44 protein-coding genes and 1 pseudogene (2 of these 45 cut by a window edge) are annotated in these 57671 nt (G+C 52.9%); 13 read left to right on the forward strand and 32 right to left on the reverse strand.

The annotated features are described in order from the left end of the window. On the reverse strand, positions 1-562 hold the beginning of the coding sequence (locus ACLM42_RS10970; RefSeq protein ID WP_415399090.1) for a nucleotide sugar dehydrogenase. 851 nt of this gene lie to the left of the window's left edge; 562 of the gene's 1413 nt are visible here — the first part of the coding sequence; it begins with the start codon at positions 560-562; its stop codon lies beyond the left edge, outside the window. A gap of 107 nt (positions 563-669) precedes the next feature. Here ACLM42_RS10970 and ACLM42_RS10975 point away from each other — a divergent pair, with 107 nt between their 5' ends. From ACLM42_RS10975 to ACLM42_RS10995, 5 genes are all read left to right on the forward strand, one after another. Beyond that, a complete protein-coding gene (locus ACLM42_RS10975; protein ID WP_415399091.1) occupies positions 670-1980 on the forward strand; it encodes a sugar transferase in 1311 nt (436 codons plus the stop codon). A 517-nt stretch (positions 1981-2497) separates the two neighbouring features. Then, entirely contained in the window at positions 2498-3865 is a 1368-nt protein-coding gene (locus ACLM42_RS10980) for a methyltransferase domain-containing protein (protein ID WP_415399092.1), read from the forward strand. Continuing rightward, entirely contained in the window at positions 3865-4836 is a 972-nt protein-coding gene (locus ACLM42_RS10985; RefSeq protein ID WP_415399093.1) for a GDP-mannose 4,6-dehydratase, read from the forward strand. Before ACLM42_RS10980 ends, ACLM42_RS10985 begins: the two co-directional genes overlap by 1 nt. Then, on the forward strand, positions 4826-6541 hold the full coding sequence (locus tag ACLM42_RS10990; RefSeq protein ID WP_415399094.1) for a hypothetical protein: 1716 nt from the start codon (positions 4826-4828) through the stop codon (positions 6539-6541). Before ACLM42_RS10985 ends, ACLM42_RS10990 begins: the two co-directional genes overlap by 11 nt. Positions 6542-8245: 1704 nt before the next feature. Next, positions 8246-8944 (forward strand): polyprenol monophosphomannose synthase, encoded by a 699-nt coding sequence (locus ACLM42_RS10995; RefSeq protein ID WP_415399095.1) that lies wholly within the window; start codon positions 8246-8248, stop codon positions 8942-8944. A 291-nt stretch (positions 8945-9235) separates the two neighbouring features. On the opposite strand, the gene ACLM42_RS11000 is transcribed toward ACLM42_RS10995, so the two are convergent. The 25 genes from ACLM42_RS11000 to ACLM42_RS11120 all read right to left on the reverse strand — a co-directional run bounded on the left by ACLM42_RS11000 (position 9236) and on the right by ACLM42_RS11120 (position 40331). Then, positions 9236-10081 carry a glycosyltransferase family 2 protein gene (locus tag ACLM42_RS11000; protein WP_415399096.1) on the reverse strand — a complete coding sequence of 282 codons (846 nt, stop codon included), beginning with the start codon at positions 10079-10081 and terminating at the stop codon, positions 9236-9238. Between the two features lie 12 nt (positions 10082-10093). Further along, on the reverse strand, positions 10094-11296 hold the full coding sequence (locus tag ACLM42_RS11005) for a glycosyltransferase family 4 protein (RefSeq protein WP_415399097.1): 1203 nt from the start codon (positions 11294-11296) through the stop codon (positions 10094-10096). Then, on the reverse strand, positions 11293-12129 hold the full coding sequence (locus ACLM42_RS11010; RefSeq protein WP_415399098.1) for a glycosyltransferase family 2 protein: 837 nt from the start codon (positions 12127-12129) through the stop codon (positions 11293-11295). The genes ACLM42_RS11005 and ACLM42_RS11010 overlap by 4 nt, the downstream gene beginning before the upstream one ends. Next, positions 12122-13282 carry a glycosyltransferase gene (locus ACLM42_RS11015; RefSeq protein ID WP_415399099.1) on the reverse strand — a complete coding sequence of 387 codons (1161 nt, stop codon included), beginning with the start codon at positions 13280-13282 and terminating at the stop codon, positions 12122-12124. Before ACLM42_RS11015 ends, ACLM42_RS11010 begins: the two co-directional genes overlap by 8 nt. Next, on the reverse strand, positions 13282-14724 hold the full coding sequence (locus tag ACLM42_RS11020) for a lipopolysaccharide biosynthesis protein (RefSeq protein ID WP_415399100.1): 1443 nt from the start codon (positions 14722-14724) through the stop codon (positions 13282-13284). The genes ACLM42_RS11015 and ACLM42_RS11020 overlap by 1 nt, the downstream gene beginning before the upstream one ends. After that, positions 14721-15683 carry a hypothetical protein gene (locus ACLM42_RS11025; RefSeq protein WP_415399101.1) on the reverse strand — a complete coding sequence of 321 codons (963 nt, stop codon included), beginning with the start codon at positions 15681-15683 and terminating at the stop codon, positions 14721-14723. Before ACLM42_RS11025 ends, ACLM42_RS11020 begins: the two co-directional genes overlap by 4 nt. Before the next feature lie 11 nt (positions 15684-15694). Then, complete coding sequence (locus ACLM42_RS11030; RefSeq protein ID WP_415399102.1) at positions 15695-17080, reverse strand: hypothetical protein; 1386 nt, start codon at positions 17078-17080, stop codon at positions 15695-15697. 125 nt (positions 17081-17205) lie between these two features. Beyond that, positions 17206-18177: a glycosyltransferase family 2 protein gene (locus ACLM42_RS11035; RefSeq protein WP_415399103.1), complete on the reverse strand. Its 972-nt coding sequence runs from the start codon at positions 18175-18177 to the stop codon at positions 17206-17208. After that, positions 18174-19274: a glycosyltransferase family 61 protein gene (locus ACLM42_RS11040; protein ID WP_415399104.1), complete on the reverse strand. Its 1101-nt coding sequence runs from the start codon at positions 19272-19274 to the stop codon at positions 18174-18176. Before ACLM42_RS11040 ends, ACLM42_RS11035 begins: the two co-directional genes overlap by 4 nt. Then, positions 19274-20743: a hypothetical protein gene (locus tag ACLM42_RS11045; protein ID WP_415399105.1), complete on the reverse strand. Its 1470-nt coding sequence runs from the start codon at positions 20741-20743 to the stop codon at positions 19274-19276. Before ACLM42_RS11045 ends, ACLM42_RS11040 begins: the two co-directional genes overlap by 1 nt. Continuing rightward, positions 20740-22335: a hypothetical protein gene (locus tag ACLM42_RS11050; RefSeq protein WP_415399106.1), complete on the reverse strand. Its 1596-nt coding sequence runs from the start codon at positions 22333-22335 to the stop codon at positions 20740-20742. The genes ACLM42_RS11045 and ACLM42_RS11050 overlap by 4 nt, the downstream gene beginning before the upstream one ends. A gap of 4 nt (positions 22336-22339) precedes the next feature. Further along, a complete protein-coding gene (locus ACLM42_RS11055) occupies positions 22340-23284 on the reverse strand; it encodes a UDP-glucuronic acid decarboxylase family protein (protein ID WP_415399107.1) in 945 nt (314 codons plus the stop codon). An 18-nt stretch (positions 23285-23302) separates the two neighbouring features. Beyond that, positions 23303-24274 (reverse strand): GDP-L-fucose synthase family protein, encoded by a 972-nt coding sequence (locus tag ACLM42_RS11060; RefSeq protein ID WP_415399108.1) that lies wholly within the window; start codon positions 24272-24274, stop codon positions 23303-23305. Then, positions 24274-25446, reverse strand: a complete 1173-nt coding sequence (gene gmd / locus ACLM42_RS11065; RefSeq protein ID WP_415399109.1) for a GDP-mannose 4,6-dehydratase — start codon at positions 25444-25446, stop codon at positions 24274-24276. Before gmd ends, ACLM42_RS11060 begins: the two co-directional genes overlap by 1 nt. Beyond that, positions 25446-26705, reverse strand: a complete 1260-nt coding sequence (locus tag ACLM42_RS11070) for a hypothetical protein (protein WP_415399110.1) — start codon at positions 26703-26705, stop codon at positions 25446-25448. The genes gmd and ACLM42_RS11070 overlap by 1 nt, the downstream gene beginning before the upstream one ends. Next, entirely contained in the window at positions 26702-27652 is a 951-nt protein-coding gene (locus ACLM42_RS11075; RefSeq protein ID WP_415399111.1) for a hypothetical protein, read from the reverse strand. Before ACLM42_RS11075 ends, ACLM42_RS11070 begins: the two co-directional genes overlap by 4 nt. A gap of 179 nt (positions 27653-27831) precedes the next feature. Then, on the reverse strand, positions 27832-28701 hold the full coding sequence (locus tag ACLM42_RS11080; RefSeq protein WP_415399112.1) for a hypothetical protein: 870 nt from the start codon (positions 28699-28701) through the stop codon (positions 27832-27834). Positions 28702-28768: 67 nt separating this feature from the next. Then, positions 28769-30442 carry a DUF6311 domain-containing protein gene (locus tag ACLM42_RS11085; protein ID WP_415399113.1) on the reverse strand — a complete coding sequence of 558 codons (1674 nt, stop codon included), beginning with the start codon at positions 30440-30442 and terminating at the stop codon, positions 28769-28771. Beyond that, the gene (locus ACLM42_RS11090; protein ID WP_415399114.1) at positions 30432-31754 is read right to left on the reverse strand and encodes a hypothetical protein; all 1323 of its coding nucleotides are present in this window, start codon (positions 31752-31754) and stop codon (positions 30432-30434) included. Before ACLM42_RS11090 ends, ACLM42_RS11085 begins: the two co-directional genes overlap by 11 nt. Before the next feature lie 25 nt (positions 31755-31779). Continuing rightward, the gene (locus ACLM42_RS11095; protein WP_415399115.1) at positions 31780-33390 is read right to left on the reverse strand and encodes a hypothetical protein; all 1611 of its coding nucleotides are present in this window, start codon (positions 33388-33390) and stop codon (positions 31780-31782) included. A gap of 105 nt (positions 33391-33495) precedes the next feature. Continuing rightward, the gene (locus ACLM42_RS11100) at positions 33496-34725 is read right to left on the reverse strand and encodes a hypothetical protein (protein ID WP_415399116.1); all 1230 of its coding nucleotides are present in this window, start codon (positions 34723-34725) and stop codon (positions 33496-33498) included. Further along, entirely contained in the window at positions 34722-35783 is a 1062-nt protein-coding gene (locus ACLM42_RS11105; RefSeq protein ID WP_415399117.1) for a glycosyltransferase family 4 protein, read from the reverse strand. Before ACLM42_RS11105 ends, ACLM42_RS11100 begins: the two co-directional genes overlap by 4 nt. After that, positions 35780-37015, reverse strand: a complete 1236-nt coding sequence (locus tag ACLM42_RS11110) for a glycosyltransferase (protein ID WP_415399118.1) — start codon at positions 37013-37015, stop codon at positions 35780-35782. The genes ACLM42_RS11105 and ACLM42_RS11110 overlap by 4 nt, the downstream gene beginning before the upstream one ends. Further along, positions 37015-37995, reverse strand: a complete 981-nt coding sequence (locus ACLM42_RS11115) for a nucleotide-diphospho-sugar transferase (RefSeq protein WP_415399119.1) — start codon at positions 37993-37995, stop codon at positions 37015-37017. The genes ACLM42_RS11110 and ACLM42_RS11115 overlap by 1 nt, the downstream gene beginning before the upstream one ends. Further along, on the reverse strand, positions 37929-40331 hold the full coding sequence (locus ACLM42_RS11120) for a glycosyltransferase family 4 protein (RefSeq protein WP_415399120.1): 2403 nt from the start codon (positions 40329-40331) through the stop codon (positions 37929-37931). Before ACLM42_RS11120 ends, ACLM42_RS11115 begins: the two co-directional genes overlap by 67 nt. A 33-nt stretch (positions 40332-40364) precedes the next feature. On the opposite strand from ACLM42_RS11120, the gene ACLM42_RS11125 reads away from it, so the two are divergent. The 3 genes from ACLM42_RS11125 to ACLM42_RS11135 are packed head-to-tail and all read left to right on the forward strand — an operon-like array spanning position 40365 to position 44558. Further along, positions 40365-42044: a hypothetical protein gene (locus ACLM42_RS11125; RefSeq protein ID WP_415399121.1), complete on the forward strand. Its 1680-nt coding sequence runs from the start codon at positions 40365-40367 to the stop codon at positions 42042-42044. Then, entirely contained in the window at positions 42034-43014 is a 981-nt protein-coding gene (locus ACLM42_RS11130; RefSeq protein WP_415399122.1) for a glycosyltransferase family 2 protein, read from the forward strand. Before ACLM42_RS11125 ends, ACLM42_RS11130 begins: the two co-directional genes overlap by 11 nt. A 14-nt stretch (positions 43015-43028) precedes the next feature. Continuing rightward, positions 43029-44558 (forward strand): hypothetical protein, encoded by a 1530-nt coding sequence (locus ACLM42_RS11135; RefSeq protein ID WP_415399123.1) that lies wholly within the window; start codon positions 43029-43031, stop codon positions 44556-44558. Here ACLM42_RS11135 and ACLM42_RS11140 read toward each other — a convergent pair. From ACLM42_RS11140 to hisS, 3 genes are read right to left on the reverse strand one after another with little or no spacing between them, the layout of a single operon-like run. Beyond that, positions 44555-45589 (reverse strand): glycosyltransferase family 4 protein, encoded by a 1035-nt coding sequence (locus ACLM42_RS11140; RefSeq protein ID WP_415399124.1) that lies wholly within the window; start codon positions 45587-45589, stop codon positions 44555-44557. The two genes, ACLM42_RS11135 and ACLM42_RS11140, sit on opposite strands and share 4 nt — an antisense overlap. 4 nt (positions 45590-45593) lie before the next feature. Continuing rightward, the gene (locus ACLM42_RS11145) at positions 45594-46352 is read right to left on the reverse strand and encodes a glycosyltransferase (RefSeq protein ID WP_415399125.1); all 759 of its coding nucleotides are present in this window, start codon (positions 46350-46352) and stop codon (positions 45594-45596) included. 17 nt (positions 46353-46369) lie between these two features. Beyond that, a complete protein-coding gene (gene hisS / locus ACLM42_RS11150) occupies positions 46370-47638 on the reverse strand; it encodes a histidine--tRNA ligase (RefSeq protein WP_415399126.1) in 1269 nt (422 codons plus the stop codon). A gap of 58 nt (positions 47639-47696) precedes the next feature. On the opposite strand from hisS, the gene ACLM42_RS11155 reads away from it, so the two are divergent. From ACLM42_RS11155 to ACLM42_RS11175, 5 genes and pseudogenes are all read left to right on the forward strand, one after another. Further along, positions 47697-48914, forward strand: coding sequence for an SGNH/GDSL hydrolase family protein (locus ACLM42_RS11155; protein ID WP_415399127.1), 1218 nt, complete (start codon positions 47697-47699; stop codon positions 48912-48914). A gap of 30 nt (positions 48915-48944) precedes the next feature. Then, a pseudogene (gene galE, locus ACLM42_RS11160) lies at positions 48945-49982 on the forward strand (UDP-glucose 4-epimerase GalE); the annotation flags it as partial. A gap of 24 nt (positions 49983-50006) precedes the next feature. Next, positions 50007-50831, forward strand: a complete 825-nt coding sequence (locus ACLM42_RS11165; RefSeq protein ID WP_415400173.1) for an SDR family NAD(P)-dependent oxidoreductase — start codon at positions 50007-50009, stop codon at positions 50829-50831. 4 nt (positions 50832-50835) lie between these two features. After that, positions 50836-51762 carry a hypothetical protein gene (locus tag ACLM42_RS11170; protein WP_415399128.1) on the forward strand — a complete coding sequence of 309 codons (927 nt, stop codon included), beginning with the start codon at positions 50836-50838 and terminating at the stop codon, positions 51760-51762. Between the two features lie 73 nt (positions 51763-51835). Continuing rightward, complete coding sequence (locus ACLM42_RS11175; RefSeq protein WP_415399129.1) at positions 51836-53173, forward strand: hypothetical protein; 1338 nt, start codon at positions 51836-51838, stop codon at positions 53171-53173. 355 nt (positions 53174-53528) lie between these two features. Here the strand turns inward: ACLM42_RS11175 and ACLM42_RS11180 are convergent, their stop codons facing one another. The 3 genes in view from ACLM42_RS11180 to ACLM42_RS11190 are tightly spaced (at most 11 nt apart) and all read right to left on the reverse strand, a layout consistent with a single transcriptional unit that may run on beyond the window. Then, on the reverse strand, positions 53529-54785 hold the full coding sequence (locus tag ACLM42_RS11180) for a CCA tRNA nucleotidyltransferase (RefSeq protein WP_415399130.1): 1257 nt from the start codon (positions 54783-54785) through the stop codon (positions 53529-53531). A gap of 11 nt (positions 54786-54796) precedes the next feature. Beyond that, entirely contained in the window at positions 54797-57175 is a 2379-nt protein-coding gene (locus ACLM42_RS11185; RefSeq protein WP_415399131.1) for a UvrD-helicase domain-containing protein, read from the reverse strand. Further along, positions 57172-57671, reverse strand: partial view of an ABC transporter ATP-binding protein gene (locus tag ACLM42_RS11190; protein WP_415399132.1) — the 3' end only. It continues 1324 nt past the right edge of the window; 500 of the gene's 1824 nt are visible here — the last part of the coding sequence; its start codon lies beyond the right edge, outside the window; it ends in the stop codon at positions 57172-57174. The genes ACLM42_RS11185 and ACLM42_RS11190 overlap by 4 nt, the downstream gene beginning before the upstream one ends.

Raw genomic sequence — 57671 nt, forward strand, 5'->3', positions numbered from 1 at the left:
CAATAAGGACGCGATCCGGAGATTCGAGATCCGGAATGGCCGTGCCTTCTGCCAGAAACTCGGGGTTGGAGAGGACGGAGAACGTCTTGGGGGAGCCGGCACCAGCCACCTCTCCTTGAGCAGCGGACAGAATCGATTTGACCGTGTCAGCGGTACGGACTGGGAGGGTGCTCTTCTCAACAACGATGGTGTGACCTTGAGCGCAGGCGGCTACCTGGCGAGCTGAGGCCTCGATCCAGCGCAGATCGCTCGCTTGGCCGGCGCCAACGCCCTTTGTTTTAGTGGGGGTGTTGACGGACAAGAAGACCATGTCCGCGTTTGCGATCGCGGCTTCGACCCTCGTCGTGAAGTGGAGGTTACGTCCACGGCATCGACCGACGACTTGATCCAAACCGGGTTCATAGACCGGAAGCTTGGAGAGGTCGACATCATTCCAAGCATCAATGCGTGATTGGTTGAGGTCGACAACGGTGACCTGAACCTCAGGGCAACGGTCTGCAATTACGGCCATTGTCGGGCCACCCACGTAGCCGGCGCCAATGCAGCAGATGGTCCGGATCATGCGAGCGAAAAACCTTTGACAAGCCTATGGGCGATCGGGGTAGTGTCGGTGAACTGGTGTACAGGTCAATGCTCTGGAGAGCACCATGGTTGCGACATCGGCTGGCGTTGGTCGCACTTGCAGCATGGGACACGCTCTCGATTTACACAAGCTACAACCTGATATATTTATTAAGAATTGAGAGATGGGAAGGACTAAGTGACGGGCTCATTACAGCAATAGCAACATGGCTAAGCGTTTCGTATCTAGCAGGAAGATATTCACCGCCAAGTGATAATGATAGATATCCGCGGACGGTGCAGCTAGCCAAGACCGCACTAGCAGCACTTGCAGTAATCGCTGTGTTTGTTGGACACACATGGCTTTATCAGGTCGCCGATGCGCAGACTCGATTCAGGGGATTTCTAATTCCGTTGGTACTGAGTGCGTACTGCCTATCAACGATTGGGCAGGCAGCACAAACAACGATTTCCACAAGGCGGCGGTATTGGCTATTGCTAGCCAGCGAACAAGAAGCAGATGTTCTCCTTAAAGAGATTGCAGCAGAAGATTATCAGCTTCGGTCGAGAACAACAGTCTTGACAGACGGAATTACTACCTTAGATAGTTTGAATGAAAAAAGCTCGTGCAGCATTGCTGTTGGAAAGATCGACAAGAGTTCTGATGTAGAGAGGGAAAGAATACTAAGGTTTAGAGAGCGAGGTGAATACGTTATTCCTCTTCTGAATTGGTGCGAACAAGAGCTTCACAGAATTCCTCCTGAAATGGTGCTGACTGATTGGCTGATTCAAGCTGAAGGATTTGCACTCAGACCAGGTAGTAGCAGCTGGCGCATAAAGCGATTTGGAGACGTAATTGGGGCTCTAATACTGATTTTGGCAACAGCGCCGCTAATGCTGATAGCAGGAATACTGATTTGGTTGGAAGACCGAGGCCCAGTCTTTTATCGGCAAACGAGGAGCGGGCTATACGGCAGGAAGTTCAAGATATGGAAACTGAGAAGCATGAGTGTTAACGCTGAACGATTAGGCATTCAGTGGGCGTCTCGAGGTGACCCTAGGGTAACAAGAGTAGGGAGACTAATCAGAGCAGCACGCATTGATGAACTGCCACAACTCTTTAGCGTGCTAAATGGCGACTTAAGCTTAATTGGACCAAGACCTGAACGGCCCGAGATAGAAAAGGAACTAGAGAAAGCAATACCCAATTATAGGCTGAGACATTGGATTAGACCTGGGCTAAGCGGATGGGCTCAAGTATGCTATCCGTACGGGGCAAGCATCAAAGACAGCAGAGCTAAGCTAAGCTATGATTTATACTATTTAAGAAATGCAGGACTTGCCTTAGATTTTTTGATAACGATTAAGACAATGCGCCTAGTCTCAGGCGCTAAGGGTTCGCTTCCATTAGAAAGCTGATTAGCGATGTTGCTAGCAAGACTAAGGATGATGCCATTCATACCACGCAGGTGCATTGCGAAGATTCATGACAATGTCCTAAGTTAGGATAAACAAGAAGAAGCACTTCGGAAGGAATAGAGAAGTCTACGGAATCAGCCCTGCAAGATGAGGCGGCGGCGGAATGCTTGCAACGATGTACAGATTAAGTCAATTGGTGTTCTTAGCACGTAAAAGAGCAGCCGGGCAAGCAACTTGAAAAGAAATGGCTGGAAATGATTTGTATACACTGAAAGATAAAGGATTATAGAACTGTTGTAGAGCCAGGAAAGATGGCACACTGGCTTTGTGGCGTTAGAATTCAGTAGCGTGTGAATAAACCATCAGAACAGAAAGAAGTTGCGAGATATAGTGCGCTTAGTGGGGGGGGTGGGCAGTTGGATAAATAAGTAATTAAAACAAGGTTGGCCACGAAGGGGGGGGATCAATCAGCCATATGGGAGCACTGAAAGAGACAAGGGAAGATTCCCTCTGAACCATGAAGCTGCTGGAATGGGATCGATACCAAATACGAAGGAGTGTTCATGGGGGGTGGGGGGGGTGTTGGATGAGGCTTGGGGAAAATGTAGTTAATGATAAAATGGTGCCAACGACTTCTAGTGGTCTTGCAATGAGCTACACCGAGTGCGACTCCTGCAGGATCTCAGAAGAGGATGACCTCGTGCAGGTTGTAGACATAGGCCGACAGTACTTATCTGGTGTTTTCCCAAGGGATGTCAGTGCCTCTATAACAAAGGGACCACTACAGCTCAAGATCGGCATAGAAAGTGGTTTGTTACAACTAGGTCATAGTTATGATTTGAATGAGATGTACGGAGACACATATGGCTATCGATCGGGTCTGAATGACTCGATGGTTCACCATTTACGTGAAAAACGGGAGCGCTTGTGTAAACAGTTTGGAATGGATAGCCCGAATATTGCTATAGACATCGGCAGTAATGATGGAACACTTTTAAATGCATATCCAGATGATTGGACACGAGTAGGGGTTGATCCAAGTTCGAAGAAATACAAAGAGTTCTACAAGCCTGAAATTCATCGATACGAAACCTTTTTTGATGACAAGAGTGCAGATGAAATTGCAGGCAACCATGGAAAAGCTGACATAATCACATCAATAGCGATGTTCTATGATCTCGAAAAGCCGAAAGAATTCGTAAGCAATATTAGAAGTCTTTTAAAGACAGATGGGATTTGGCATTTTGAGCAAAGCTATATGCCAGCAATGCTAAGAACAAATGCTTACGACACAATTTGTCATGAGCATCTTGAGTACTACTCACTTGAAGTAGTAGCAAATATGTTGTCGTCTGAAGGGTTGAAGGTGGTTGATGTAGAACTAAATGCGATCAACGGTGGTAGCTTTGCGGTTACTGCTGCGCGTAAGGAATCTAAATGGACTCCTAATAGTCCTGTCATTAATTGGCTGCTCAGGCAAGAACGAGCACAGCAACTCAAGAGTCCAGCGCCATACAGAAAATTTGAAGAGGGGATCTACCGACATAGGGAAGCATTGAGAAGTCTAATCAGAGATGTGAAGGAAGACGGAAAGCGAGTCTGTGGATACGGAGCAAGCACGAAGGGCAATACTCTTTTACAACTTTGTGGTCTTGGAGCTGAAGAAATTGATTGTATCGCAGATATCAATCCGGATAAATATGGTTGCTACACGCCGGGGACAAAGATTCCCATTGTTTCAGAAGAGCAGTGCAAAGAATTAAGACCGGATTACTTTTTAGTTCTTCCATGGCACTTTAGGGACGGAATACTAAAGCGTGAGCACGAGTTCAGAAAGAATGGGGGTAAGTTTATATTTCCACTTCCAGAGATCGAGATTATATAATGAATATAGTTATTGGTGCTAGGGGACAAGATGGATCATTTGTATATGATCAACTCAGCTCTCATAAATTGCCGGTTATAGGGCTGGGTAGGGATGGAGTGTCGAAAAGCGCTAATATTAGCGACGATGTTATAGAAGTCATTAGATCACTACAGCAGAGTCTAAAGAGTTGGGATCACAACGAAAAGATGTTCTCGGAGTTCTTATTACGTGTCAATGCAGGAGTGATATTTGACTGCGCAGCAAGTCATACAAGCACGAAGAAGTTTTCTAGAAGCAATCAGCAAGAGATGTATCAGTTAAATGTTAGACGAACTTCATGCATACAGGACTCGTTAATGCGCAGCGCAGATAAAGGTTTGACGCCGAGACTGATAACTTGTGGATCATCGTTGATGTACGACGGAAAGGGGGGGCTTCGAGTGGATGAAGAGACCCGAATGAGCCCTACAACAGGCTACGGATATGCAAAGATGATTGCTCGTAATCAATGTAGTGTCCTGAGACATTTTGGGCTAGAAGCATCAATGGCTATACTTTTTAACCATGACAGTGTGAGAAGGTCGCAAGAGTACTTCCTGCCCAGGGCAATCAAGGCAGTTTCAGACTACTCAGAGGAGACACCAGTAGAGTCTTTTGGATGTCTTGAGAGACAGATAGATATAGGGTCAGCAAAGGATGTGGCATGTGCACTTGTCAGACTGAGCAAAGTGGAAAGACTAAGTTCAGACTATGTAGTGGCGACAGGTAGATTGACAACACTAGCTGAGATGGTTGACTATATCGGGCAGCATTTTGGGCTTACAGGAGTTTCAAGGGTGCTGGGTGATGAAGGGCCATGCGAAAATATTAGAAAAGATTTCTTGATAGGTGACATATCGAAGGTAACGCGGGAAGTAGGTTGGGAGCCTACAGAGGATATATTCGATGTAATTGATAGCATGGTGCAACGGTATCGTGATGAAAGATAGAGACGTGAAGGCCAGACTATTTGTTTGGCCGATATTAACAACTCTGGTACTAGCGATACTTATAGTCCAGACAAACGAATACGGTGCTACTTGGGATGAGTTTTTATACTTTAAAGGGGTAAGGGGTGTTGTTAGGCATGGGGTAGATATTCTTATGGGGCGTGGTCCGGATACAAAGGATATTTTTGGTGACCTTGCTTTGTTTGGCCATACAAGCAGGTTTGTGCCATTTCTGTTATCTCAAGCAAACGTGCTTCAGGTTGCGAATCTAGAGTCGCTAACGGATGCGCAGAAGTTCCTGCTAGGGAGCTTTACAAGCTTAAACCATTTATCATCAGTAGTTTTTGGATGGATGACGGGCTGCTTGTTGAGCGTGGTGGCATGGAAATCGGGTAGAAGGTATTTATCTGCATTAGTATTCTTCTTAATTGTACTATTTCCGGAATGGACTGGTAGTTCATTCTTTAATAATTCCGACATTCCTCAAGCGTTTATGTTTACGTGCTTTTCATTGACGTGGGCGGTTCAAGGATGGCTTGGATTCGTAAGCGATAACGCTGACAGAAAAAGAATTTGGATATGGGCAACATTAGCTGGTGTATGGGCAGGTTTGAGTGTAAGTACACGTCCAGGCTCGGTAGTATTTATATGCTTTTATTACATAGCTTTACTCGCCTTGGTTTATGTCTTGAGGAAGACGGGGAGGTGGGGGATGACATTATTGTCTATCGGTATCTCAATGATTATTGCAAGTATAGTATTTTATTTGACGTATCCGCAAGGTTGGGATCGGTGGCCCTGGCAAAGCATCTATGAAGCAGTAGGCTATATTTCTGATCGACAGAAAGGGAGTGTGGTCGAGGCGGCGACTTATTTAGCAAACCAGCTCTATGAGAGCCTTCCATTGCTGTATGTTGTGGGATTGGTCAGTCTAATATACGTATTCTTCAATAGAATCATAGAGAGTAGAATTAATTGTAGGGTTTACTTAACAAGATTATGCCAAGACAAATGGTTCTGGATTTATTTATCGATGATTCTGCAGGTAATGGTACCGATAATACTTGTATCACTATCAGGAACAATACTTTACAATAGGCTTAGGCATATAATGTTGATTTATCCTCCACTAGTTATGCTGTCGTCCTTAGGGCTTCAACTAGCTTTAACAGGAGAGACTACAAGTGCTAAGCATTTTTACAGGATTTCTATAGCCGTTGTATCTATCTTTACAGTTGCAGAGATAGTATTGCTATCTCCATATCAATATACTTATAAGAGTGACGTCTCACGCTTGGTAGATCTGCGCTTCGGCACCGCGGAGCACACTAAGAGTAGATATTATGGGCTGAATAATGACTATTATGGAGCAGCGCAGAAGCGGCTATTCGCCTTTTGCGTTGAAGATAAGTCTTGCCTGAGTGAACTTGTAAATAGTCATGATGGTGTACGTCAGAGTAATGGAATAGTGGCAGATAGTGGATCGTTTAATAAAGAGCTATTTGATGCATCTCGATTACTATTTCTTAGACCCGAAAAAGAAAGAGAGCCGCAAGATGGCCCCAAAAGAGGTTTTTATTTGTTTAGTACAAATAAGTTCAGGGATCTTGACGATAGCAACTGCTCAATCACGAATTCGCTAACACGGCAGATATTAGTTCCTGTAAAGAAGGCTAGCATCGGGGAGTTACTCTTTTGCAACTAGTCGCGTGTAACGTGTAGGTAGTCACCCTTGACTGCGATAAAGTGAAAGTTTTCGTTGATGAGAGAGATAAGTTTGTGACTTTCATTTGGAATATATATTGTGGCTTTGTGACCTTTTGGAATCATGCTTAATAATTGAGAAGCTGAGAGTTCACTCGACGATCTACGTGACAAGTTAGCCCCTCCCCAGTTTGCTTTAATTGATGGATTGATAGTTTGGGGTGTATATGGAGGCATAAGGGGTTCCTGCGACTGTTGGGAAGAAGAGTCAAGGACTAGAAAATAAGAAGATTGCATGATGTATTTCGCGACTTCATTATTCTTTGCAATCCAGTCGAGTGAGGGATTGATACCGTTGAAATATCTATTACTGAAAGCCTGATTGATACGTGATGACAAGGGAAGAACCAGCTCCAATAGCTGGAGTACAAATGCGAAAGGGAGGACACGTCGAAAATGATGGGTTTTGAGTGTACATGCAACCCATATGATAATCAAGTAATAGATAGGCCAAGTAAAACGACCAGCAGAGCGAAAGATTCCATAGAAGCTAACCATTGTTTTGTGGAGACCAAGATGTAAATATGGTGAAACGATTGGTTGGCTTGAGATATTCCAGGTTAGGCCCCAGGAAAGCAGTAAAAAGATTGTGCAGATAACAGAGGCTTGAAAAAAGCGATCTTTGTAGTTGTGGATAAGTTTTGAAGGAGAGTGAAATAAGGTTAATACACAGAGAAGAAAGAGTGATATCCCAAGATAAGAATACCCCTCTAACTCAAATGGTTCTGAGACCGGGAGGGCCGCGATAAGGGAGGAGGTGCCCTGGGGATTAAAAAGAGAAAGCATATTTGCACCCCATATATCGGACATCGTCTGTGAATGGCCAGGTATATAGCCACAAATAAACAGTATTAAAAGACAGATGAAAAGAGTAGCTATTAGCAATAAGATTCGGTATCGTAGGTTGAGTCCTGTTCTAGGTAGCATTGTTGAAAGAACGAAGCAACAAGCTGCGAAAGGAAGATTGTATGGGTTTATTCCGCATATACAGGCAAGTAGTATGGTCCAGGTTGGCCAGTTTTTACACGATACAAGGAGAAGGATTAGAGGTGCAAGGACTAACACATGCAGCTGAAGTGATTCATGGCCGCTAAGGATCCTGTTCCAGGAAATTGGACTAGTGATGAAGAAGAAGGAGAGAAAAAGGAATTGTAATGACTGCAAACAATATCTTCGCGAGAGCATAATCGTCAATAAAGCAATAGATAGAGAGTTAAGGCAAGAGAGAATGACGAATATTATGCCGACTGGAAACTTAACAAGCTTGTAGATAGGCCAAAGTATTATTGAAGGAAGTGGATAGGCATCTGCGTACAAGAGTGAAGAGTTGTGGGGCCATGTAAAAGACTGTAGATAGGCAGGAATCCAGTGAGAGGAGTTAAGATATGAATGAATTGCTACGTAGTGAAGCCGATAGTCAGCCCATCCTGCATCATTGAAACATATTTCTGAACCAGAGATACATGGGCCCCAGAGAATCAGAGGGAAAGCTATAGATATAAAGAGTACTAGTATCTCTACTGTGCTTACTGATCTGACTCCATCAAAGAAAAGAATCAAGTGCGGGCTACGCATGAAGACAAAGCGGACGTCGCGCACCAAGGGTCATGTACTATGTTACAACAAGGATTAGCAGACACGTCAAATGAAGGTGGTAGTTTTCACCGCAACTTACAATGAGATCGGGAACATAGAAAGACTTTGCTCAGAAGTCATACGTTGTTCAGATAAGATTGAGGTTCTTGTGGTAGATGATTCCTCTCCAGATGGAACAGGAGATTTACTGGATAGAATGAAAGAAGTAAACAACAGAATCACTGTAGTTCATCGTCCTAAAAAGTCGGGAGTGGGCTCAGCTCATAGGATGGCATTGAGATATGCCCATGATAACGAGGTTGACTTCTTGATAACTATGGACGCTGATTTTTCACATCCTCCTGAGTACATCAAAACATTTTTAGATAGCATGCACAAGGCGGATTACTTGGTGGCTTCAAGATATGCATATGGGGGATCAACAGAATACAAAGGCACCAGACTATTCATCTCGAAGACTGCAAACGTACTAGCGAAACGTCTATTACACCTCGAGATGACAGAGTGTACATCATCGTTCAGAGGCTTTTCGAGGAAGGCTGTGGATGCACTACTTGGAGTTGATATAACAGCTGATGGCTATTCTTATTTTCTGGAGACGAGCTACTGGGTGCAGAGACTGGGTTTGAGTGTTTATGAGTTTGGCTTTCGGTTTAAAGATAGATCTGAAGGCGTATCAAAGATATCTAAGCGAGAGATCTTCAAAGCGGTGTTAAAGCTTCTCCGGCTAAGGTTCTCAGTCAATTAAATAGCCTGCAAGCTTGAGAGCCTGACCATGTTTTAAGCCAACATTTAGTGATTAAGAAGGGAACCACTTCTCTAAAGTACACGTTAATAAGTGGGGCTATCGGGCATTAACCCGTAATGGCAAGGCATAGTACTTAACATCAACAATGCTAGTCTTAAGCTGATTCAGTCCTGGTATGACGCAGAATCTTCTCTCACGCTGATTCGATTAAGTAAAAGGTTTCAGGTGGTTATCAGATTTGCATCAGTTTAGTACATTAAGCATGATCTGGTTGGCCTAGATAATTTAGCCTTAAGGGGACTGCCTGGTGTTAATGGGTGGCTGAACAAGCAGATCGGTAAGCGATGTGGAGATGTAATGCATTTTTGAAATTAGTTTAAGCTGAGAAATGAAGTGGCCGATCATCCAGGAAACTAGCGAACAAAGGCTAGATATTCGGGTTTTACCAAATCGCCTAAAGACTCTATACGTCCATACTGTCATCAACAACTTTGAGCTTGATAGGTTACTGTCATGGATACAATAGAATGCCAAGACACTTGGCAAACAACCGTATCTAAGTGTTGGATAAAAGCGCAGTATTTCTAGCCAGAATAGGAAGTCTTCATGGGGTGTCTGCTGGAAACGAAGGTTTGCTAGTTCTGCTGAGATAACAACTGTGAGCATAGGTATTGGGTTTTTTCCGTTCAGAGTGCCAGGTGATAGCTTTAATGGTGGGCACACAATGGATCTAAGTGGATGAGATAAGTCACCGTCTAGGAAGCGTCCATATGCAGAAACAGAGAGATCAAGATGATTAGCGATATGAAAGCTTAGTTGTCGTTCGAGCTTTTCAGGATGCCATACATCATCCACGTCGCAGAAGGCTACAAGGTCGGTGCTAACCATTGCTAAAGCACAATTCCTGGCAGCCGCCGGACCAGGCCATGACTTAGAAAAGGTATTGTTGATCAGGTGAAAGCGGGAATCACCGGAAACAATGTTGCGAAGCAGGTTCGGACCATTGTCAGTGGATCCATCGTCAACCATGATGCATACCCAGTCCGTTCGTGTTTGAGCCTGAATCGACGATACAAAGCGTAGGAGGAACTTTTCGGCATTTCTATAGGGTGTAATAACTGAGACAACTGGCTGCATAGCTTGTAGGCCTCAGACCATGTCATATTTGACAAGTAACTGGTGGTATTGAGAAATCGACTTGGCACGTCCATAGTTTTTCTTGTAGAGAATAAGAGCGTTTTTGCCCATTTTGACAACTTGATCGGGCGTTTTGCTGAGATAGATTAGGGTTTTTGACAAAAGAACTGGATCTCCATGTGGAACGACTAGGCCACATTTATTGTGGGTAATAAGAGAGGCGATCTCAGACTCCTCGCTAGACAGAAGAAGGACCGGTTTAGAACTAGCCAGAATTCCGTAGAGTTTGCTTGGTGCAACAGTATCATCTGCTCCAGGAATTAGGCTTACAATCGAGATATCACACGAAGCCAGACTGTCAGCAAGTAGAGCACGTGGTTGATAAGGCTTGACAATTACATTGGTTAGATTATATGTGGCGCGATACTTTTCTATCTGATCTGCTTTTGCGCCACCTCCAACAAAAACAAACATAATGGGATAGGCCTGTAGCATTCTTGCGGCTTCTAAGATGATCAGGATTTCATGAAGACGGCCGAAGTTTCCGGAGTATTGGACAGTAAAGGTATTTTGAAGATCCCAGGAATATGCGAGTTGACTTTCTAGCTTGGCTTTCGACTGCGGAGAGAAAACGGCCCAGTTGGGGATGAATTCCAACTGGATATCAGAACCAAACTCAGACTTACAACGACGAATCATCGATGAACTAAGAACAACCGTTGTCTGACTTCTAATAAGTACAAGCTTCAGCAGCGAGCGCCATAGGAGGATCAGCGGACCATGAGCGGGCAAGATACCGGTAAGAGATGCGGAACGTGGAAATACATCCTGAAACAAGAAGACATACCGAGTACGCCTGATGAGTGAAACGAGGACTCCAATGAGTCCTATAAATGGTGGATTAGATACGATGAGAAGGGATTGATGTTTTTGAATGTTAACCAGAAGCCAGGTGGCAGTGCCCGTAAAGAAAAGAAAACCATGTATTACCTTCTTGAGGATGCCCACAGACGGTGAGCTAGAGCTTGAAAGACGAAGAACGGGATAGGCATGATCCGATGGGCCGCATGTAGCAGTGAGGACACGCAGGCTTATCCCCGATCGATAAAGATCGTCTGCCAGATCGGTTACAAGTTGGGCTGTTGCCCCAGTGCTAGGAGAAAAGTTCTCGGTAAGAATGATGAGTTCTTTAGTGGAGCCTGGGTTGAGCGTCATAGTGGCAGGTTACGCCTCTTTCTTTGTAACTCAATGACCTTAATCACTGTCATCATGTCGAAACCGGCCATCATCAGCGCAAACAGAAAACCCTGCCAACCCTCAAGAAAGCCAGCTTGAAGTACATACTTTTGGAGAAACCTTAGCATTGGTCGCAACCACCAGAACTGGGACAAGAACAATCTCATCCTGCGCCAACGCCGGGTCGCAAGAGTGCTGCTTTTACGCGTTGTTAGGAAAGCGACAATCTGCTCTGCATCCCAGCTCGAATAGCGGCGATGCCTCTCCAACCAGTCATCAAAGCCTTTACTAAATGCATAGTGTTCATATGGCACGGAGATTCGCCCGACATGTGAGTCGGGCGCAAAGCTCTCCCAAACGCCGCCTTCAAAGCGGGTCGCTCCACGCCGGATGAGACGTGGATGCCAGTTCGGATAACCCTGAGTGCGCTTCAGCCATCGTCCGAAAAACCAATAACGCGGGGTTAATTCATAAGCATCAAAGCGATTTTCTAAATGAATACGTGACTGGATCGCTTCAACTAAATGGGTCCCCACCTCTTCATCAGCATCAAGAAATAGCACCCAGTCACTGGATAAACCACAGTGATCAAGAGCCCAGTTGCGCTGATCTGTGATCAGGAATGGTGGATCCTGCCGATGCTGGATAAAGCGGGCCTGATACCGCTCTGCCACCTGCTGAGTTGAATCAGTACTACCGCTATCCAAGACCAACAGTTCATCACACCAGCTCAGAGATTGCAGAGCACGAGAAAGATCCTGTTCCTCATTCAGGGTGAGCACAACCCCAGCAATTTTGAACCGGTTAACCATGACTCAGAACACTCGAATACAGCTGCAGGCCTGCGCGAGCAATCAACTGCTTGGAAAAGCGCTCTTTCACCCAATCTTCGGCACCCAAACCAGGTCTCTGTGTGCTCAAGGCTATGTCAAGCATTTGAACCCAAGCGCGTTTTGACCGTTCTGCAACGCGAACTCCTGGGCAACTACGCAATAAATCAGCCACACCGACCCGATCGGAAATCAGGGCACCACATCCACTGGCCAAGGCCTCCACGACCACATTGCCAAAGTTTTCATGGCGACTAGGCAGAAGCAACCAATCAGCCGCGTTATATGGAGCCATCAACTCTTTGGCAGGGAGGGCCGGGTGCCAGTGGCAACGGTTGGCCAAGCCCAAATCATCAAACTGTCTCCTGAGGCTACGGCCAGTACCGTCATCATCCTCGCCGATAAACAGGATCTGCCATGGCTTATGGGCAAGGACCTGGAGCACCTCAGGTAGAAGATCAAGACCCTTTTTGTGATGCAGTCGACCCGCCACAAGGAACAGAGGTTGATCAACCGGCAACGCCATGTGCTCACGCCAGGCCTGTCCTGCTGAAGGATCAGTGTGCATTTGAGACAACTCGATCGGATTCGCGAGGAGCTTTACCGGCGGCTTTAGACGCAGCCAACGAATCTCCCTAGCTTCCTGACTAGTCGTGCAATGCAGCGCTGCAGCTCGTTGCAGCAATGACCACTCTTTCAGCAGAAAATAAGGGAATTTTTTCCACCACCCACGTCGCAAAGAATATGGGCCAAGAGCACCCCGCAAAGTTTGAATCACGGGAACACCAGCAGCATGGGCAGCCTGCTGAACAGGCAAGCCCAAGGGCTGCCAGATCGAACTGAGATGGAGCACGTCGGCCCATGCCATCTGCTCCGGCAAGGCCTCGACCAGGGCCTGGGAGTAAATCGTCTTTGCCTGGCTATCGACGGGGTAGTAGGTGACATTGACACCATTCACAAGCTGTGGTTTCCCAAGTTGTTCCGCTGGAAAATCAGGGAGACCGGCATTGGTCGTCATAACTCTCAGCTCGACGCCAAGCTGCTCTAGCGCTTCACAGAGTCGAGAAACACTCAGTACAGGGCCACCAAACTGCCAGGCCGGGGCATAGACCGGTAGGAAATGAAGCACTCGCATCAGAAGCGTCCCAACATCAGCTTCTCTGCGAGGCTCTTCACGTCGCTCCATTGCAGCAGCAAGAGCATCGCGGTTCCAAACAGCCCCAAGGGGAGCGACCATGACAGGCTCGCCAGGCTAAACACCTGGGCCAAAAGCACGAAACCGATAGCCAAGCTCAAGATGGCAAGGGGAAGCATCTTCTCTGGAGACTTTAGGTATCGAAAAACTGGCCAGCTAAAACCGAGAACAGGCAGCAAGACATAGAGCAGGCGGACCAGAAGGTACGCCGCCAAGCCCGCATTGGGAATCCAGAGCCAGCCCAAGAATGCTGCCAGGAGTGCGCTGCCGTTTTGCCAGAGACCGTACAAACGAGTCTTGCCCTGGGCCAAAAGGGGCTGAACGGTTAGTTGTGCAAGGCATTCCAACAATGCAGTAAGAAGCAGGAGACGTGTTGGCAAGAGTGCTGCCTCAAAACCAGCACCAAAAAGAAAGCTCAGCAACCAGTGATCAAAGAGGCAATAGACAATGAGCACCTGCAACAGAACCAACCAGATCAGGCGCAAAGGCATCTCGAGACGCTGGACTTGACCCTCAAAGGTCAGTTCGACGCGGAGCTGGAGAAAAAGGACGGGGACCAGTGTTGCAGGCAGAAAGGCAAACAACTGCTGAAAGATTTGACCGATGCGCAAATAACCAACCTCCGCTAGCCCGCTACCACGAGCGACCTGCAGCAGTAGCGGATAGAAGATTAATGAAGAGAGCAAATTAGACCCATAGAACGGCAAACCCCGTTTCAGCAACTGATGAGCGCTGTCTCGCAACGGTGGCCATAGCCGAAACGGTGTCCAAAGATCACCAAGCCTTTGCTTGAGCCAGGCGCACTGGAGGACAGCGACAAAGCACCATCCCCCCAACGCACCTGTGACGCCAAGCGTGAGGGCACCAACAGCCGCCATGAGCAGCCGCAACGGGAAAAACAGCCCTTGCCGCAGGGCGAGCAAAGCGGTCTGCTGGCTAACCAAGAGCACCTCCCAGGCAGAAGCCGAGATGCCCTCACAACCAAACATAACCAGAAGAAACACACTCCAGATCAGGCGTAGCGAGGTGGCGATAGAAGCCGGAAAAAGCGCTTGGCCAAACCACAACCAAGTCCCTAGAGCAACACAGAGCAGCAACGTCACAGCGCTGCAGATCTGGGCAAAGGAGTGCGCAAGCCGCACCCCATCTTCCCGCTGAGTCGCTTGCGGGTCTCCTCCCAGTTCGAAATTGAGGGCGTAATCCGCTCCGCAACGCACCAAGGTCTCCCCGGTTTGGACTGTCGTGGTGACAAGGTTGAACAAACCCAGATCTGTTGGCCCCAGCCATCGGCTGAGCAGGAGATTGCTGCCAAAGCTGAACAACCGGCCCAACCCAGCGCCGCTTGCCAGGTGCAACCAACCACGACGCAGGGCTGAAGTCATCGCCCGGAAACAGCCTCTAGCAAACGTTGTGCTGAGGCAGTCGTGGTGTGCTGATGCACCCATTCGCGAGAGGCTCCGAGCAACTGTTGGTAACCAGTTGGGTCTGCTTCCACAGCAACGATTTGTGCCTGGAGATCAGGCCAACTCTGATAACTGAGGCAGTTCACACCAGCTTGCAGTCCGTGGGGTGCACAAGCAGATGGTTTGGTCTCTAGCTGCCTGACGCAGGGCACAGCACCTGCGGCCGCGATCTCATAGTGCCTGAGACAATCCCAGCCACCCCGCTTCGTCGTCACAGCAAAGCGGGATGCCGCCAGATCATCGTAGTAAGCCTCTTCCGAAGCAAAGGCATAGGAGGTGTGAAGTCCGCAAGCTCGTGATACTTCAGGATCTACGCAATGGCTGGCAAAACGTTGCTTCTTGTCCTCAAGATGAATGGGGCGAATCTTCTCCACTGGAATCGAAAAACTCGCAGGTACAACTCGACACCGACTGCTTTGGCCTCCCTCTCCCTGCCACTCCCGCTTGAGATAAAGACAACGTCCGGAGCGTATGGGGAAAGGCTGCCAGCCATAGCGGCGGAATCGAGTCCCACTGCGGTGAAACAAACGGGTGTCGTCATCCCCGTCGAGCAAGACAACCGGAACGGTCTGCAAGAAAAGCGCTAGATCCAAGAGTTGCCCCCACTGACGCCAGATCTGACCAATCACAACGAGATCAAACCAACCAGCCTCCAAGCGCTGAATCACAAAGCTCCGATCTACAAAACGATCCGGAAGCAAGCCATAAAGGGTGAAACCGTGGCCACGGACACCCAGTTGCGGCGCGACGGAACAAGCTTGATGCCCCGCATACAACACCTGCTTCCTCGGATAATCGACGACCTCAAGACCCAGGGAGATCAAGCCGTGCAGCAGTGAATCGGCGAGATAGTCCTCTCGAGACTCTGTCAGGAACAAAACTCGAGAGATCAAGTGTCTGTCCTCGCTAGATAGCGGTCGACCCCAGCTCCAAGCAGCCAGAAGACCAATAAATACTTCGGCAATTCCCAAAACAAGGCCCATGCGGTCTCCGAGACCGTCCCAAAGGGGAACGATTGCAAATAAGTCACCGGCAAAAGCAAGAGCAAGAGCTGAAACGTGCTTCCTGAAGCACTGACGGTTTGATACCAGAGGCGAAACAAGAACTGCAAAGATGCAGCTACAACAACAGATCCAAGCAACACTCCAGGCAAAGCCCAACGCCGCATTAGGTCAGCAGGCAAGCTCAAACACGGAAACCAAACCTCTGACCAGGCACTGGGCGTCACCCGCTGGAGCTGCTTCGCGATCAAATGCCCATCGAAAAGGACCGGACGTTCAGGCAAAACGTGTTTTGGCACCCAAAGATAAAGCAAGCTCCCTAACCCCCGAGTACCTGCAAGGGGCTGCTCACGATTGTCAGGCGTAAAGAGATAGGGGTCATGACACGCATAAAGATCACGGCCAAGCCAGCGTGTTTTGTTCAATAACGGTTCTGGTTGCATCAAAGCCACACCTACGGCCTCAAGGCGTCCAGTCCAATTCTCGGCCCTCTGGAAAGCACCGCTATCACGTACGACATAAATCAGCGGAGAGCACACAAAGACCAGCACTGCCATAGCGACTGCTAGGCGGCGGATGCGGCGTGGGTCACTCAACACAAACCACAGACCAAAAAGCAACAACAGGACGGGATAAAACAACAACCCTCTCGAGCCGCTTAATAGGGCGACTGCGAGAAAAGCAAGCATTTCAGCGCCGAGAAACCAACGCCAGGGCCTGCCCAGCAGTCGCCACCACAGCGGAAAGAGCAAAAACCAGAGATCGCGTAGACGGGAGAAGGCGGCCACAGGGGTGTCTAAGCGCCAAAGCTGCTGGGTCCAGCTGACATATGCATCAAACTGACGATCAAAAGCGCCGGAAAGCATAGAAAGAGTGATGTATGCCCCCATGTAGATGCTGAGAAAACCGGCCAAAGCCCTCAATTTCGACCGCAGTCGAGGTTGATGAATTGCTTCGACAAACCATGAGGACTGAGGCTGAGACAACGCCGTGCTGGCAATCACCCGCTTCTGGGGCAACGCAAGGAGGAGCAAGGCGGCCGTCAGGCTCAACCAGAGCAGCTGCGCAGGCGGGCCATAGCGGATCCAAATCTCCACAAACGGATCACCACCACTGCCCCCCACCGCCAGCAGTAAGGGACCCAGCCCCCAGCGCAAACAGAGGCCAAAAAGCAAAACCGTCAGTGGTGGTAGCGGAAGGGATTGAAGCAATGGCGCCTCCACCCACAGCGCAAGGGTCAAACCCCAGATCGCGCAGAACCCCAGCAAGGCCAACCAGGGGTGCTGCCAGGTCAGCGGCAGGCTGAGCAACCAGGAGACAACACACGCCACTGCTGAGCGTTGGGGCTGCAGGACCCAGGGGGACGCCGGTCCCAATAGCTGCTGCAAACGGGACCGCATCAGGAAGGAGGCAGCAGGGGGTGATCAGTTCCGCGAATTCTGAAACGTCTGGGCAGGGTGCTCAACAATGCCAACGCTGTCGCAACAAGTCCCACACGGCGCTCGATCAGACAAAGTTGGTGGGCGGTCTCCTGGAAACCAACCCGCGGACAGGCCTTGATGGCATTCCAAAGAAGGAACTGCGCATGGTGTGCCGCCCAACGACGACGTCGCCTGCAACTCTGCAGCTCAGGATGCGAGAGGAGTCCACTGAGGACCTCAAGCGTTTCCAGGTTCTCACGTTGCAGTTTGCGATTACTCACCGACAACTGCCCCTCATGCACCCGAACACGAGCAATGGGGTCACGGCGCACCAGCACGGACGTTTGGGAGCAGGCACGCGTAAGCCATTCCCAATCCGCCGATTGACTCCAGTCGGCACGCCATGGTCCTGCATCGCGGAACAATGACTGCTCAATCAGCAGGCCAGTGATATTGCCGTTGATGCTCCCGTATTGCAGCAAGGACTGAAGCAAAGCACCGGATGGAAACAACCGCGTTCGGGGAGCAAATCGATCGTAAAAAGTGCCATTGACGTCCGTACGCAGATCACCGTTAGCGTCGATCGAGCGATAGCTCGAGAGCATCAGACGCACTTCAGGCACCGAGGCGATCGCGTGCTTGAGCTGGGCAATCGCACGAGGCTCGAGGCAATCATCACTACAGAGAATCAGTTGCCAAGGGGTCTTCACCTCCTGGATCGCAGCATTGAGATTGCCAAACAAGCCCAGATTCTGTGGGCGCCTGATCACTTCAACGCGGGAATCGCGTCTTTGCTGCTGGATCAGCTCAGCAGTCTGCAGATCAGAGCCGTCATCAGCAATTAAGAGTCGCCAGTCAGGATCCTCCTGGGCGTAGACACTCTCAAGCGCCTCACGCAATAAGCCGGAACGCCCATAGACAGGCAAGACAATCGTGATGAGATCACTCACAACAACGCCATCTCCCGCAAGAGATCCATCAGATCAGCTGTAGCAATCGTGAAGTCATCGGTTTGCACATCACAGCGACTCGCCAAGAGATGCCCGTGGCGGATGCCAAGGACATCGGCCATGACGTAGTAATGACTGAAGGCACCAGGCCGAGGCATGAGCTCAACAACAGCAGCCTGGGGAGCACAGGCCACCAGGTTGCTGAAACCCGCCCCATGGGCACCGATAAGGAGAGCACTTTCTGAAAACAAGCGCTGCTGCTGAATCACACTGAGGTCCTCCAAGCAGTGCCGCTCAAATCCATACGGAGCTAATACAGCAAGCAATTGATCTTCGTTCAAACAACGACGGCGGCTACTTCGCTGCCGACTAATCAAAACCCGTCGCCAGGGCTTTGACGGGGGCTGAAGCTGATCGCGACAACGGCGATGCAGCCAATGCAACTGCGCCGGACTCAGCACCACCTCGCTGCTGTGCTCATGCACAGCAAAACGACACAGCGACTCCGAGCTCAACGCTATGTCCTGCACCAGAGGCAGCTCTGCTGCGAATGCCTCCAACAATGAAGGCACGTAGGACGGGAGACATCGCCGTGGTCGGTGGCTTAGAGCGAGGGCTACTCCTGTAAGGGGGCTTAAGCCGAAATGATCCTGCAAGAACAACGGTGCAAGGCCGGGTTGCGTCAGCCAGTGGAAGTAGTTGGGGTTGTTATGGGTAGTCAGGAGAACCAGAGGTCGTTGATAGCGTTTGGGATCACGTGGCCGGTGCCACCAGCCAGGGGGAAGGGAACCCGCACGCCTCCAGCGACGCACCTTCGAGTTCGCATTGGTTCGGTTGGACTCATAGAGGCAGCGGTTGCCGACCCGCAACAAGCCGGACTGCAAACTCACCTTGGCTGTTGCCGAGGCTTGGACTAACCATTGCCGGCCACTGATCTTGAGCTCAGGCGTCAAACAGGCCATGGGTACACGCAAAGCTGCTGAGACCTGTCTGGGCCGAAAGGTTTCCTCAAGGCACCAAGACTGAACACCAGACTGATCACACAACTCGGAAAGGGTTTCATCCGATGGATAGAGCGGACGCACCAGCTCGAGCATCAGGTGGCCCCCCTGGGCAACCGAAACCCCAGCAGGACCGTTAACAGCATCAACTCAAGCCAAGCCTTCGGAAGATCCCAAAACAAGAACCAAAGCATCGTGAGGGTCGTGTTGTTGACCCAAGTGCCCACCAGGCTGAGCACGAGCAACTGCCCGAGCAAGCCAGCCATCGGTTGACGCGCGAGCAACCACAGCAGAAACGACTGGATCAGGGCAAGCAGGGCACCCAATGCCGCACTGACGAAGATCACCCCAGGCCAGCGCCAGCGCCACCAAGCATCGGCAAAGAGGCTCAACGTGCCCTGGGAGATCTCACCTGGACGCAGGCCAAGATCATCGGAAAGGGTCTGCACGAGCTCCTGACCGTCAAACAGGCTTGGGGCAGCTGGGAGAAACGTGTTTGGAATCAAGCCCAAGGGCAGGCTTTCGAAGCCTGAAAAACCCCTTTGGCCCAACTCACGCTGGCTACATGCATCAAAGAGCCGCACAACGTTCCAGCGTTCAGAAGACACATCGGCCAGCTCGGATGCAGGGACACCGAGTAAACGACGGGCCTGGGGATCTTTCTCCAGTTGGCGACCTAAATCGGCACTGCAATCAGAAGACTGAAGCAATAGATAGAACTCGTGGCTTGTTCCCATGAGCTGCTTGCCGATCTGAAAGGTCTCAAATGTCCGCGTCAGGGCGGGATTGGAGACGTCGCCTTCGCGCTTTACACGAATCACCTCCGCCACCGGGACAAAAAGCAACCCACCAAGTACCAGAAGCAACGCCGCCCGCTTCAGAGGCAAACGGCGCCAAATCACAGAACCCAGAAAGAGATAGAGCGGAAGAGCAAGCAATTGCCCACGACTCGACGAGCCAAGCACCAACGCAGTCCAGCTGGAGAGCAGAAGTACGACAGCGAGCCGTTGCAAGCGAGACCAGCCCGTCCAGGCAAACGGCACGAGGATCAAACCAACCGGTGCAAGACGTGACAGCAACCCCGTGCCGATCAACAGCTTGGCAACCCATGAAGCCTGGAGGGCCTGCTGTTGCTGTTGGGGATCCCGCAAAAACAAGCCCGTGGTGGTCATCCCCAACAAACCGATCACGCTTAAAACCACGAGGGCAAAACTCAGCCGCTGCAGCCTGGGCCGATGCCGTTCCACAAAATCCAGGAATGGCTCATTCAGTTTCCGGCCAACCGCAGTCCGCACCAGGAAGTAACTACAAACCAAGGTCGGTAGCCCAAGCACGAGCAACAGCGCCAGGCCGTCCAAAGATCCAATTGTTGAGGCTGTCCCATAACCAAACAGGCTGCTGGGATCAAGGCGCCAAAGGCTCAAGCCAAGTCCGTAGGTGAGGCTGTACATCACGGTCACAACCAAACCCAAACTTGGCAGCCCCCGATTCAGCAAATCCCAATCCGCTCTGCAGATCACCACCAGGGAGAACGCAATGGCGACCCAGAGCACCGCGATGCTCATGGGCAACTCCAGAGGCGACTCATCACCAAGCGATGCCCGGTCGACAGGGTTCGGGAGACCTCCGAAGCTTGGGTGCAACCCTCAAGGTTTCTGAACGCAGGCACATCCCTGACCTGAAACTTGAGCCTGGGACTGGCGTCCATTTCCACATGCCCAGCCAGCTGGCGGTAGCCAATAAACAGCGGGAGCGGGCCGACACTGTCATCGACGGTTGGACTCAAAGGCAGGTTCCCATTGAGTTGGGCCTGACGCAGGCTTTCTTTGGAAGAGACAGCCCAGTAGTCCAATGCGGTGGTCTTGTGGTCGTGGCTGAGACGCCCCCACTCATTCAGATAAGCGCTCTGGTACGGGTTCAATGCGAGATCATCAAGCACCAGAATGAAGGCCAACGCTGCGGCGAAGGCAAGCAGCGCCCGACGAAGCAAGAGCGGTCCTTGCGATTGCCAAAGACGCTGAAAACCAAATGCGGCGACTACGGCCAAGGCGGGATAGACGAAAAGGATGTGGCGATCAGCGTCATAGAGGTTCGACTGCCGCAACGCCGCCATACCTGGAACCAATGCCGCCTGGGACAAGAGGAGCCACCAGGGGTTGCCCCACTTCAGAGACTGGGGATCTCGGCGAAGGCGATGAAAACACCAGGCCGTTTGCAACGCCAACAGCAAGAACAGCAGCAACGGCCATTTGATGGACCACCAATTCCAGATGTATCGGAGGGTTAGCCAGCCGGGTTGATGAATCCCTACACAGGAGCCGCCCCACCACATGCAGCCACCCCATTCATGGCGAGCAAAGGTCTCAAACGCCTCACGCAGATAGACCCAAGGCCAAAGGCCCCAACTGGCCGGCTGCAGGAGGAGGGCCAATAACAAACCTGCCCAGGGAACACAGACCGATCGCCACAAGGATCGCCCCGTAGGAGGTTTCAGCCCAAAAAGCAATAGCTCTGTCAGGAGAACGGGCACAATCGCCACAAATTTCTGATTGATCAGCAGCCCCGAAGAAAGAACCGACCAACCAAACCAGCGCACGTCTGTGCTGCGATATCGCCTCAACAGAGTAAACGTATAGGCCGTATAAAAGAGCGCAAAGGGAATGTCCTTGGGATTCACAAATGAGTGCCCAAGAAGCGATGGGGTCAGCAAGGTGAGACAACCTGCCAACCAGGGGAAACGGGCACCCAGCTCGCGCGCGATGGCAATCACCAGCCAGCTCAGGCCGAGAAACTCAGCGGCGAGAAGCAAATGGGAGGTGAAATAAAAACCCGTGAGCTGATGCTCGGCTGAGGGATAAAACAGTGCTTGAGGGAGTGTCAGACGCCCCACCAACAGGGATTGCTGCAAGAACCAAAAGATCCACGCAGGCAGAAGGCCTACGGCTCCGTAATACTCAAGATTGGAGTGGATATCCCGGTAGTCCGGCGAGTCCCCGTGAAGCATTTGAACGGCATGGGCAATCTGAGTCCGAATCCCCAGGTAATCGGTTTCCTCGTCCCATGAGGTGACCCCACTCGCCAAGGCGGCGACTGCTAGTACGACATAGAGGCCAACAGCCCACCAGTACAGACGACGATCCCAGGCTTTCGGGATCAATGGTCTAGGCGCTCAGACGCTCGCGGAAATCCGCAATCGTTCGATCCAATCCCTGCTCCAAGGCCACCGTAGGCTGCCAGCCCAAATGCTGTTGGGCCAAGGTGATCACTGGCTGACGCTGCAAGGGATCATCCTGAGGAAGGGGCTTACAGATCAACTCGAGTGAAGGATTGATCTTGGCGCGCACGAGTTCGGCCAACTGGCGAATGGTGAACTCGCCAGGATTCCCAATATTGATTGGTCCTGTTTCGGAGCCATTCATCAAACGAATGATGCCTTCAACCAGATCATCCACAAAGCAGAAGGACCGCGTCTGCGAGCCATCGCCATAGAGCGTCAGGGGCTCACCTCGCAAAGCCTGGACGATGAAATTGCTCACAACCCGACCATCATCGGGAAGCATGCGCGGTCCATAGGTGTTGAAGATGCGCACCACGCGGATCTCCGTACCGTGCATCCGCTGGTAGTCAAAACACAGGGTCTCAGCAATGCGCTTACCCTCGTCGTAGCAGCTGCGGATGCCGATCGTGTTCACGCAGCCGCGATAGCTCTCAGGCTGAGGGTGCACATCTGGATCGCCATACACCTCAGACGTACTGGCCAAGAGCAGCCGAGCACCGACCCGCCGGGCCAGGCCAAGCATGTTGTAAGTGCCAAGGAAACTGGTCTTGGCGGTCTTGATCGGATTGTGTTGGTAGTGAACCGGTGACGCCGGGCAAGCCAAGTGCCAGATGCGATCGACCTCCAAGCGGATCGGCTCGGTGACATCGTGACGAATCAACTCGAAGCGTGGATGCCCCAGCCAACGCTCAATGTTCTGCTTGCGGCCGGTGAAGTAGTTATCCAGGCAAATCACTTCCTCTCCCGCTTCCATCAAACGATCGACCAGATGAGAGCCGACAAAACCGGCTCCACCGGTGACCAGATTGCGCGTGATCGAAGAAGGCATGGAACCAGCGGAGCGGGTTTAAAGGCGAACGAGCTGTTGTTTGAGCTGCTCGCGGAAGAGAGCCACGGTGCTGACCAAGCCTTCTTCCAAGGGGATTCGGGCGGTCCAACCCAACGAGGCTAAACGGCTGACATCGAGTTGCTTCTTGGGCGTTCCATCGGGCTTCGACGCATCCCAGATGATCTCGCCCGAGAATCCAGTGGCGCGGGCTACTGCTTCGGCAAGCTCCTTGATCGAAATATCAGTGCCCGTACCAACATTGAGAAATTGTGGGTCCCCTTCAACCGGAAACCAATTCTCGAGCGCGAACACAGACGCCTCGCCTAAATCATCAGCGTGCAGGAACTCGCGCAGGGGCGCACCGGAACCCCAACACCTCACAGATTTAGAGCCAGCGGTCACTGCTTCATCAAAACGCCTAATGAGTGCAGCTACAACATGGCTATCGGTGGCGTGATAGTTATCACCAGGGCCATACAAATTAGTAGGCATTAGCGAAATCGCATCAAATCCATGCTGGACTCTCAAGGCGTGACAAAGTTTAAGCCCCGCTATTTTCGCGACGGCATACCATTCATTAGTAGGCTCCAAAGAGCCGGTAAGTAGAGACTCTTCACGAATTGGCTGCTCGGCAAGCTTAGGGTAAATACAACTACTCCCGAGAAAGAGGAGCCTTCTGGCGCCACATTCGTACGCTGCCCGAATTACATTAGTTTGAATAACGAGATTAGCGAGCAGAAAGTCCGCTGGATATGTGCTGTTAGCAAGTATCCCGCCGACTTTCGCCGCAGCAAGCACGACCACATCAGGCCGCTCAGCTTGAAAAAAGGCATTCACTGATGAGGAATCCTCAAGATCAAGCGCCGCCCGATCGAACAACAACTGTTTGCTGTAGCCCGCCCGCTGCAAAGCCCGGGAGATGGCTCCGCCGGCCATGCCGCGATGCCCCGCGATGAAAATGCGGTCCTCGCTGGAAATCAACGTACCCATCAGGCTTTCGGTCCCTTGCTCGGGGCAACGGCGGAAGGATTAGTGGGGGGATTTTCCATCGAGCCCACCACTTGATAGCCCTGCTGCCGCAGCAGCGCTTCCTTCGCAGCCTCCTCTTTATCCGTTGCCACCATCTCAGCCACCAGTTCTTCGAGGGTGGTGGTGGGGGTCCAGCCCAGCTTCTCCCGTGCTTTGGTGGGATCCCCGAGCAGGGTCTCCACTTCAGCTGGCCTGAAGTAACGCGGGTCGATCCGGACGACAACGGTGCCGGTGTCCGAGCGCCTGCCAACTTCATCGACACCACTGCCTTCCCACTGGATGGCGCCCCAACCCAACTGCTCAGCCGTGAGCTCAATAAAACGGCGCACGCTTTCTTGACGGCCGGTAGCGATCACGAAGTCTTCCGGGGTCTGCTGCTGAAGCATCCGCCACTGCATCTCGACGTAGTCACGGGCGTGGCCCCAATCCCGCAGGGAGTCGAGGTTGCCCATGAACAGGCACTGATCCAGCCCCGCATCAATGCGGGCGAGACCCCTCGTGATCTTCCGGGTAACAAAGGTTTCGCCCCGGCGCGGCGATTCGTGGTTGAAGAGCACGCCATTGCAGGCGTACATGCCGTAACTCTCGCGGTAATTGACCGTGATCCAGTAGCCGTACAACTTGGCGACGGCATATGGGCTGCGGGGATAGAAGGGCGTGGTTTCCTTCTGGGGAATCTCTTGAACCAGGCCGTACAACTCGCTGGTGCTGGCCTGGTAAATCTTGGTTGTATCCGTGAGGCCCAGCATCCGGACCGCCTCGAGAATCCGCAATGTGCCCAACGCGTCGCTGTTGGCGGTGTACTCGGGAGCCTCAAAGCTGACCGCCACATGGCTCTGAGCACCGAGGTTGTAAATCTCGTCGGGCTGGACCTGCTCAATGATGCGGATCAGGTTGGTGCTGTCCGTCAGGTCCCCGTAATGCAGGACCAAACGAGGGTCAGCCTCGTGCGGGTCTTGATAGAGGTGGTCGATCCGGGTGGTGTTAAAACTGCTGGCCCGGCGCTTGATGCCGTGAACGACGTATCCCTTCTCGAGAAGCAGCTCCGCCAGATAACTGCCGTCTTGACCTGTGATTCCGGTGATCAGAGCCTTGCGCCCGTTGCAATCAATCGAGGCGGGGTCAAAGCTCATCACTCTCTGTCCAAAGGAGGCATGAGCGCTGGCGCAAAAGCCAGGGCTCCCAAGCCGAAGAACCCAAGATAAAAGAGCAACCCGTCGGCATAGATCAGAGGCTGGAACAGCCATTGCACTGTCAACACAATCAAGAAGCAGGCACTTATCAGTGCATGTCCACGCGATGCGGGGTCTCTGAGCAGCTGACCGAGCTGCCTTAAGGACCGACACAGGAGGGGAACGACGGCTAGCAGGAGCGCAATGGCCGGGATCAGACCGGCTCTCACAACGAGGTCAAACGGCACGTTGTGGAGCAGGTCACCCGCAGAAGCGTCGAAACCAACCCAAACCCGGCGTTGTTGCTCGAAATACTCAAAGCTCAATCGCTGGCCACCCCAAAGTGTTTCTGGAATGTGCGCCTGAAAAGCGAGAAAGCGATCCAGGCGCTCGTCGTAGACACGGGCCAAGAGACGGGAGGTGATGTCGCCGCGCCCCCAAAGCAACGAGACAAGCGACAACAGCAGAAAACCGCCAAGGCCTGACATGGCCCAGATGCTCAGCTTGAAGAACTGACGCACGACCTGCCGCTCCGAGGAAACTGCCCAGGCGAGAGGCAGCAACGACAGCAAACCCACCAAAAGCCCAATCCGGCCATGGAAGGCCAAGACAGCCAGCAGACCTAGCAGCCCCGCTGCCACCATCAACTGGGCAAGTCGCGATTGCCCCTTGCCCAGTAGCAGCCAGAGGCCTGGGAACATCCAAGCGACCGCAAAAGAAGCATTCTGCTCGACCGAGCGCACGTTCATCACCTCTTGCTGCCCCCAGGGCACGGCAATGCTCAAATCCCTGTGCTGCCTCCAGATTTCCAGAGGTGAACTGGGTAACGCATCGCGACCCAGGACCAGCACCACCCAGACGTAAGCCAACGCGCCAAGGCCATAGGCCAACCAGATCCAGCTGAGTTGACGTGGCGTCCAGCACTGGGCCAAACGCGCTCCCAACCAAACGCCCCCAATGGGCAGCGCGAGCATGGAGATCAGATCGAGAAGATCACGGCCGTGCAGCGACCACAGTCCGTAGTGGAGGGACGCCCAGGCGTAACCAACACTAAAGACCGCAAGAGCTAGGAGCGGCCATAACCGACGGGGAGCCACCGCGGGAGCTTTACGGGTCTGCCAAAACAGAACCGCATAGAGCAGATAAAGCAGAGTGAAGGCTCTCGGCAGGTGTAGACCCACCAAAAAGACGAGAACTAAAGGGATCCATCGCGAATTCATTGAGGACTCCCACCTTCACGAGCCAGTTCCTGTCGCAAAACAGCCAAGTCAACAACGAGCTGCCGTTGATAGGGGTGCAGTTGGCGGTCCAAGCGCACTGAATCCACAGCCGGCTGGCAATAAAAAGGCTTGATCAAGCCGAGATGAAAACTGTTGTAGACACCACCACCCAACATCTGCAATTCACTTGGATAGCGACAAGAGTTCAACGGGCTCAGCTCCAGGAGACGGTAAGGACGATCACGCGAAAGCAAGGCATTCATCACCATCGAACCTTGCTCACACCAGAGACTGGATGCCTGTCGAATCCAACGCAGAAGCTGTTTCGGCAAATGGGAGGTTGGATTCAGGACGGAATAGCCATGGTCTCGAAAGAGGTCTTGAACAGCTTCAAGATTCAGGATTCGCTCCTGACGTTGGGAACAGAGAAAGATGCGGCGAGGACTGGACGACTCTGAGAGGGGCTCCTCGGAACGAGGCAAGGCGGGGGAAAGGCAATCGCGAAGCAGCATTAAGTTCTGCCAGGGACTCATGCGCGGAAGCACCATGGCACGCTGCAAAACCCAGTTCGCGTTCAGGAACTCCTGCGGGGTCATCACCCAAAGGGAGTCCGTGGGGCAAAGCTCGATCAAAAACTCGGCCCAGCTCTGAGAGGGCGCGATGGCAATCAATCGGGGTGGATTCGACAGTGCCTGCAACTGACGCGCATACCAAAGAAAGGCACCCAATTGATCACCAACCCAATGGCCGAAGTGACTGGTGAGATGGGGGAATACGGCGTAGGAACCCTCAAGCAGTTTGATGGGCTTGTTGAGCTGCTTGCGAATGGTGTGGTATTGAATCCGTCGGTACTGAGCTGCTTGGCCTCTGCTAATGCCCTTTGCAAGAGCCCACGTTTCGATGCACGGATAGTGGGCAATCGATGAGCTCCGGTAGGCGTGACTCACCAGCCGAACATCATCCACATATGAGGGGAGCGCCAACGGATTCGCGAGGATCAATTGCGGATAGGACCCTGTAGACCGTCTTGAGCCATCAAGAGCGTGGCGATAGCCCAAGCAACCTGTATCAGCTAGGCGCAGCCACAGTTCTCGTACGCACTCGCCAGACAGCTCTTTGGGGCCTTTCACCAGTAACAGCCTCCGTCCACCTTGTTCGCGGCGCGTGGTGTTTCATCCGGAGACGGTCGCACCCAGGAATCATTCATCAATGCTGCGTACTGGGGCATTGCCTCCCAGCGGCGCCCACGAATCCCGAATAAGAGTTGCAGCGCTCCACCGAGGTGAATAGAAGGTTTACCCATCGCCTTGATCGCAGCACCCAAAGGCAAGCCATACGCACCACAACCAATCAGGGCAACATCAAAGTCAACGGCACGGACTTTGCGGACGAGATCATCAAGGGCCTGAATCCAGGAACCAAACTCTTCAGTTTGTCCTCCCAGTGTTTGCGGGGGCCTGACCAGCAAGAGGGAGAAGTCCGGCAGCGCAAGAGCGCCGGAGAAAAGCTCTGCCCTGCGTTGATACTGATCAGCAATGGTACGGATAAAAGGATGGATGACGAGGATCTTTTTACCTTTGAGAGCAAGAGTCCAAGGGCGGACAGCCCACCAGGGCTCAATAGAGGAGAGCGCGGTGAACTGCGACGGAAAGAGATGTTCAGAAATCATCCTGGCCTGGTAAGGGGTTTGCCATTGCCCCATCAAGTCCACTTGACCAGAAGCTGCCAAAAGACGCTCAGCAGACTGAGAGAGACCCGATTTCGTTACAGGAAAGATCCCCGCATTATTGTGCGCCTGAAGAAAAGTCAGACGGCTGTACGAGCTCGAGCAATAAAGATGTTCACCTAAAAGGCGTGATTCCACTGAACCAAGCCTAGAGACCAAGAATGGATTACCCCCTTCCACTACATCATGGATCAGCCGTGAAGCATCCTCAGCCGATAACAAGTCGTCTCCAAAGGATGGGTATCGACGGCGCTCCAGCCAATCAGTCAAGGCTAAATAAGCACGCTTAGTTCGATGCTTTGCCAGCCAGGTTTTGTTTGCGGCATCGACAGACTCTCTACTCATAGGACTCACCAGGAACAGGCTTCGAGGGCTCCAAGAGTCGCGATACCGATAAAATCATCGGCTTGGCGCCCGCAATCCAACTGCCATTAACAAACAACTTTGGAAGATTAAGTCCGACCAGAAAGTCCAAGTCATTAACAATATAGATAGTATTGGGGTCCGGCCTACTCGAGGACAACTCGGACCGGAGCCTGCGATCAAGCAAAGATGCCTGCTTATCATCGAAGCGAGCAAAGTTTCCGATTGATGTAGAAGCCTCGTTACACAAAGCAAACCACTGCCAATAGGACCAGTTTTCAGGCCTATTCCGAACAGGAATGCTATGCACTTTCAACCCATCTGAATCCAAGGCTATGGGGCAGGAAGACACCGAATGGGGCGGCGAGTGGGACAACCTAAGCTGCGACAATGCAGGGGACAAGTCCCAAAAAGCAATTAACACTAAGAATGACAATACGAAGTAATAAAGAGGTTTTCTTGATGCAACTCTCCGAATAGCTCGATCAAGCATGGATAACAGTGTCAATGACACTAGGTAATAGAGTGGCCAGATAAAGCGCCCAGAAGCACGAAAAGTTTGACCGATTAGACTTAAAGGAAAGGGCAAGCCTGATATGGGGAACTGGAATGGACCGAAGCCGATCGACAACGTCATGGCGAAGGCAGCCATCAGAACAGAGGCGAGCCAGACTTCCCAATGAGACAATAGTATGGATCGGAGATAGAGTCGATTATTGCGCCGGCAGCAAAAGAGTAGCGAAAAGACTGGAAGGAACCCTAAGTAAGAGAATCCCTCATACTCGCCGTTATCAACAGTCCATAGGCGCAGTAGCGCTGACCAATTTGGGCTTCCATTGAACCAAGAAAGCAGATTCCACTTGTAGGTTCCATACCCAGTATCCGCATAGGCAGAAGAGCTCGACGAGAAATAGCCAATAGATAGGGCTTCTAGAATCAGCAGACAAAGCAGTAGGAGTAAGCCCCTCTTGATCCGAGGCCTTGCGAGACGAGGTTCTTTATTTAGAAAATCTGCAAAAAACAAGGCAGCGCACATCGCAAACAAATAGGCATGTGTGGCGAGTGCCAAGAAAAGTAGCCAACTCCAGCTACGAATCGAACAATGTCGAAGCAGAGTCAGATTGATGGACCACAGGAGGAGCCATTGGCCCATCAAAGCCAAATGGCCAACGGGATAGTCGTGTCCTGCTAAGCGAAAAAGGAGAGTCGGAGACAAGCCCACGACAAAAGACAGGGCGCAAGCTCCTACGCTTGAACAGCCCATCAACTTCAAACAGCGCCGAGCAAAGAAAACCTGAAGTGAGAAACAGCTAAATATCCAAAGACCGCTGTACTGGAAGAATTCCGTGAAACCGATGAGGGAGAAGATCGCCTTGAGTGGAATCGCAAAAAGTGGTAAGGAATCGGTATAAACGACTGAAGGCAACACACCTGTGCCTAACTTCTGCAACGAACCCAAGGGAAACTGAAGAAGCGGCTCAAGGCGAAAGAATTCCCAGCCAAGATAGTGCTGTTGATAATCGCCACCATTCAGCAGCCACGCAACGTTAGTCGGATCCAGCACTGAATGTCCGACAGTCAGCTCAAGGCAAAGAAAGCCGCTAATTAGCGCAATAAGGATTTCAAGCAGTCTGTACTTAAGCGTCACGGCTCATCAGTGAATAGGGCATCAAGTAGAAGATGGCTACGACCAACAGAAGAAGCGGGTACACAATCGACAGGGAATCCAAGATGCCAGATGTGATGGAGGGCTTAAGCTCAGAGAAGCTTTCAAAGATAAGTTGTATCGACATCAATCCCGCTATCAGCACGGAACCAATCAGGAGCTTGATACTGCCCAACTTTGAACTCAGACACTCATCCGGAGTCTCCCTACTCCAGACCAGAGCCAAAAGAAGGACGAGAAGCAAAGCAAATTGTTGATGACCTAGAGGATAAAGAGCAAAAACAAAGCAATACAGAGAAAGTAAATACTCCTCAAAAACAACTCGCCTTCGAAAATAGAAGAAGAGTCCTGAAGTAATAAATACTGCAGCTGACAGAAGAACTGGAACGTAAGTCGACAACTGCTCGACCCCAGAGACACGAGCAATGCTGAAGAGGCTTGGATCACGCTGACCAGACCAAATCACAGGAACCAAAAAGGAAGGACCATGCTTTAAGAGACTCTGAATAAGAACCACAGCAGAGACAGAAAGCAGTCCAATTGCAAATCTCCAGACTCGCCAAGAAGAGCGATCGAAAGCAAGTCTGAGAATGACAATCGGAATAGCCAAGAGTCCATAGAATTTGGAAAAGATTGACATGGCCATAAAGCAACCAGACGCAAAGTCTTTTTGACGGCCCATCAGACATATGGACAGCACAAAAAGAGTGCCAGGAAGCACGTCCATGAAGCCATAAACAGCAACGATGGAGAGAGAGAATGGACTCAAAGCGACAAGAAGCGGAGCAATTTTTACAGTTTTCTTTGTGGATGACAGGAAAACCGAGAAGAAAAACAGGACTATTACGAACAGAGCTTTTGGCAGCAAGGGATGCAAACCATAGGCGGCCGAAAATGCGTTATAAATAGGGCCATAGGCATTTGGCCCCGTTGGCAGATTCGTCCAAGGATTTTTGCCTTGTAAGATATTGGACCATTGATATTGATACGCAACGTAGTCGTAACGAGAGCCCGAAAAAGCAGCAATCACTAAAAAGGAGACTAGGCTCCCGAGCAGAAGCATCAGGAATCGCCGCTTAAGTGGAAAGACAGCCGCTGTTTTTGAGGTTCGATAAAGCAATACTCCATAAAAACCAGAGGCAATCACAATGAAAGCCGAAGCAACAAATAAGAACAGTTCTGAACCCAGAATCAAGTTCTGGATCGGGAGGATCGGGATGCCCTGTCGTCTCAGTAAGCTACAAGTCAACAGGATTAAGCTTGCTGGGATGACACAAAGAGAGGCAACGGTCATTTGCCTCATTTGACGTCCAAGTAAGTCAGTCATTGGACAAGGTGCTTTTCTCGCAGCTCCAGAGAGCTCCGATCTCTATAGGTTTAGGACTTAGCACAAGCGATCGCCTGACCTGGCTGATCACACGGCAGGTCTCATCTGGAGCGCTCGCTGGAGAAAAACTGGAAGACGACTCCCGAACTGTGGAGTGATAAATAAGCCGCGGAGCCGTGACTGATGAAGTCTGATGCAAGCCATGTTGTTCTACCAGACTATTCAGCGGGAACTGTGAAACTTTCCTAATCAAGCCGTTGCTTCTGGGTAGATCGCCTTGACGAAAAGCTCGTTTGAGTGATTCGTTTGTGCCATAGCCCAGATAATCAGTAATTGTATTACTTGAATTAACAAATGGTCTCGACAGTTCTGATGTATAGAGGTATTGATAGGGTTGCATCTTGATCGAATCAAACGTAAAGGTTGCAAACAGTAAGACCGTCAGTCCGGAAAAGATCATGCGCATGCGCCTTGGATAATCAATAATCTTTTGCGCAAACAAGTCATAGCCGCCAAATGCAACAAGAATCAAAGCTGGATAGATAAACAATAAATGCCTATCCTGGGCATATAAGGATGAGTTCTTAATCGCTGCCAATACTGGAATTAAAATAAACTGGAGAATAACTGGGATCCACAGGAGGAGGCGTGAGTGACGAAGAGAGCGTAGACAGGCTATGAATAGAATGATGCCAATTAAAAAGAAGAGTGGAATCTTGATCCATAACCAAGAGATCGCGTAGGAAGCAGTATTCCATTCCTGATGCTCTGGTCCAATGCAAGACCCGAGAAGAAGCCCGCAGTGGCTTCGCGCATTATGAGAGAAGGCATCAATGTTGGCCTGCGCATACCGAACAGGCTCGATCCAAGCGGCCGGATGCATCAGGACCGCAGTGAGCAGAGTCAACAGAATGCCAAACAAAGTACAGCGAAGCTCAAAGAGAAGCCCTTCATTAGATCTATACTGATGCAACCAAATCAGTACAAGAAAAACAGATTCCGTTATTAGATAAGGAATAACCGTGATTGCCTTGGTGCTAATTAGTGCCGCAGCCGGGAGAACCGACAGGAGATATCCTCGAGGAAGTGACAAGACATGTTTTTTTGAACGAGCTCCAGCGAGTCGGTAGACCAAGGAGGCCGTATAAGCTGTATAGAAGAGAGCGAATGGAAAGTCTTTAACATTAAAGTAGGACTGACCAACTAATGAGGGAAAAAGAAAACAGCTTGCAGCAGCGATCCATGGCAATGAAATCTTGAGGTACTTGGCAGACTGACGCAGAAATACACTCATCAGAACGGCCATCGGAATCAAAGACAGCCTCGAGAAAGCAAAGTAATTCTCTCGAAGATGGTTAACATGAAAACTGTTCAGGGCTTGATTCAATCCCAGTCCAAGACCAGTAATTTGCTTGTGAGTAAACCAAAGAAGCCATCCTGGCAGCTTTCCCGCTATGCCATAAAATTCAAGATTGTCATGAATTCCCTCAAAGTCAGGACGTTCTCCAGCAAGTACCTTTAGAGCAAATGAAAGCTGATCCCTTAGACCGATATAGTCGACCTCTTCGTCATAAGTCATGCCGCCATCAAAGGAGAGGCTCAAGGCTGAAACCAGGTATAAGCCGAGAATGAGCCAATAAAGACTCCTCTGCTTGCTCAGGATAAAGGAGCCAAGACTAGTCTTTTTGAAAAGCATTTTTCCTAACCCCTAGATATGAAGGATTGACTTCCAAGCACTCAAGCCGGCATAAGGGATGACCGCATAGATACGGTCGAAGCCATACGTGCAACAATGCGTTGGCAGCACTAGTAGCTCTACAAGAACAAGCGTCAGCTGAGATGTGTTAAGAATACGTAAATTTGAAGTGCAGATATCGTATCGATGAGTAGGGGTAGCAATTAAAACGAGTAACAATCCGGAACAGAAGATCATTGCAAGCCATCGGCCATAGTCAATCGTCGCCATAAACAGTGGAAGAGCTGCCAATAGTTGCAGGCACCACAGACCGACTGCTTTGCGTAGAGGGTGAGCAAAACATGTTGTGCTCATCAATAATCCATAACTCGCTAAAGCCGCTAGTGACATCACAACAAAATGCACTGCAGACCAAGACAGTGCCGCTGTGGATAGATCCCATGTAAAAAAGCTCGGCTTATTCAAAGCCAACTCAGTAATTGATGAACCCGGCCAAGCGTCTGGAGCGAGAAGGCCTAAACCTTGCAAACTCTCAGCAAGACAATGGACTTGGCGCAGATTCCCACGATGAATCGCCGCGACAAGGAAAGAAATCAATCCAGGAGAGATAATAAGAAGCGATCGAAACCAAGAAGCACTCTTTTGGAATTCAGCGAAAGCCAAACAAGGAAGAATGAGAAGAGCGAATGGCTCATGATTAAAAACCGCAAAAATCTGGACGAAGGCAATGAGAAAGAAGACAGCAAAACGTCGGCTGGTTAGCTGCTCTCTCGAAATCGACCTCCAAAGAAGCAGAAGCAGCGCACCGAGTAGAACTTGCAAAGCATCTTTGCGAAATAAAGCGCCCGCATGGTTCAGCATCACTGGCCAGCCCACAGGAGCCATCAAAATCAGCAACCCGACGCGCCATCCACAACGACGAATCAGGCCGACGGCCAAAACAAATCCAAGCAGGAGAACAGCTCCCGCCATCAGGACAGCTAACGCCTGGACATAAGAAGCTTGATGACCAAGCCAACCAGTTGTGAGCCAGCTGACTTGGCCCAACAGCCCTCTACGTACAAACCCACTGCAGTAACGAATGGCGAGCTCAGAACCCCACCACTCGCTGACGCCCACATTGGAGGGGAAGGCAGCCAGGTTTTGGACATAGAGCCCAAGGCCAAAGAGCAAAGCCCCAGCAATGGCTAGCCAACTAGCAACACGCAAGGTCTGTTGCTGGAATCTTGCAATCAGGTTCATGCCAGCAGCCTCATCAGTGATTGACGTTGCGCATCTCTCGAAAAAACCACACAGGCCCGCTCGTGAGCCTGACGGCCGGCTTGCTCCAACTGGACGGAATCATTGGCAAGACGGCGCAAGAGCATCGGCAACGACTGATCAGCTGTCGAGAGCAACCAACCCGTCTCACCATCCAAGATCAAATCTTGCTGCCCCCCGGTAAGCGCACCAATCGAAGCGCGTCCAGCCATTGCGGCCTCCAGATAGGCAATCCCAAAGCCTTCACCAGTGGCTTGACCTGCGGCATCAATAGAAAACTCGCTGGGCATCACAAACACACTGCAACGCCCAAACTCCTCAATCAACTGCTGGTCGCTTAAGCGACCTCGCCAATCAATCTGCGCGGCCACACCCAAGCGGAGAGCTTTCTCCTGCAGCCTCGTGCGGTCATTGCCATCACCGACCACGATCCAGCGCAATGCAGGGTCCAAATCGCCTTGCTGCTTAAGCAGATGCAAAGCATCCAGGATCTGGTCATGTCCTTTGTATCGCTCGCCCGCATCAAGCCTCGCCACCGTCAACAGGCGAAGGGGCAACCCTGGCGGCGGGATCTGGTCCGGGAACTTCAGATCCGAACACGGATGCACCACTGTGATCGGTGGGCAAGCAGGAAGCCCATCCCGGACCTGCTGGGCCGTAAAAGTGCTGCTTGCAGCCAAAGCCGTGCAGACGCGTAGATCTCGGCGTGCCGAGGCCAACGCCTTGCCCCACACCTCAATCCCATGGAGCCAGCAATAGAGGGGCCTGGCAGCCAGAGCGGGGAACAGCGCACGGAGCTTCAGCGGCTTCAGAAGCAGCACATGCATGCTGAACACACTCTTGGCCTGGGGAAGCCACCAGAGGAGCTGCAGCAAAAACCAAACCCGACCAAGCCAACGCCCCAGCACTCCAGGCCCGAGGTGACGGGTTGCCAGGAGCCGCGGGTGCAGTCCCAGCTGCTTGAGCTGCTCAAACACCTGCAAGCTCAGGCGCTCAATGCCGCCAGGTCGACGAACGTCGTAGGTCACCAGCAAGATCACCGGCTCAATACCTCGGCATAGAGATCCATGTGGGTTCGGGCCACTGCATCACAACGCCACCGGTCGAGGTTCTCAGAGAGCACCGGTTGGTCCTGAGGACGCTGCAAGGCCCAACGGATTCCTTGAGCCAACGCTTCTGGGTCGAAGGGCTCAGCCAACCAACCGGTTTGGCGATGGGCAATGACATCAGCCATTCCCCCCTGGTCAAAGGCCACAACAGGTGTGCCACAGGCAATCGCTTCGGTGGCGGACTGGGGCAGGTTGTCCATCCGAGAGGGAACAACAACGACATCCGCTGCGGCATAGGCCAGAGCAAGGCTGACGTCGTCATGGAAACGACCGCTGTAGAGAACCGGAATCGGCCAATCCTGGGTCTGCTTGGGCTGGGATTGCCCAAGGATCACTGCCATCAGCTGACCGGAGTTTTGATGCACCAAGCATCGAAGCGCCGCCTGAAGCAAATCAGCCCCCTTACGGGGATCCGTTGCATCGATCGCTCCGAACAAAATCAGTCGCTTGTCTTGAGGCCAACCGAGGGCAGCTCGCGCTTGCGACGGTTCACTGGGTCGAAAAACTTGGGGAATGGCGTTGGGCAGGACCTGGCACGGCACCCCATGCAACAAGGCAGAACGCGAAGCCTGCTCAGCCATCCAGCGGGACGGAGCGATCAACTGCAGCCGTGGCAACAACGATCGCCAGGCCTTGCCTTTGCGCAGCCAAGTCCATCGATCCAGATCCAACCCGCGATCCAGCTCCGAGCGACTACCGCGGCGGTAGCCCAAAGCAAAGCGCTGATCCTGCGCATCAAGGGGATAGTGCTCGCTGCCGCAAAACGGCCAGGTGTCATGCAGGGTCCAAACCACGGGCCCCCGCAGACGACCAATGGCCTCCACCGACAGGAATTCATCTTGGAGCCAATGCAAATGCAGCAGATCGGCCCCTTTGGCATTGAGCTCACGGTCGAGCCCTGAGGGCAGAGATGCCACCGAATGGGTGACCGGGTTAGCGCTGCGCTGCGGTTTGCTGAGCCACCAACTGGCAGTACTTCGCAACAACGCCATGGCCTGACGCGGCTTAGAGCGGGGAGCCTGCACCCAGGCGTCACCGCTGCTGGCGTGGGCCACGCGCATAGAGCTGTCGATGCCCTGATCCCGTAGGGCCCGATGCAAGCGGAAGGCTGCCCGTGCAGCGCCTTGTCCGCCGTCGTAAGTGGAGACCTGAACAACGCGCATCAGGACCTCCAGCCCAGCAAGCGCAGTGCTTTTCTGCCCTTGCGCAACCAGTTCGCTCGGCGGCTGCGCTTGAAGAGTCGCCGAAACGTGTGTTGGTCGCGGAGACGATCGGCTTGCATCACCGTTGGATGGCGCAAGGGGAAGCTGAGCGATCCAGGCGTCCCAAGGGGAGAGCGCTCATCGAGGGTGTGGGTGGCATCCACACCAAAACCAATGTTCTCAACGAGCTCGACCGCAGGGATCACGGTCAAAAACCCCTGCTGCCAGCAGCTGAACTGCCAGACCATGTCCCAGGTGTCGATCTGCCCAGCCGCGAGCTGATCCAACCATTGGCCCCAACGCCGCGCCAAGGGCTCTCCCCCCAGTTGCTCCAGCCATTGACCATCACGAAACGCCGGCCAACCCTTTAGGTCAGGGTCGTTGCAACGCCAAGCCCGACGCCAGCTGGCCCAACCCCAGCAATGGCTGTAGATCGAGAACCGGTAACTGCTGCCATCGCTGGGGGGCAGGCGCTGATGGTTGTTGGCCGCAATCACGCCAACGCGCTCGTCATGGCGATAGCGCTCGAGCAACTCCTGACAGAAGGGGAAAAAGCTCGGGTCGGCAACGATGTCGTCCTCCAGAACAATGCCCTCCTCCTCCTGCTCGAAAAACCAATCCAGCGCGGCGGTGACCCCAGCGCGGCAGCCCAGGTTGGTGGGCTGAAACAAGGTCCGCAACTGGCAGGGCCAATCCATCTCAGACACCAACGTGCGAACGGCATCACAGCGCCGGACTTCATCTGGGCGCTCAGGTCTTGGACCATCACAAGCCACGTAGAGCTTTGGAGGCCTGATCTCAGCCAAAGACCGCAACACCTGGGCTGTGCTCTCCGGGCGATTGAACGCAATCAAGAGAACGGGAGTGCTGAAACTCATGGCGCTAACCAGCAGTAGCCCGCCCAGTAGCCCAGGCTGATACAGCCGCAGGCCGCCAGCCAAGGTTTCAACCAACGGCTGCGGAGTTGCAGCAAGCCCAAGAGGGCCAGACTGGCCAAATCAATCCACACCCGGGTGTAGTCCGGGAAACGGGCCAGGATCTGGGTGCTCGTGCACAGCGCCGGAAGCAGATAAACCGCCGAGGTGAGGCGCAACCAACGGGAGGCCCGAGTGCTCAGGGCAACCGCGGCAAGCACCAACAACGTGGCGGCCCAAAGGGCGAGGCTCGCGGCATCAAAAAGGCGCTCAAGAAGCGACGGCTCAGGGCCCGGCAAGGTGTAGAAACCCAGCAACTGCGCAAGTTTTTGGAGTAAGCCAACCCCAGGCCAGCCGAAATGAACCGAGGCCAGCAAACCGTCTTGGGTTTGAGCAAATCGACTGTTCAAGACCTGGGTCCACAGCAACAACGGCAGTGGGACGCAGGCCAATGGGAGAAGCCACTTCCAACGGCGCTGCCATAAGGCGGTCAAGCCCGTCGAAGCCCAAGCCAACACGGATGTCTCTCGACTGAGCAACGCAGCGGCCAGGGCAAACGCGGTCCATCCCCTTCGCTGGGCAGACCACGTAACCGCAACGGCCAGCAATCCAACCGTGGCCAAGAGATCCGCGGTGTCCAGGCTGAGGGTGATCCAGTAACCCGGCAGAAGCAGCGCAGCGAAACCCCATTGGGGCGAGCGTTGATGCTGCTGCGCCCAAAGGGCCACCAGCGCCGCTGCACTACCAATCGCCAGCACATTGAGACCGGCCAAGGACCAAGCGATCACCCCCGGCTGACCCAAACCCAAGACCCAAGCCAGCAGGGGATAAAGCAACCGCTTGCCTCGATAGATCGGGTTATCGAGGGCCTGACTCGTTCCCGGGTCCGCTTGCCAGGGATCCAGAGCCAACGCGAGGTACTGCTGCCCGTCATTACCCCGCTTGCCGGCCAAGACCACCAACTCCTGCTGCGCAACCCGCGGAGACAGGTGGAATTGGTCCCCCACCCTGGCCAAGCCGGTCGGGTTGCCGCCGTATTTGCCAAAGACCACCAGCAGCATCACGGTCAATGCCGCCAAGGTCGAAAGCAGACCAACGCCAAGAGGGGTGATGGCCCGGCTACTCCCTTGCACCAGCTGTTTAACTCCGGACTTGAGCACGGGCCAACTGGGCCAAAGCGGAAACACCAAGGGCAGGCCCCAAAGTTGCCTGAGCCAACGTCCTTCGTGCCACCAGGGCGTCGATGGCGGTGTTGGGACGACCTGCAGATCGGCTTTGAGTTCAGCGGCCAACTGGGTCCAGAGGCTGGTCAATTGCCCCGAGCCATAGGCCAGCTGCATGTGACTCCGGCCTGCCTGACCAAGAGACGCCCGGCGCTCCGGGTCTTGAAGCAGGGCGATGCAGTGCTGCGCAAACTCTTCATCACTTCCCGCGAGCAAACCGGTGGTGCCATCCAGCACGGTTTGAACGAGGGCATGGCGCCGGGGAGCCACGACGGGGATCCCGCAAGCGCTGAATTCGGCGGCACTCAAACAGAACGTTTCATCCCGACCCGAGGGATTCACCGCTCCAACCGCGACATCTGCAAAAGCGGCGTAACGCTCCAAACCAAGGCTGCCTTCAAAGACAACCCGATCGCCGTAACCACCCCGGTCCAAGAGATCCCGGCAGCAGCGCTCATAGGGGGTCAGCGCAGATGCTCCGCCTCCGGCATAGAGATCAGCACCACCGAAAACCCGCAACCGCGCCTCTGGACAGGAACGGGCGATCTCAGGCCAGATCCGTGCGAGGCGATCAAAGGCTTTGAAGGGCGTGATCGCACCGACATACGCAAGATCCGTTGGAGCTGGGCCTCGCTGCGCGTCTCCTGGAACCAGGACCGGGTTGGGAATGACGCAGGCCCGCTGTACCAAGCGGCTGTGACGAAAGGCATCCAGCTGGGCACCACTGACCAGGACCCAGCGCTTCAGAGACAGGAGTCCTTCAAAGAAGCGCTGTTGGTCGCAACCCAGGTTGTGACACCAGGCCACAAGGGGCAGGGTGTTTTGCGTTAGCGCCTGCTGATCAACCGGCGACACGCAACCGGGACGAAACACCAAAGCGACAGCCCCCAGAGTCCTGGCCGTCACGAGCGCGTCCGCCAACCCAGCGACCTGATGGGTGGTGTGCTCCAAACCAACGACGGGCTGCGGAGCGGTGAGGAACAGCAACGGCGTGCAGGCGTCCGGATCCGCAGCCAAGAGTGCAACAGTCGCCAAGAAGGCGAATTCAGTTCCGCCAATGCCGGGGTTCCCAAGGCGGGGATCCTCCAGCGGGCCCTTGCCGGCAAAACCTCGGTTGTCGAGAAAGAACGCGAGGCGCATCGCCCCAGAATGCCAGGAGATTTTTGAGGGGCGATGGGGCGACGGGCACTGTTGCTGGCGGCAGTGGGCCTGGCGCTCATCAGCTGGCTGCCCCTAGGGATCGCCGGGGTTCCCCTGGATACGCCCGATGGCTACTTGCATCTGGGCTGGGCCGTGGCTTGGGCCAAGGCCGTCCAGGGTGGCTGGCTCTGGCCCACGTGGAGTGATCTGCCCTGGGCCGGGGCGGGCAGCCATGCCCTGTTGATCTACCCGCCCCTATTCAGGCTTTTGGTTGGCATTCCCCTGGTTGCCGGCATCCCGCCAGACCATGCCCTCGCCAGTGGCTTACTGGTGATAACGCTGGTCAACGCGGTGGGAGCCGCAGTGCTCGCCCAATACTGGTTGAGCCAAGGGGAATGGCGTTGGGCCCTGCTGTGGGGTGCAGTCCTTAACCCCTACTTCCTGGTGAACCTCTATGTCCGGGGCGCCTGGCCCGAAGCCTTGGCGCAAGGATTGCTGTGGTGGCTCACCCTGGGCCTGCTGGGGCTGAAGCAAGAGAAGCGCTGGGGGATCGCTCTAAGCAGCGCAGCCATGGCTGGGGTGATCTTGAGCAACTGGAACGCCAGCCTGCTCACAGCTCTGATCTGGCTGATAGCCGCTGGAGTGGTCTTGCGGGGATCGCGGCAATGGCGAAATTGGCTCTGGAGTGGACTCCTGGCGCTGACCGTGACCTCACCGTTCTGGCTGCCAGCCCTCTTGGCCTTGCCAACCGTCAGGCCTCCGATTCCAGAGGGCCTGCTGCCCGGGGAATTCTTTGGTTCAGGCCAGACCGGTCAGTTCAGCTTCGGGCGCTTGATTTGGATTCAAGCCGTGGTGATCGGCTCGATCCTCATCAGCAGGTGGCTGGGGTGGGGCCGCTCCGTTGATCCCATTGGGCGTTGGGGACTGGTGCTCGCCACATGCGGTCTGCTCCTAATGGTGCCGATGAGTGCGCCTGTTTATGAACTCGTGAGGCCGCTGCAGCGGATTCAGTTTCCCTGGCGCTGGCTCAGTCCAACTTGGATGGGCGCCTTGCTCTGGTGGGCCTCGGTAGGGGTTCAACACAACGCAAGACTCAAACCGTCGACTTGGAGACGCGTGGCCTTACTACTGACTGCGCTGGCTGCAGTTGGAGCATGGTTCGACTCGCTCTGGAGGTTTCGCACCAACCTCGTCGGACATGCACCAAGCCGTGAGGAAATCCAAGCGAATCGGACACTGCTGGGCTGTGACCCCCTGGTTCCTTGTCCGACAGGGGTGGAGTCGCTGCCAAGCACTGGAGAGCTCAGCAAACGATTTACGGCGACGCGCGATGGCCGAATCGCCCTCTCAGGAGTCCCGGACTACAGCCCCGCCGCGATTCCGGAGAGCTCGTGGAACAAAAGGCTGGCCATTTTTTGGCTGCCCAACTGGCCTCAGGGGAACTGGTCATCGTTCTCCGGGTCCGGCACTGTCGAAATGACGTTCAAATCACCAACGGAGCGGCGGTTGCTGGTGGACGCAAAGACCCCGGGGAACTTGAAACTGATGCAGTGGTCGGATCCCCGCTGGAAGGTGCTGGTCAGACCATCTGATCCGTCCGAGGGATGGAATCAACAACCGTTTGAACTGACGAGAGCTCCAGACGGATGGACGATGATTCCACTTCAAGCCGGCAATTGGGAGGTTGCGCTGCGCTATGGCTATGGACGCTGAACAACGCCGGAAACAGCCACTGCTCAGCGCGGTCATCCCGTTCCTCAATGAAGAAGAGTGCATCCCTGCACTCATTGCAGAGCTCGATGACAGCCTGACCCGGATTGGGATTGGCTTCGAGCTCGTGCTCGTCGACGACGGAAGCCGAGATCGCTCCGTCGCAGTGGCCAAGGAAGAGCTGAGGAAGCGGCCTCAGATCACGGCAACGATCGTCAGCCTCTCGCGGAATTTCGGCAAAGAAGCGGCACTCACAGCTGGCTTGGAGGCCGCCAATGGTGATGTTGTCGTTCCCCTCGATGCAGACCTGCAAGATCCGCCGTCGGTCATCGAAGGAATGCTGGCCCGCTGGCGGGATGGCTACGACGTTGTCTACGCCGTGAGACGGCAGCGCGCTGGAGAAAGCAAGACGAAGCGTTTCACCGCCTATGGCTTCTACCGGCTCATGGGCCGGTTAAGCAAAACAGGAATCCCCGCCGATACAGGGGACTTCAGGCTGATGGATCGCTGTGTTGTTGATGCACTACTCAAGCTGCCCGAACGCAGTCGCTTTATGAAGGGCCTCTTCGCTTGGGTTGGCTTCAGGCAAACCGCGATTTATTACGACCGAGATCCACGAAAACTCGGTCAAACAAACTGGAACTATTGGAAGCTCTGGAACTTTGCCATTGACGGAGTCACCTCCTTCAGTCGAATGCCGTTGCAGGTTTGGAGCTATGCAGGTCTCGCCATTGCACTGCTTGCCTTGGGTTACGGAGGATGGATGGTTCTACGGACACTGCTATTTGGAATTGACTTGCCAGGTTATGCATCTCTTATGACAGCTGTGTTGTTCCTAGGAGGAATCCAGCTCGTCGGGATGGGAGTACTCGGTGAATATCTGGGGCGAATTTTCGAAGAAGTCAAAGGCAGGCCTCTTTATCTCATCCGAGACACCTGGAGATCGACCTCAGAAAAGTCAATGGTCCTTTGAAGCAGGTTCCTCTGGTGCACTGGTCATCGCTTAAAAAAAGCCTCCTGCTGCTTGCTGGAGCAGCCTTTGGGAGTCTCCTCTTCATTGCAAGAAGCAGCATTCGAGGCATCAGGATTGACTGGGATATTGACACTTTTATTACGATCGGCCAAAGCTTCCTCAAAGGGAACCAGATCTACATCGATTTTTTTGACCCGAAATGGCCGCATGTGCAATGGCTTTTCTTCCCTGGAGCCATCAGCCAATCCCTGAATATTCACCTCTTAGCCAGTTGGTTCACCCTTGCTGGAACGGGGCTTGCCATCACATTGATTGCCTGCATCCGCAATAGAAAGCGCACTACACCCCAGAGCGATCAAACCAGGACAGCCGGGGCTCTATATGTCCTTCTCGCGCCTCTCCTTCCTGGAGGAAGCATCGGACATCTAGAGGTTTATTCCAACTTCTTCATGGCAACAGGGGCATGCGTAATCGCGCTAGGGGTCGAGTCTCACGAAATAAAGAGAAACCGAATAGCCACCTTCATCGGCTCCACCTTAATCGGCATCAGCGCAGGAATCAGACCTAATCTACTAATCCCTATAGCATTACTAACTCTCTTCCTATTTCTTGCCAGAAGGAGCTATTCGGCGGGGAAAGTTCGTTTCGGAGCCATCGCAGCAGGACTTGCTACAGGCGTCCTTCTACCTTTTACGCCCTACTTGGCTTCGATAGATACCCTCAACATGGCATGGCATGGAGCCATCGGCATCCTCAGAGAATGGAATACAGCCATGTATCCCAACAGCACCCTCGAAAGCTTTGCAAGCGAAGTGATTCAACTACTCAGCCCAAAAACCTTTGGCATTCCGTTCATCTTTTTATTCGCTTTTTTATTCGGTCTGATTTTGAGCGGAGTTTCCAATCGAAGTAGAAACAGGAAGATCTTATGCCTGCTACTCGGGGCTTGGCTGACAGGTCTTTATCTCTCATATTGGAAGTCCCACATTCATCATCACTACATCCTGATGGATCTGTGCGGAGCATGCATCTTCCTTGCCTTTGTTGAAAGAGCACTGAAGCCAGCAAGCCGAAAACTCGCCCTTTGGGCAACCCTTCTCATACTTGCCGGTGTCAGCTTTTATCCGATGCGGCCTGCAAGTGCTGGTGACAGGCAGGTCCTAGAGACACAGGACAAACTTCTTGAGTACCTAGCTTCAGATACATCCATTACATTCGCAGCCCCAGAGTTCATCAACTTGCACTGGAGAAGGAATCAACCAGTCTCAACACAAGGCATTCACCCAGTGTGGTCGATCAACATGATCGATAGCAGCATTAATCAAAGTCAGCCAGCAAAACAACTAGGGCTGCATACAACCATCGAAGGCCAGTGCGATCGATGGTTATCTAGAGAAGTAGACCTCTTCATTGCCAGCCCTCATTTATCTCAGAGATGCCTAGCAGCTCTTGAAGCCAACTGGGAAGAGATCAGCAAAGTTGCTCTACCTAGCCAAGATCAGTCGGTACAGATTTTCGCAAAAAGAGGCCACAGCCTTAACTAGATCAACTGATTAAGAACATGTCTAGTTCTCTCAGCACACTGTCTCCAGCTGAAGTTTTCGCTGTGATGAAGTCCAAGAACGCGTAACGAATCTCTCAACGCTGGATCTGAAAGCAAGGCAACCAGGCCTGCATGAAGAGCAGCAACATTCAGCGGGTCAATCAGGTATGCCGCATTTCCTGCTGCTTCCTGCGTCCCTGATCCATAGCTCGTTAAGACAGGACAACCACAAGCCATTGCCTCAAGGACAGGAAGACCGAAGCCCTCCCAAAGACTCGGGTACACAAAAGCAAGAGCTCCCCGATACCAGTTCGGCAGATCTCCATAGGGCACGTAACTTTTGAAAATGACCCTTTCTGACAAGCGCAATTCGGATGTCAGCTGCTGGAGTCTTTGTGTCTCGGAAGGGTGAGACTTGCCAAGCAACAACAAGTCAACCTCAGGGAACCGATCAACAATCAGATGAAATGCACGAATCAGACGCTCGAGATTTTTATGGGGATAAGCCTGACCAATGTGTAAGAGGTAGGGGCGAGGATGGAGCCGCTGCGTCAGTTCTGCTGGATAGAAGTGATCAACGGCATACCCAAGGGGAGTCACACTGATCTTCTCTGCGAGGATACCTGTGGATCGACATATTTCCGCGGCTGTAAAGTTTGAGTTCGTCAGGATATGCCTGCACTGCCTGAGGAGTGGCGGAACCCAGTTTTTGAAGTAAAGGGATTGCATCGAGCGCTCTGGATGACTTAAGGGCCTTAAGTCATGAACCATGACAACCTGCGGCACAGACTGTTCACCGAGATATCCCTCGGGAGCAGGGGTGAAGATCAAATCTGCGTTCAGTTTCTTTGCCAGCCTGGGCAACTGAATCTGAGACCAGGCCAGGCGCTTCAAACGCTCTTTACTGCCACCCGAGCCTCCACCAGGAAGCAGCACATGCTCGAACTTCTGCAACTCCGGCAAGACGGCATTGGCATACACACCTATTCCAGTTGGCTGATGCAGAACGGGCTTGTAATTCAGAAGAAGCATGGTCTCAAGCCAGACCAATCAAACGCCGGCGACCATATTTCAACCAATTCAGGAGCCAACATCCGGCACTCCACAGCAGATTGAGATGTCGTGCTTGAGCACGAAATGTTTCCGCATAAACGGCACCAATCTTGATGTGACTCACCCCAGCCTGAACAATCTTGAGAATGGAAGTCTGGCTATGGACCGAAGACACCGCGGGTGCAAGACGCAAGAACCATTCGTAATCGCCACAGATTTTGAAACTTGGGTCAAACAAACCAAACCGCTCAAACAAGTCACGGCGCACAAGCATTCCTGGATGCGCAATATTCATTGACTCCCGCATTCGTTTCCAACGCCAGGGAGAACCCCAGTTTCTAAGAAAATGACCATCTGAGGAGTAATACGAGTTTCGGCAGGTAATCAACTCTGCCGATGAGGTCGACAAATCAAGCAGCTGCTGCAAACTATGCGAACTCACAAAAGAATCATCGGCACCGATGAAACACAAGTATGTTCCCCGTGCCAACGCGACACCTCGATTCCAGGCGTCATAGATCCCCACATCAGCCTGAGAGCTGAAGCGAATCAAGTGATCTGGATGAGCTGCTTGGTATTGCCGCACCAGTTGAGGCAGGCCATCGGAGGAACAATTATCGAGAATCAACAACTCCCAATCCCCTGGACTTTGCTCCTCGAGACTCCTGAAGAAAGTCGCCAATAAGGAGGAACAATTCCAGGTCGCCATCAAGATTGAAATCTTGGGTGCAGCAACACGCACCTGAGTCCCCGACATGCTCAAGCCGAAAGGATACTGACCAACTGATCAATCTCGGTCAACTTCAAGATCTGCTCCTTCGGAAGTTCCGTGTCCGGATGTAGTGCCTTCAAAGTCACGATTCCCTGCTCAACCTCGCCATCGCCGAGCACGGCAGCCCAGGCTGAACGACTGCGATCGGCTCGCTTGAACTGCTTGCCAAAGGCTGAACCAGAGGAATCCAACTCAACCCTCAATCCACGTTGCCTGAGCTCCCTCGCCAGAGCAAGCGCAGACCATTGAGCCTGGTCGCCACGATTCACCAGGTACAGATCAGGAGCATCAGTAGTCACCGGGGCCAGCTGCGAAAGCAGGAGCACCAAACGCTCTAAGCCAATCGCCCAGCCAATCGCGGGAGTCGATGCCCCACCGAGCTGCTCCACGAGACCGTCGTAGCGGCCGCCGCCACACACGGTGGCTTGCGCCCCGAGCTGATCACTTGTGATTTCAAAGGCTGTGTGGCTGTAGTAATCCAAACCACGGACCAGCCGAGGATTCAAGACAAAAGGAATGCCAAGAGCTGTCAAACCGGAGCAGACCTGGGCGAAGCGGTCCAGACTCTCTGGGGACAACGCATCGGCAAGCGTGGGGGCATCGGCCAATAAGGCTTGGGTGTCCTTGTTCTTGCTGTCGAGAATGCGCAGGGGATTGGTACGCAAACGAGCCTGAGAATCCTCATCCAACAGCGTCTCGCGAGCGGAGAGCCAAGCCACGAGGTCTTCGCGATAGTGAGCCCGGTCTGCCGCACTACCGAGGGAGTTCAGCTCCAGCACCAAACCTTGGACACCCAAGTCCTGGAGCAGATCCCAAGCTGTCGCAATCGCCTCAACGTCGGAACGCGCTGAGTCAAAGCCAAGCATTTCCAGGCCAATCTGGTGAAACTGGCGCTGCCGGCCAGCTTGGGGGCGCTCATAGCGGAACATCGGCCCCCCATACCAGAGCCGTTGCGGGCCCTGGCTCAACAATCCGTGCTGAATCGCTGCTCGGACCACGGAGGCGGTGCCCTCAGGCCTCAATGTGCAGCTGCGATCCCCACGATCGCTGAAGGTGTACATCTCCTTGCCGACCACATCGGTGGCTTCGCCGATGCCTCGGGCAAAGAGTTCAGTGGTTTCCAAAACCGGTGTTCGAATCTCCGCAACACCCGCTCGTGCGAAGTGGTCACGAGCCGTGGATTCCACCTGCTGCCAGAGGCCGATCTGCTCGGGCAACACATCGACCATGCCCCGAAGGCTCTGCAGCTTCGCCACCGCCACTCCTGAACTAAAGCCAGTTTGGAGGATCAGCGGAAACGGCGACAATGATGGGGTGACTGGACAACCCCACACCTCGCGGCGACAAGCTGCAGCACTACTGCTGGGCTCAGTGGCCTTCTCAGTGGCGGCCTTGGAGTTGGGCTGCCGTCTCCTTGGCATTGAGGCCCCCAGGCTTTACCGCACTGATGCCGATCGCGGCTGGACCCTCAAAGCCAACGTGCGCACCCACTGGAGCCAAGAGGGATCAGCTCCGGTACGCACGAATGCCCAAGGCTATCGAGACAGGGAATGGGCCTTGGTGAAGGAGCCGGGCGTTTTGCGCATTGCTGTCCTTGGCGATTCCTTCACCGAAGCACTCCAGGTGCCACTGGAACAAACCTGGGTGAATCGACTACCCGCGGCGATGGCAGGGGTGCCGGACTGTCGTCTACTGAAAGGGTTTCCCAAAGGCGCTGAAACCCTGAATTTCGGAGTCGGGGGTTACGGAACGGGGCAGAGCTGGCTGACCTGGCAAAAAGACGCTCAGCGCTTTCAACCGGAAGTGGTCGTTCACGCCATCTACTTCGAAAACGACCTCAGGGACAACATTCAGGCCGAACGCGGTAGTGGCGCTGCCCCAACGTTTTCCGTTGTTCAAGGACAACTCAGCCGTAACAACGCCTTCCGCAACAGCCCGGACTATCGCTTCAGACAGTTTTGGACAGGTCGATTAAGTGATTGGATCCTGAATTGGAGCCGCCTAGCCCAACTCATCAACCAACTCAAAAATTTGGCGAACGCTAGGGCTGGAGAAGAGTGCGACAGTACGGGCTGCACCTTTTTCCCACTCGGTCCTGATGGAACGAAGCTCTACGGGAAGAATTCAAGCGACCTAAAGCCAGGGTGGGATGTTTTGAGGGCCATCCTGAAAACTTGGAAGCAAGAAGCCCAAATCGCTGGCAGCCAGCTCGTGGTCACTAGTGTGACCACGCCGCCCCAGCTGTGGCCCATGCCAGAGGAGCGACGGACTCAAACGACCATCCACAGTCTGGACTGGTTCAAACCGGAGAAGCAGCTCGCAGCCCTCCTGCAAGCCGATGGCATCCCTTATCTGCCACTTGCCAAGGAGCTGCAGCAACAGGCGGATCAGGAAGGCTTAATTGCCCATGGTTTTGCCGGACAAAAACCTGGACCTGGCTACGGCCATTGGAACAGAGAGGGGCACAAAGCAGCCGCAACCGTTCTTGCCAGAAAGCTCTGCTCCCTGGACCTGCCCATGATCAATGGTTGAATCCAACACAACGCGGAGCACAAAAGCCCCTTGGCACAACTGCTGATCACAGGCGGAGCAGGCTTTATCGGCAGCCACACCTGCCTGGTGTTGCTGGAGGCCGGTCACGATCTCGTTGTGCTGGATGACTTCAGCAACAGCTCCCCTGAATCGCTCAAGCGCGTCCGTCAACTCGCGAATCTGGAGGGCAGCTCGCCGCGACTCCAGGTTGTGGAAGGAGACATCAGAAGCAAAAGCGACCTACGCAAAGGGTTCCGAGCGGGGAAAGGCGTCGACGCAGTCATCCATTTCGCCGGCCTCAAGGCCGTGGGCGAGTCCGTACGCGAGCCGCTGCGCTACTGGGATGTGAATGTCGCCGGCAGTCAAGCCCTGCTCTCTGTCATGCAGGAGGAGAACTGCCGGACCCTCGCCTTCAGCAGCAGCGCCACTCTCTACGGCCTGCCAAAGCGTGTCCCCGTTACTGAAGACGATCCCGTCCGGCCCATCAACCCATACGGCTTCACGAAGGCCGCTGTGGAACAAATGCTGGAGGACCTCAGCCGCAGCGAACCGGGTTGGCGGATCGCGCGGTTGCGCTACTTCAACCCCGTCGGAGCCCATCCCAGCGGACAGATCGGCGAAGACCCCAACGGCATTCCCAACAACCTGTTCCCCTTCGTCTCTCAAGTGGCGGTTGGACGTAGGCAAGAGCTCCAAGTTTTTGGAAGCGACTGGCCAACCCCCGATGGCACAGGTGTCCGGGACTACATCCACGTCATGGACCTGGCCGAGGGGCACCTCGCCACCGTTCAGCACCTCATGGAACAGGGATCCCAGTTGCTCACCGTCAATCTGGGCAGCGGTCAGGGGCATTCCGTCTTGGAGGTGGTCCAAGCCTTTGAGAAGGCCTCAAGCAGACCGGTGGCTTACCAACTCGGCGAGCGACGCCCGGGAGATGCCGCAACCACCGTGGCCGACCCGTCCTTGGCCAATCGCGTACTGGGGTGGCAGACAAAGCGATCGCTGGAAGAGATCTGCCGCGATGGCTGGAATTGGCAATCAAAGAACCCGCATGGCTACTCACAAGAGAGCCACTACCAAAACGCGAAAATCATGGAAACAGACTTAGAGCATCAAGGATTAAGCCGTCGCGACACAAAAGAATATGTTCTTGTTACCGGTCCGACCTCGGGGGTAGGAAAGTCTATTTGCTTGGCCCTGGCACATAGAAAATCCAATCTAGTTTTAGTAGCCCGCAACCAGGAAAAACTTGACGAGCTTCAAGAGGAGCTGAAACCGAGTGGAATCAGCACAATGATCATCAAGTGCGATCTTTCCGACTACGCGTCAGTCACCACCGCATGCGAGCAAATTATCTCAAGACATGTCCACTTGGCCGGCATCATCAGCAATGCCGGAGAAAGCCTGCCTGGGCTGTTTGGCGACTTTTCACATGAAGCCATTCAGAACCATATTCAGGCATGCGTAGGCTCCCCAAGCATTATGTTGAATTCCTTATGGAAATTACTCACGAAAAAGTCGTACATAGTTGTATTGGGATCAACTTGCTCTCTTTCGGCGGGATATGGAACCAGCAACAACTCAGTTTATTCCGCATCAAAAGCATACTTACGCTATCTCTCGGAATCTATAAGAAAAGAGAGAGGAAAGAATGTCCCTCGACTTTTGGTTGTTCATCCAGGAACTGTCAACTCCTCATTCCACCAGAGCTCAGGTTTCAACCCGTCCAAACAAAAGTGGCCTCGCGTTATCAGTTCGGAGGAGGCCGCTATGAAGATAATAAGCCTTATAGACGACGAAAGAGCTGGCGAAGTAGTGCTAGGGTTAGACAATCGTGCTGCAATCCTACTATGGCGATTAGGAATCAAAAAAACACTACTTCTTTTCAAAGGGATTAAAAATGCTCTTCAAAGGTAAATCCATGACAACAGAAAAGATCCAGCATCATGCGGAAGAGCTTCAAAAGCAAGGAGTCACAATTATCAAAGGCTTCATTAGCAAGCCTGATGCATGCGCTTTACAGTCTGAACTGAATCTTCTCGCATCAAAAAGATTTGCATTGACGCGACACGCCGCTTCTATCAGGCTGAGTGCATTAGGGCGAGTTTCATTTGATATCCCCGATGCGGCAAATACATTGCACTCTCGAAACCTACTTGAAGATGCGATAGATATATCTAGAGTTCTGAACCTAAGCATCCCTACCGAATTAGAGCCTAACTTTAAGCTGACAATGCTGAGCGCTGCTTGCGATCATGACTCAAAAGAATTGCGACTCCATTCTGATAACCTTGATCTGTGCAGTTTTGGGATGTTCAGGGCAATACTTTACTTGTCAGACAGCGATGCTCATTCAGGAGCATTTCGATACGCAGTTGGATCTCATACTGCAAAGCACGATTGCAATCACTACTACAACTCTAGAAATCATAGTTTTGATATATATGAATGCACTGGGCATGCGGGCGACTTGGTGCTGTTCAACGGATATGGCATTCACGGTAGGAATCCATGCTTGAAAAGCAGGCACAGTATTAGCTTTGAATTCTTGCCTGAGGTTATGGCAAAAAGGAACAACTCAGTATCGATTTTGCAAGGCAGGCTCACCGAGAAGGTTATTGAGAATATACGCCTTTTTTCAATTCCTTCAAACCAAGGGTCGGGGAAATTAGAAGACTCCCTAGATGGTAAGTTTTGGTGCCCAACGACACAGTATGACCGGAGACGACCGGTATTTATTGAAGGCGTAAGATTTCATTTGACTGCATCGTTTGTAACTGTTATTTCTAGATTAATTCCAATACAAGTCCAAGACAGTCTTAAATCAGCACTGTCAAAACTGCGCTAGACATGCCGTCAAAATGAACTTCGTATTAAGAGCATCCAATAGCGAGAAGCTAAGATATACAACTGCTAAGTCTTTGTCTTACACAGCCAAGATACTATTAAATACGCTTTCCCCATACATCGTATATTCGAATACTGTATCCATATCCGAAGCAACTTTTATTGTTTTTATTCTTTCAACATTTGGCTATCTGGATCTGCTTGCGCCGGGAAGACCAGTATACGCAATAAAGCGCTATAACAAGCAGATATTTAAGTCGTCTACGGTTGAGAAGCAAATTCTATTATCGAAGAGTGCTTTCAGCTGGGCATCTCAGAAGTGGTTTTTGCTTGTTCTTGCGCCAGTAATTGCCTATGGTTTTAGCTTATTATTTGGGTTGGGTCTAACTACATGGATTATGCCTATTGGCTTGATCTGCGGGGTGATGATCGCTGCAAACTTTATGCTTGGCTTTAACTTTTTGGTCTATGCACTAGGAGAGCCTTCATTCATATATCGCAAACAAATTCCGTTTGCGATCGCTTCAATATGCTTTCTGACTATTAGCGTTGTTCTTTCTGCAGATAGATCATGTTCCGCTAATTCGTATTGTGCTAATAGCCTAGGTATTTTATTTTGGCTTTTGGCGTGGATTATCTTTGGTGGTGGTCTCGTCTATTCAAGCCTCCAAGCCCGTAAAAAGTTAATTGGTGAAGGATTCTTAAATAAATCTAAGCTATCAACATTGAGTGGGGTGGGGTGGCTAAGAGAGTGCATCGTTAAAGAGCGAGAATCTTACTCATTGCGAGAGTTTTTGGCCTTACCGGCCATTAATTCATACTTGAATATGCTTTCGCTCGGCCTTTCTCCATTCGCACTCTCCTTCTTAACAAAAGAGATTGATTATAAGTCAGCAATGACATTACTGCCTCTCTTCAGTATATGGCCGGCAGTGGCAGGTTCATTATTTTATGTCAGGACATACAGAGATTTTCAGGTATCAATTCATAGTAAGAGAGAGTTTTCGTCTAAATCAAGGCAGTATCTATATTTTTATGTTTTCGTTATGGCTATGATTCTTGGTGCATGCCTAGTGATTATTCTGGCACTCAAAGGATTAAACCCTGCATATCTTGGAAGTGCTTCACACTTGGTTTTTGTGCTCATGATTGCGTATGCTCTTATACAGGTTCCGCAACTATACCTGGCGCCCCAAATGTATGCGCAATCCCAGGGTATCAAAGTAACTTTTGCTTTAACATTGACACTTGTTCTGGAAGCAGTCTTAGTAGCTCTGATGATGCTTAGGAAAACTGACCAGCCACCTCTTAACATGATTGGCTTTTTAGCAACCCTTTTCATATTGCATCTTTCCTATAATATCGTCCTTTTTATTGAACAGTATTCAATGAACAAGTTTGCCGCCCGTTGAAGCTGCTTTTCGTTTGCGGTTTTTGCAGTATGCTCACAATGTCAACACAATTAACTGCTTACCTGCTAATTAAGATCCATAATAACCTAACCTCCAATCGATGCATGGCTCTTTCGATAGCCGCCAACTATTAACGCCACAAAAGAGCCCTTGAAGATTACAGTTATTTATCATGAGCCTTCTAACTGGAGAGCTTCTAGCACAATAAAATTAACTATTGCAGATTAGTCATTGTACAACTGTGTCTTGTCTTTCAGTGAAGCACGAATACGCGCCAGAAAGATGCTTGATGATGGTTTTGGCTTAATTGTCGCTATAATCTTGGAAAGAGGCTCAGGAGCAAGTTGAATATCAATCAACTTTTATTGCGGGAAAGGTTTTCAATCCTGTCTATTTCATTTTTTCGTAATTCGTTCAACCTAGATCCCAAGTCTTTACCAGTACGAAGTCCCTCTTCCTTCATCAAGACCTGGGCAGCTATCGGTGAACGCACATGCCGCCAGCGGCCCCACCAACGCAGCAGTGAATGCCAGTGGGGGCCACGCAACGAGATGGCCAAAGCCACTGCCTCAGAACTAAGCCCAGGCGCTTCTAAAAACTCAGCCCACCACGAGGGGAGCCGTGCATCGGTCGGGACTGCGTTGAGTCGGTTCTTCAAATCCTGCAGTTGCACCAAGAGCTTGTGTTGACGGTGCGGCAACTGCAGCCGTTCCGCTAAACCCAAAGGATCAGCAGCCCCTGCAACCAGAGCCGGCAACAAAGGCACTGCCAAGCGCTGAGCCCAGTGGAGACGACCGGCCCATGAGGCATCCTGCTGCAACTGGGTGTCGAGCAGAGCCAATCCTCCTGTCTGCTGAAGCACCTGCACTGCCACCCGCCATGGCTCTCGCTGGAACAGCAGTTCCAGCTCCATGCGCAGACGCGTCCCCAAAGCCGGTGGGGCCTGGCCAGGATCATCACCAGGCAGCCAAATCCAGGGCCACTGACTCAGGGTGCTCAGGGCTTGTTGCTGAGCCGCTGTCGAGAACTGAAAGCCAAGCCGAGCCGCGTAGCGAGCCCCGCGGACCCAGCGCGTCGGGTCATCCCTAAGGCTGCTGGGGTGCAACAAGTTCAGTTGACGTGCTGACAGGTCGGATTGACCGTGGTGCAGATCAAGCAGCTCCCCACTGACGAGCTCCAAGGCCATGGCATTCACCGTGAAGTCACGGCGAGCCAGGTCATCCCTCAGGCTTCCAAGTCGAACAGTGGGGTTCTCCCCTGGTTCGGGATATTTCTCCTGGCGGGCAGAGGCGACATCCAAGAGCCAGGTGCCACCGAATTCAGCGGGAAGCTCCAGCTCCAACTCGAAGGTGCCAAACGCTCCGTGCTCTTGAAGGCTGAGGGGGATCAAGAAACCGAACTGGCACTCCAACGCATGGGGGAGACGCTGAACCAGATCAGCCGCGCGACCCTCAACGACGATGTCCAAATCGGGTAGACCGCGCCAGGGATCTTCGTGGTGGCGGTGCAGCAGGAGATCACGCACCACGCCACCGACAAGAGCGCAGCGCTCGCCAGCGGCCGCCTGAGTCAAGGCCTCCAGAAGGGGCCTGGGGACGTCAGGAATCTCCATCGCGCACCTACCTATAAGGGCTCGATCGGAGCGAGGCGCGGATCAAGGATCTTCGGCCCCATGCCCTCGAACTTGACCGCCAACGAGATCTTTTCGCCGCTCCCAAACAAATGCGTGACCTGACCTTCCCCAAAGGAGCTATGCCGCACACGGTCGCCAACGGACCAGGTCCGAGCAGGAGCTCGCCGACGGACGGCGTTCGCTGGCTGTGATGAACCAGAACCTGAACCCGGACGGTCAACACGGGTGAGCCGATCCAGCCGCTGTTCACGGCGGATGGCTGCACCGCCGCTGCGGGGAATATCGCCTTGCACCAAGGCCTCCGGGAGCTCAGAGAGGAACACAGACGGAACCGCAGGCTCTCGCATGCCGCCCCAGAGACGGCGCTCGCTGGCATGGGAGAGGAACAGACGCTCTTTCGCACGGGTTATTCCCACGTAACAGAGGCGGCGCTCCTCCTCCATCGCCGCAGGGTCCTCCAAGGAGCGGTAGCTGGGGAAAAGACCCTGCTCCATGCCCACCAAAAAGACCACGGGGAACTCCAGGCCTTTGCTGGCGTGCAACGTCATCAACGTGACCCGGTCCTGTTCCGTGTCCTTGCTGTCGGCATCACTCGCCAGGGCAGCGGACGCCAAGAACTCCTCGAGGGAGCCCTCTTCGTTTTCCTCTTGATACTGCAGTGCCGCGTTGACCAATTCGTTCAGGTTGCGGCGCCGGTCTTCCGCCTCATCCGTTCCAGCAGCGATCAACTCGGCGACGTAACCGCTCTTCTCCATGGCCAGCTGAACCAGCTCCGATGGAGCCGCGTCTTCAGAGCGTTCCTTCAGGTTGTTGATCAACTCACAGAACTGAAGCAGTCCTTTGGCTGAACGACCTCCAAGAGAGCGAACAGCCTCCGGGTCGCTAACCACATCCCAGAGCGGAATGCCGAGTTGATTCGCGGCATCCGTCAGCCGTTCAATCGTGGTCTTACCAATCCCGCGCTTCGGTGTGTTCAAGACCCGAAGCAAGCTCACCGTGTCAGCGGGATTCACCAACAATTTGAGATACGCCAGCATGTCTTTGATCTCACGCCGGTCGTAGAAGCGGAGACCGCCAACCACCACATAGGGAATGCCCCAACGCACCAGGGATTCCTCCATCGCGCGGGACTGGGCATTGGTCCGATACAGCACAGCCATATCGCCCCAGCTCAAATCCGGATGGGCCGCATCCAGAATTCGCATGCGGTGAACCACCGCTTCTGCCTCAGCTATCTCATCATCACAACGGGTCAGGGTGAGCAGCTCTCCCTCACCGCGGGTGGGCCGCAAGACCTTGTCGATACGCTCGCTGTTGTTGGCGATCAGAACATTCGCGGCTTCAAGAATGGTGGCCGTGGAGCGATAGTTTTCCTCCAACTTGACCATGGTCTGGGTGGCTTCATCGGGGGCGCCATCACCAAAGTCATCCTGAAAACCCATCAGGATCGTGAAATCAGCGGCTCGGAAGCTGTAGATGCTCTGATCGGCATCACCCACCACAAAAACCGAGCGACCAGCCCAGTCGTCAAAGACTTCAGGATCCCGGCCATCGGTCACCAGAAGCTTGATCAGGTCGTATTGCGTGCGGTTGGTGTCTTGGTACTCATCCACCAGCACATGGCGAAAACGCCGGTGCCAGTAGTTGCGAACCTGCTCGTTCTGGCGCAGCAACTGAACCGGTAGCAGCAGCAGGTCGTCGAAATCAAGTGCGTTGTTCGCGGCTAACGCACGCCGATAGCGCCGGTAGGTTTCAGCCATCAACTTGCCGCGCTGCCCGCCCGCGTCAGCTTCAAGCTGCTCTGGCATCCAACCCTGGTTCTTGGCGTTGCTGATCGCCCAGCGCACCTTCTTAGGCTCAAAACGCTTGGGATCCAGCCCCAGCTCCTGGGTGACGATCTCCTTGACCAGGCTCTGGGTATCCCCCTCGTCGTAGATCGAGAACTGACGGGTCCAGGTCAGCCCCTCTGGATCTCGGAACTTGTCGATGTCAAACCGGAGCAACCGCGCGAAGAGCGCGTGGAAAGTGCCAATCCAGAGGTCTTTGATGACCTCGCGGTAGATCCGCGAGCGCAACTGCCGCTGATCAACGGCAGCCAACGTGCTCCACGGCTGTCCAAACTGACTCTGCGCGAGCTTCTGAGCCAGAAGCAGCTCTAGACGCTCCTTCATCTCGCGAGCAGCCTTATTCGTGAAGGTGACAGCCAGCAACTCCGCTGGATCAACGCCGTGCTGCCCAATCATGTGGGCGATGCGGTGGGTCAGAGCGCGGGTCTTACCGCTGCCCGCACCAGCCACCACCAGCAATGGACCTTCATGGTGATCCACCGCCTTGCGCTGGGCGTCATTCAGACCAGCCAGAAAACTCATGAAGCCGCCTGTTGCTGCTCAAGCATCGCCAGCTCCCTGAAACTCTCAGACCGCTCTTTCAATTCGGTGTAGCTGCCGTAGGCCTTCACGCTGCCGTTGTGGAACTCGTAGATGCGATCGCAGCGCTGAACGGTACTGAGCCTGTGGGCGATGACGACCGTGGTGCAACGGCGGCCGATCACCTCGAGGGCTTCGATCACCTCCGACTCCGTACGGTTGTCCAAGGCACTTGTTGCCTCATCCAGAACCAAAAAGCTGGCCTGGCGGTAGAACGCCCTAGCCAAGGCCAATCGTTGACGCTGACCACCGGAGAGGCGCAGACCGTTCTCGCCAACCTGGGTGTGCAAGCCGTAGGGAAGTTCAGCCACAAAGTCCTGGAGCTGGGCCGCTTCTAAGACCTCCCAAACCTGGTCGGATTTGACCTGGTCAATGGGCTCCCCAAAGGCAACGTTCTCAAGAACACTGCCATTGAGCAGATTGATCGACTGGGGCACCT

It is taken from the genome of Synechococcus sp. W4D4, from assembly GCF_047716805.1.
Classification (GTDB): Bacteria; Cyanobacteriota; Cyanobacteriia; order PCC-6307; family Cyanobiaceae; genus Vulcanococcus.

Coding starts and splice junctions, on each gene's coding strand:
- ACLM42_RS10980 (WP_415399092.1), top strand. CDS start 2,498: ATGAAGCTGCTGGAATGGGATCGATACCAAATACGAAGGAGTGTTCAT.
- ACLM42_RS10985 (WP_415399093.1), top strand. CDS start 3,865: ATGAATATAGTTATTGGTGCTAGGGGACAAGATGGATCATTTGTATAT.
- ACLM42_RS10990 (WP_415399094.1), top strand. CDS start 4,826: ATGAAAGATAGAGACGTGAAGGCCAGACTATTTGTTTGGCCGATATTA.
- ACLM42_RS10995 (WP_415399095.1), top strand. CDS start 8,246: ATGAAGGTGGTAGTTTTCACCGCAACTTACAATGAGATCGGGAACATA.
- ACLM42_RS11000 (WP_415399096.1), bottom strand. CDS start 10,081: ATGCAGCCAGTTGTCTCAGTTATTACACCCTATAGAAATGCCGAAAAG.
- ACLM42_RS11005 (WP_415399097.1), bottom strand. CDS start 11,296: ATGACGCTCAACCCAGGCTCCACTAAAGAACTCATCATTCTTACCGAG.
- ACLM42_RS11010 (WP_415399098.1), bottom strand. CDS start 12,129: ATGGTTAACCGGTTCAAAATTGCTGGGGTTGTGCTCACCCTGAATGAG.
- ACLM42_RS11015 (WP_415399099.1), bottom strand. CDS start 13,282: ATGCGAGTGCTTCATTTCCTACCGGTCTATGCCCCGGCCTGGCAGTTT.
- ACLM42_RS11020 (WP_415399100.1), bottom strand. CDS start 14,724: ATGACTTCAGCCCTGCGTCGTGGTTGGTTGCACCTGGCAAGCGGCGCT.
- ACLM42_RS11040 (WP_415399104.1), bottom strand. CDS start 19,274: ATGCTCGAGCTGGTGCGTCCGCTCTATCCATCGGATGAAACCCTTTCC.
- ACLM42_RS11045 (WP_415399105.1), bottom strand. CDS start 20,743: ATGAGCATCGCGGTGCTCTGGGTCGCCATTGCGTTCTCCCTGGTGGTG.
- ACLM42_RS11055 (WP_415399107.1), bottom strand. CDS start 23,284: ATGCCTTCTTCGATCACGCGCAATCTGGTCACCGGTGGAGCCGGTTTT.
- ACLM42_RS11060 (WP_415399108.1), bottom strand. CDS start 24,274: ATGGGTACGTTGATTTCCAGCGAGGACCGCATTTTCATCGCGGGGCAT.
- gmd (WP_415399109.1), bottom strand. CDS start 25,446: ATGAGCTTTGACCCCGCCTCGATTGATTGCAACGGGCGCAAGGCTCTG.
- ACLM42_RS11070 (WP_415399110.1), bottom strand. CDS start 26,705: ATGAATTCGCGATGGATCCCTTTAGTTCTCGTCTTTTTGGTGGGTCTA.
- ACLM42_RS11090 (WP_415399114.1), bottom strand. CDS start 31,754: ATGACCGTTGCCTCTCTTTGTGTCATCCCAGCAAGCTTAATCCTGTTG.
- ACLM42_RS11100 (WP_415399116.1), bottom strand. CDS start 34,725: ATGAACCTGATTGCAAGATTCCAGCAACAGACCTTGCGTGTTGCTAGT.
- ACLM42_RS11110 (WP_415399118.1), bottom strand. CDS start 37,015: ATGCGCGTTGTTCAGGTCTCCACTTACGACGGCGGACAAGGCGCTGCA.
- ACLM42_RS11120 (WP_415399120.1), bottom strand. CDS start 40,331: ATGCGCCTCGCGTTCTTTCTCGACAACCGAGGTTTTGCCGGCAAGGGC.
- ACLM42_RS11125 (WP_415399121.1), top strand. CDS start 40,365: ATGGGGCGACGGGCACTGTTGCTGGCGGCAGTGGGCCTGGCGCTCATC.
- ACLM42_RS11130 (WP_415399122.1), top strand. CDS start 42,034: ATGGACGCTGAACAACGCCGGAAACAGCCACTGCTCAGCGCGGTCATC.
- ACLM42_RS11140 (WP_415399124.1), bottom strand. CDS start 45,589: ATGCTTCTTCTGAATTACAAGCCCGTTCTGCATCAGCCAACTGGAATA.
- ACLM42_RS11165 (WP_415400173.1), top strand. CDS start 50,007: ATGGAAACAGACTTAGAGCATCAAGGATTAAGCCGTCGCGACACAAAA.
- ACLM42_RS11170 (WP_415399128.1), top strand. CDS start 50,836: ATGACAACAGAAAAGATCCAGCATCATGCGGAAGAGCTTCAAAAGCAA.
- ACLM42_RS11180 (WP_415399130.1), bottom strand. CDS start 54,785: ATGGAGATTCCTGACGTCCCCAGGCCCCTTCTGGAGGCCTTGACTCAG.
- ACLM42_RS11185 (WP_415399131.1), bottom strand. CDS start 57,175: ATGAGTTTTCTGGCTGGTCTGAATGACGCCCAGCGCAAGGCGGTGGAT.